This is a genomic window from Tepidimonas aquatica (genome assembly GCF_007556585.1).
GTDB lineage: Bacteria > Pseudomonadota > Gammaproteobacteria > Burkholderiales > Burkholderiaceae_C > Tepidimonas > Tepidimonas aquatica.
Window position 1 is genome coordinate 56380 of sequence record NZ_VJNA01000003.1, and the last position, 57671, is coordinate 114050.

The following is a 57671-nucleotide window of genomic DNA, read 5'->3' on the forward strand; positions in this document are numbered from 1 at the left end:
AGCGCCCCTGCAGGAATTCGACCCGGTCGGCTTTGACGAGGTAGACGCAGCGGTGTTCCTGCGTGATGCGGCGCGACCAAACGTCCGCCCCAAGGTATTTCAGGGGCTCGGGCTTACCAATGCCGTCGAAGGGCTCACGCAGTACCGCTTCGACGATGTCGAGCAAACGCTTGGCGGTGCGCCGGTCGGTCTCGACCCAGTGGCGCAGGTCCTCCAGGAATTCAGGATGGCACACCGCAAGCCGGATGGACTCACGGCTCAAGGCCCACGTCCTTCCTGAGTTGGTTCAGCGTCGTGGGCTTCAGATGACCCAGGCGCGCCCGGTTGAGTGCCGTCAACAGGCGCTCGGCGTTTTTGGATGACCGCAGCAGGTGGGCTGTCTCCAACAGACCCTCGAGCTCATCGGCGGCAATCATCGCCACAGCGCCGCCCGAGCGGCGGCGGACCACGATGACCTCGCGATCGTCCACCGCGCGATCCATCAGCACCTTGAGCTGTTCGCGCGCCTGGCTGTAGGTGGTTTCGATGGTCATAGCGGCATCCTCGTTGTTGTACAAGCTCATTGTACAAGTTATGAGAAACCACCGCTCAGCAAGACCGGTCCACCGCTTCAGCCTCCGCGCATAGATCCTTTGGCCGCCACCGTGCTGCGAGCCGTGGGGTCTTGCACTCAGCCGTGCGCGTGCTCGACCTGCACCGGCACCGGCGTGCGGTCGGCGCCGGGCACCCGCTGGCGCGCCAGCAGCAGGTACACCGTGGGCACGACGAAAATGGTCAGCAACGTGCCCACGCTCATGCCGCCAACGATGACCCAGCCGATCTGCTGACGGCTCTCGGCGCCGGCCCCTGTGGCCAACGCCAGCGGGATCGCCCCCAGCACCATCGCGCCGGTGGTCATCAAAATCGGGCGCAGGCGCAGCTCCGCGGCGCGGCGGACCGCGTCCAGCAGGCCCAGCCCCTGCTGGCGCAGCTGGTTGGCAAACTCGACGATCAGGATGCCGTGCTTGGTGATCAAGCCCACCAGCGTCACCAGCCCGATCTGGCTGAACACATTGAGCGTGCCACCGCTCCACTTCAGCGCCGCCAGCGCCCCCAGCATCGACAGCGGCACCGACAGCATGATGACGAAGGGGTCGACGAAGCTTTCGAACTGCGCGGCCAGCACCAGGTAGATGAACAGCAGCGCCAGCACGAACACCACCGCCAACGACCCGGCCGCGGCGCGAAACTCGCGGCTGGAGCCGTTGAGGTCGGTGGCGTAGCCCTCGGGCAGCACCTCGCGCGCGATCGTGTCCATGACCTGCAGCGCCTCGCCCAACGCGAATTCCGGGCTGAGGTTGGCGGTGATCGAGGCGCTGCGCCGCTGGGCAAAGTGGTTGAGCTCGCGCGGCGCGACCACCTCCTGCACCTTGACCAGCGCGGCCAACGGCACCATCGCACTGTTGCGGCCACGCACGTACAGCCGCTCGATGTCCTGCGGCGCGCTGCGTCGCACCGCTTCGGTCTGCACGATGACGTCGTACTGCTCACCCTCCCGCTTGTAGCGGCCCACCGTGCGCCCGCCGAGCATGGTCTCCACGGCGCGCGCCACGGCATCGACGCTGACACCCAACGCCGCCGCACGCTCGCGGTCCACCTCCAGGCGCAGCTCGGGTTTGTTGATGCGCAGGTCGGTGTCCACCTGCAAAAAACCCGGGTACTGCGCCACGCGGCGCTGAAACTCCGCCACCACGCGCGCCAGGTTGGCGTAGCTGTCGTTGGTGGTGATGACAAAGTTGACCGGACGCTCGCGAAACCCTTGCCCGAGTGAAGGTGGCGTGATCGGAAACGCCGTCACGCCAGGCAGACTGGCGATTTTCGGCGCCATTTCGCGCGCCAGCTCCAGCGTGGAGCGTTGGCGCTCCTCCCACGGCTTGGCGCGGAAAAACACCGTTGCCTGCGACACCGTCGGGTTGCCGACGAGAGCAAAGATGCGATCGAACTCGGGGTACTGCTGGCCGATGCGCTCGATGGCCGCGGCGTAACGCGAGGTGTAGGCGGCGGTGGAGCCGTCGGGCGCGTTGACGATGTTGAGGATGACGCCGCGGTCTTCCAGCGGCGCCAGTTCCTGTTTGGTGGTCGTCAACAGCCACACGCTGGCCGCCGCGCACGCCACCATCAGCAGCACGACGGCCCAACGCGCGCGCAGCGCCCATCCCAGTGCCCACCCGTAGCCGCGGGTGACCGCGGCCAAGCCCCGCTCCATCGTGCGGTCGAACCACGAGGGCTTGGCCTGATGCCGCAGCAGCCGCGCGCACATCATCGGTGACAGCGTCAACGCCACAAAGCCCGACACCAGCACCGCCCCGGCCAGCGCCAGCGCGAATTCGGCAAACAGCCGCCCGGTGCGTCCGGGCGTGAACGCCAGCGGCGCGTACACCGCCGCCAGCGTCAGCGTCATGGCCACCACCGCGAAGGCGATTTCGCGCGAACCTCTGATCGCTGCGGCCAGCGGCGTCATGCCCTCCTCGATGTGGCGGTGGATGTTTTCCAGCACCACGATGGCGTCGTCGACCACGAGGCCGATGGCCAGCACCAACGCCAGCAGCGTCAGGGTGTTGATCGTGAACCCGAACAACGCCATCAGCGCAAAAGCGCCCACGAGGCTGACGGGGATGGTCACCAGCGGGATGATGGAGGCGCGAGCGGTGCGCAAAAACAGCACGATGACCAGCGTGACCAGCACCACCGCTTCGAGGATGGTCTGGTACACCGCTTTGATCGAGCGATCGATGAACACCGAGTTGTCGTTGGCCACCTGCACCTCGATGCCGGGGGGCAGGTCGGCCTGCACCTTGGCCAGCAGCGCGCGCACGCTGGCCGACAGCTCCAGCGGGTTGGCCGTGGCCTGCCGGATCACGCCCAGCGAGACCGTGTCGCGGCCGTTGAGGCGCACCGAGGTGCGCTCGTCCGCCGCGCCCTGCTCGACACGGGCCACGTCGCGCAGCCGCACCGGCAGGCCACTGGCCGCGGTGCGGATGACCACCTCCTCGAACTGCTGCGGGGTTCGAAGGTCGGTGGCCGCGGTGACGTTGAACTCGCGCTGCAAGCTCTCGACCCGGCCGGCCGGCACCTCCAGGTTGGCGCGGCGCAGCGCGTCTTCGACGTCCTGCACGGTCAGGCCGTAGGCGGCCAGCCGGTCGGGGTCCAGCCACACCCGCATGGCAAAACGCCGCTCGCCATAGATGCGCACCTCGGCCACACCGGTGGCCGTTTGCAGCACCGGCTTGGCGATGCGGTTGGCCAAGTCGGTCAGTTGCAGCGGCGAGTAGCGCTCGGAGCTCAGCGCGATCCAGATGACGGGGAAGGCGTCGGCTTCGACCTTGGCCACCACCGGCTCGTCGACCGTCTGCGGCAGGCGTCCGCGCACGCGCGCGACCTTGTCGCGCACCTCGGCTGCGGCGGCGTCGGGGTCGCGCTCGAGCCGGAAACGCACCGAGATCTGGCTTTGCTCGGGCCGGCTGATCGAGGTGATGACGTCCACCCCTTCGATGCCGGCCAGCGAATCCTCCAGCACTTTGGTGACGGTGGATTCGATGACCTCGCTGGACGCGCCGGCCAACCGGGTGGTGACGGTGACCACCGGCTCGTCGATCTTGGGGTACTCACGCACCGAGAGCTGCTGGAACGACACCCAGCCCACCAACACGATGAGCAGCGACAGCACGGTGGCAAACACCGGGCGGCGGATGGCGATTTCGGGCAATGGCATGGCCGGCCTCTGCGCGCTTGTCGGAACTCAGCCGCCTTGGCCGGCCTGGGACGCACGGTCCGCCCCCGCGGGCGGGTGCTGTCCCAAAGCGGCGGGGCCTACGGGGCCGCTGGCCGGGCCGCCCTGCCCGGCTTGCACGATGCGCACCGGCGTGCCGTCGCGCTGCAGGCGCTGTTGCCCCGCCACGACCACGGTGTCGCCTTCACGCAAGCCCTGCACGATGTGCACTTGGCCACCCCGGCGTGCGCCCGGCTGCACCGCCACGCGCTCGACCTCGGGCGGCTGCTCGCCCTGCGCCTGCCGCACACGCCAGACCCAGAACTGCTGGCCCTGCGGCTGGATGGCTTCCTCGGGCACCCACAGGGCAGCCGGTTCACGGCCCAGCACCAGCGCCACGCGCACGAACATGCCAGGCTGCAACCCGTGGCGGGCGTCTTGCAGCGCGGCGCGCACGATGAGGGCGCGGCCGTCAGCGTCCAGCGCCGGGTCGATGGCCTGCACCTTGGCCTCCCACACCGTTTGCGGGCGCGCGTCCGCCGTCAGGCGCAACGTCTGTCCCACCGCCACGCGCGGCTGCAGCCGCTCCGGCAAGCGGAAATCCACCACCAACTGCGACGTGTCTTCCACGTGCACGAGCTCGGCGCCATCCTTGACGTACTCGCCGACGTGCACCTGGCGGATGCCTGCCACGCCGTCGAACGGAGCCACGATGCGCATGCGTGCCAGCCGTGCCTGCGCCAGCTCGACTTGCGCCTGAGCCACCTGCACGGCGGCGCGGCTTTCGTCGAGCACGCGCTGCGCCACAAAGCCTTGCGCCACCAGCTCCTCGTTGCGACGCAGGTTGGCTTGCTGCACCGCCAACTGAGCCTGGGCCTGGGCCAGCTCGGCTTTTTGCAGGGTGTCGTCGAGTTGGAACAACAACTGCCCTTTGCGTACCGGCGCGCCATCGGCAAACCCGATGGCGACGATGCGGCCCGCCACCTCGGGCCGCACCACGACGCGCTGGCGCGCCACCAGCGTGCCAACGGCCTGCGCTTGGTCCACCAGTGGCGCGACCTGCACCGACGCCACTTCGACCGCCGGCGGCCCGCCGCGCCCCGGCCCCGCGGGGCCGCCCACGCCGGGTCCGGGCGCGCGCGCCGTGGGGGCCGACGCGGGCGCCGCGGCCGCCGGCGGTTGCGCGGGCGTGGCGGGGCGGCGCTGCCACCACCAAGCGGCGGCAGCCAGCGCGATCAAGGCCAACACGGCCAACGGCATCACGGCGCGACGGGGCATCGGCACTCCTGCAAATGTGGGCCACTTGGGCAGGCGGCCACTGTAACCGAGACGCGTTGCTGGCGTGTTAACGGCGGTAACGTAACCCCACGGTGGGCCGCCCGCGCGCGTTCAGGTGCTGGGCACGCCGCGGTTGGCCAGGGCGTCGGCGCGTTCGTTGCCGGGGTCGCCGCTGTGGCCACGCACCCAGTGCCAGTGGATGTCGTGCCCGCGGCCGTGCACCAGCTCGTCCAGGCGCTGCCACAGGTCGGCGTTTTTGACCGGCTGACGGTCGGCGGTGCGCCAGCCACGCGCTTTCCAGCCGGGCAGCCACTCGGTGATGCCCTTGCGCACGTACTCGCTGTCCAGGTACAGGTGCACGCGGCACGGGCGCTTGAGCGCAGCCAGCGCCTCGATGACCGCGGTCAGCTCCATGCGGTTGTTGGTGGTGCGGGCTTCGCCGCCCCACAGTTCTTTTTCGGCCTGGCCAGCGCGCAGCAGCGCACCCCAGCCGCCCGGGCCGGGGTTGCCTTTGCAGGCTCCGTCGGTGTAGATGATGACGTCGGTCATGGGGGGGTGGGTTGTCCGTCGCGTCGTGCCACCACGGCCGGCGCGGCCGCGGCCCGCGTCGGACGCCAAGCCGGCCCCAGCAGCCGCATGCCACGCACGCGTTTGACGGCCACGATGAAATACACCGCGCCCAGCGGTGGCCACAGCAACGCGCCACAGCGGTCCATCCAGGCCCAGCGCCGCAGCCAGTGCTCGCTGCGCACGGCCGGGCGGTAGCAGCCGCGTTCGACGCGCTCGGCCTCCAGGCTGAGCAGGCGCAACCAGTCCAGCAATCGGCCCAGCCCGATGAACGCCCCGGCCTCCGGCAGGTAAGGGCGTGCCCAGCGCGAACCCGCCCAGCCGGCGCGGGCCCACAGGTGCGCGCGCGCCTGGCGCAGCCCCCACAGGCTCAGCGGGTTGAGGCCGCTGATGACAACGCGGCCGTTGGGCACCAGCACGCGCTCGACCTCGCGCAGCACCGCATGGGGGTCGGCGCTGAGCTCCAGCGTGTGGGGCAACACCACCAGGTCCAGGCTGTCGGCCGCAAACGGCAGTGCCGCCGCGTGTGCCACCAGGTCGATCGGGCGCTGCGGCGGCTGGACCACGACGAGGTCAGGCGGCGCCTCCTCCGGCGCAGCCAGCCAGCGGTGGGGCATCCGGTTGGCGGCCAGCGCGTCGAGTTGCGGCATGCCCAGCTGCAACGCATGGTAGCCAAACGCATCGGCCACCGCATCGGCGAAGTGACGCGCTTCCCATGCCAGCAGGTAGCGCCCCGGCGGGGTGCAAAACCAAGCCGCCAAGGCCTGCCCCGCGCCGTGCTCGGGGGCCGCTGGGGCACGGGGGCGATCCGCGCTCACGGCAGGGTACGCGGTTCAGTCTTGCGCCACGGGCAGCGCTTCGGGCGCCGGCGCCTCGGCCGACGCGGCGTCCTCGCCCAGCACGATGTGGCGTACCATCTCGCGCATCAGGCGCTTTTCGGCAAAGCTGAGGTTGCGTCCCAGCTCGCGGCGCACCTGCATCAGGATGCTGCGGTCGGCCTCGGCAGGCACGCCTTGCTGCACGCGCATCGCCGCCGTCAGGTCGATGCGCTCGTCGTCGGTCTGCGCCGACCACCATTGGTCGATGATGCGGGCCACTTCGGCGCGCCAATGTTCGTCTGGCTGGTCGGCCTCACGCCCCGCGTCGGTGGACTCGGCGCCGGCCGGCTGCGTCAGCGCGTCCCACGCCGCCGGCGACAACGCCACGCGCCGGTCGGCCTGCAGCAGCAGGCGCGCCCAACTCGGGTCGTCGGCGCTGAGGCGGGCAAAGTCGTGCACGCTGTCATCAGCCACCAGCACCACGCGCGCGCCGCGCCATTGGGCCTCGTCGATGTAGGGGATGAGGCGTTCGTCGTCGCTGGCCACGATCAACGTCACGCCAGGCTGGTGGCGGGCCAGCTGCGCCAGTTCGCCGCCCAGCGCACGCACCAGGCTCAGGCCGCCGTCGCTGGCGTGCGCCGGGACGGTGCGGATGACGACGTCGTCGTGCAACTCGGTGCAGGCCTGGTCGGTGAACAGCACGGTGCGCAGCAGGCCCCCTTCGGCGCCGCCGGCGCGCGCCAGTTGCGCCATGACACCGTGCAGTGCTCCACGTTGCAGCGTACGCACGGGCGCGCTGACCGTTTGACTGGCCAGCCATATCAGGTAGCGTTCATCGACCAAGGCGATGGCGGGGCCTGTCGACACGGAGGGAGAGGAGGTACGGCGATGCGGGGTCCGCACGCTGGCGGGGTAGCGAGGCTTGATCATCGAGTAAAAGGACAAAGGCCATGGCAGGGCACTGCGACTAAAGACACACCCCGCCCGGCCCTGCGGTTAGACGGCTGGGGCGCCAAGCCCACATTGTGCCGCAAGCCGCGCCGCGGCGCCGTCAGCGGGGGTCCGGCGCCGCCGGATCCGCCACGGCGGGGCCCGATGGCGAGCCGGCCGCTGGCGCGGCTTGGGGACGCAGCAGCCAATCCAAGCGGCGCTGCGCCTGCGCGGCGGTGGTGGTGTCGCCCAAGCGCTGGGCCATGCGCTGCTGCACCGCCAGCCACGCCGCCAGCGGACGGCGCCAGCCTTGTTCACTGGCGGTGTCGACCAACACCGCCACGGCCGCGGCGTCCAGCCCAGCGGCGTGCCACAGCCAACCGCCGGCCACCAGGCGTGTCAGCGGGTCGTCCAGCCCCATCAGCCAGTGCGCCAGGTCGGCTGCCGGCGGCGCAGGCCAGGCTTGCGCCAGCGCGCGGGCCGCCGGTGGCAGGGCTGCAGCGTCCGGGCGGCCAGGCCCGTCCCACGGGCGCGCGGGCCAGCCGGCCAGCCAGGCGGCGTAGCTTTGCTCGGCTACCGTGGCGTCGGCCAGGTAGGGCGCGGCAGCGGCGCAGCCCTGGCCCTGCAACGCGGCCAGTTGCGCGGCGCAGTGCGCCAGCGCTTGACGCGCCAACGCCGGGGCCTGGGCGCCTTGCGCCGCGGCCTGCTGGGCACGCTGCACGTGCAGCGCAGCGCTACGGTCGTGGCCTTGCAGGTACGCCAGCGTGCCCTGCTCGACCGCCTGCCGCAGATCCAGCCGCCACTGGGGCACCGGTGGCTGCGACGTGCAGCCGACCAGCAGCGCCGCAGCCAGCGCCGCCCCTACCGCGTGTAACCTACGCCACGCCCTCATGGCAGCCGCACCTCCGTCTCGCGAGCAAACGGCCAGCGCCGCTGGAGGTCCAGCATCAGGGCGTCGACGCGGCGCAGCGTCACCTCCACCTCGGCACGCAGGGCGTCCAGGTCGACGCTGGCCGCGCGCGCGTTGCGCGCCACGCCCTGAACATCGTCCAAAATGGCATCGACACGTTGCAGCGTGGCCTTGGCCTCGGCCAAGCGGGCAGCGGCCTCGCGCAACGCGGCTTGTACGTCGTCCACCACGCCGCCCGGCCCCAGCACGCGCGCGTCGGCGCGCTGCACCAGCGTATCGCCCCGCTGTAACAGCTGGCGCGCTGCAGCCACAGTGGCGTCGAGCTGACGCAGCGCGGCGCTCAGGCGGGCACGGTCGGCGTCGCCAAGCGCGGCTTGCAGCGCTCCGCCGGGGCCGTTGGCGCGCTGCAGCAGCGCGTGCAGCTCAAGCAGCGCAAGGTTGACAGGGGCGTCGGCCGCCGTCATGGCACGCAGGTGCTCCACCGCTTCGCGCGCGGTGTTGAGCACGCGCGGCAGGTCGGCCATGGCGTCGCCCCGCAACACGGGGCGCACGGCGCCGTCGGGCAGCGGTGGGCTGTCGATGACGCCGGTGTAGGCGCGCAGCCGCGTGCCGCCGACCAGGCCCCGCTCCAGCGTGAAGACGCTGGACTCGCGCAGCCAGCGCGCGTCGCGCTTGGGCACATCGATCAGCAGGTGCACGCTGCCGTCGTCGGCCAGGTCGATGCGGCGCACGCGCCCGATGGCAAAGCCGGAAAACGTCAGGTCCATGCCGACGGTCACGCCCTCGGCGTCGTCGGTCACCAACGTCAGTTGCTGGGTCGGCTCGAACACGCCCCGCGCCACCATCAGGTACAGCGTCACACCCAGCAGCAGCGCCGCCAGCAGCGCCAGCAGGGCGCGCGCGCGCCGCTCCAGCGTCTGTGTCGCCGCGGCGGCCGGTGCATCGGTGGCGGGGGATGCGTTGGGTTGGTCGGTTGCCATGTCACGCGTCGCCAAGGGATCACCAATAGTTGCCTACCAGCGCCAACAGTTCCACCGCCAGCAGCACGCTGGCAGTGCGCACCAGGGCACGCACGTCGCTGGGGCGGCGCGCATCGAATATGGCGCTCAGCGGCACCAGCGCCACGGCCAGCGCAAAACCCAGGGTCTTGACGGCGAAGACCACCGTCACCACCGGGTCGAAGACCTGCCCGACGGCGCGCGTGTAAACCGCCAGCGCCCAAGGGGAAAAGCCGTACAGGTTGAGGTAGACCAGCACACACGCCACCACACCACTGACCAGTGTCAGCAGCACGGTGGCAAACGCCCCGCCCAGCGCGACCGGCAGCACGCGGTCGCGCCAGGGATTGCCGCCGGCGGCCAGCAGCGCTGCCCAGCGGTCTTGGCGCCAGGCGCGGCGCAGCTCGGCGGCGTGCGCCATCATCACCCGCAACAGCACAAATACCGCCGCAGCCAGCGGCAGCAGCTCCAGCACCAGCACGCGCACCACCATCTCGACGGCGTACTGACTCAGGCCGTAGCCTTGGGCGGTGACGACGACGATGCGGATCAGCACCTGCCCCGCCAGCGCCGACAGCACGGTGTACCACCACAGCGCGGGCAGCGCCGCGTGCACCAGGTGGCGCGCCACCACCGGCCAGCGTGCGCCGCGGTAGCTGGCCGGCTGCAACGCCAGCGCCAGTACCCGCCCGGTCAGGCGCAGCAATTCGCGCCAAACAGCCCAGGCCGAGCGCAGCGCAGCATCGGGGGCGCCATCGGACATTGCCATGCGCGCATATTACCCGAGCGCCCACACGATGTGCTCGCGCACCAGCGCGTCGTCGCCGCCGTGCCGCAGCGCATCGTGCAGCGCCTGCTGCACGGCCTGGGCGTACCCACCGTCGCCGCGCTGCAGCGCGCTGCGGCGCGCGTTGCCCAACGCCACCGCCAGGTTGCGCCGCCAGCGTGCGTAGCCGATGCGCCGTATCGGCGAGCCTTCGGTGTGGCACTCGAAGGCGGTGGCGTCCCACGCCCACAGCTGCAACAGCGTGGCGTCGGCCAGCGCCGGGCGCGCATCAAAGTCCGGCAACGGGCTGCGTTGGGCAAATTTGTTCCACGGGCACACGAGCTGGCAGTCGTCGCAGCCGTAAATGCGGTTGCCCAGCGCGGGGCGCAGTTCGACGGGAATGGCGCCCGCGTGTTCGATCGTCAGGTACGACAGGCAGCGCCGTGCATCCAGGCGGTACGGCGCCACGATGGCCCCGGTTGGACACACGTCCAAGCAGGCGCGGCAGCGTCCACAATGGCCGTCGGTGGGCGCGGAGCGCGGCAACCAGCGGTCGATGAAGATCTCCCCCAGGAAAAACATCGACCCCGCCTGCCGCGACAGCAGCAGCGTGTGCTTGCCGCGCCAGCCCAGCCCGCTGCGGCGGGCCAGCTCCACCTCCAGCACCGGCGCCGAGTCGGTGAAGACCCGGTACGCCAGCGGCGCGTCATCGGGGTAGGCGTCTGCCCACGCCTGTTGCAGCCGCTGCGCCAAGCGCTGCAGGCGCTGGCGCAGCACCTTGTGGTAGTCACGGCCACGCGCGTAAAGCGATACGCAGGCCTGGCGCCCATCGTGCAGGCGGGCCCACTCGACGGCGCGCCAGTCACTGGCGGCGCTGCGTGGCAGGTAATCCATGCGGGCGGTGATGACGCTGACCGTGCCCGGCACCAGTTCGGCCGGCCGGGCACGCTTGAGCCCGTGGCGCGCCATGTAGTCCATCGTGCCATGGTAGCCTGCTGCCAGCCACGCCTGCAGGCCTGGCTCGGCGCTGGACAGGTCGACGTCGGCCACACCGATCTGGGAAAATCCCAGCTCGCGCGCCCAGCCCTCGATGCGGGCCAGCCAGTCGTGCGCCGCGTCGGCGGGCGGCGTCGGTGCGGCGCGATCCATAGCGTGCCATTGTAAAGAACGCCATGCTCGACGACGATCACCCCTTACTCGCCCAGCACAGCTGGCACCACCTGGACGAGCAGGCGCTGGCGGCGCTGGCGCAGCGTCTGGCCGCCTGGCTGCGCGCCGACCCGTCGCGCGCCAACCTGCGGCTGACGCTGCACGGCGAGCTGGGAGCCGGCAAGACCACCTGGACGCGCCACCTGCTGCGCGCGCTCGGCGTGCAAGGGCGTATCCAAAGCCCGACGTTTGCACTGGTGGAACCCTATGAGGTCACGCTGGGCGCCACGCCGGTGACGGTGATGCACGCCGACCTGTACCGGCTGAGCGACCCCCGCGAATGGCTCGACGCGGGGCTGGCGGAACCTATGGACGCGCCCGGACTCAAGCTGATCGAATGGCCCGAGCGCGCAGGACGCCTGCTGGGTACGGTGGACGCCGCGCTGCACCTGCAGCACGATGACGAACACCACCGCCACCTGACATGGCACGCCTACACCGCGGCGGGCTTTGCTGCGCTGCAAGCCCTGCAATCCTCCCGATGACAAGGTATCACCCCACCGCGCCCCTGCGCCGACGGCTGCTGGCCCGTGCGCTTGGCACCTGGCTGGCAACGCTGACCGGTACGCTGCCCGCCGTCGGTTGGGCCGCGCGCGTCGTCGGCATCCGCGTCTGGCCGGCGCGGGACTACACGCGCGTCACCATCGAGGCTGACCAAGCTCTGCAGGCCACGCCGCAGTACGTGGCCGACCCACCACGGCTGGCGGTGGACATCCGGGGCGCTGAGCTGCTGCCGCAGCTGCAGGCGCTGGTGCAGCGCATCACGCCGGAGGACCCGTACGTAGCACGGGTGCGGGTGGGGTTGTTCGACCCCAACACGGTGCGGCTGGTGCTGGACCTCAAGGCGCCGGTGGCGCCCCAGGTGTTTCAGCTCGAGCCGGTGGCGGCGTACCAACACCGCCTGGTACTGGACCTGTACCCCCAGCAGCCGCTCGATCCGCTGGAGGCGCTGATCGCGCGCCACAGCGCCGCCGCGCCCGCCGCTGCGCCCGCCGCTGCGCCGCCGTCGGACGCGCCCGATCCGCTGGGCGAATGGTTGGCCCGGCACCACGCCCAAACCGACGCCCCTGCCCCTGCGGCGTCGGGGCGCACTGGGGCGGCCGCGCCGGCGGCGCGCGCCCCGCAACCAGCCGCCCGTAGCGCACCGGCCACCCAACGCCTCATCATCGTGGCGCTCGACCCCGGGCACGGAGGCGAAGACCCCGGCGCCATCGGCCCCAACGGTACGCGCGAAAAAGACGTCGTGCTGGCCATCGCGCGGCTGCTGCGCGACGAGCTCGACGGCACCGAGGTGCGCGGCAACCCGCTGCGCATTTTCATGACGCGCGACGGCGACTATTTCGTGCCGCTGCACACCCGCGTGGCCAAGGCGCGGCAGGTGCAGGCCGACCTGCTGGTCAGCATCCACGCCGACGCGTTTTTTTCGCCACGGCCGCGCGGCGCCAGCGTCTATGCGCTCAGTGAGCGGGGGGCTTCCAGTGCCGCGGCGCGCTGGATCGCCAACAAGGAAAACGCCGCCGACCGCGTCGGCGGCCTGCCGATCCAGGTGGGTGATGCGCACGTGCAGCGCGCGTTGCTGGACATGAGCATGACGGCGCAGATCAACGACAGCCTCAAGCTCGGCGACACGTTGCTGGGCCTGTTGCGCAGCGTGGGGCCGCTGCACAAACCGCGCGTCGAGCAAGCGGGCTTTGCCGTGCTGCGCGCGCCCGACATCCCCAGCGTGCTGGTCGAAACCGCCTTCATCAGCAACCCGGACGAAGAGCAGCGGCTGCGCGACCCAGCGTTCCAGCGTCGCCTGGCGCGCGCGCTGGCCCAGGGTATCCGACGCTACTTCGAACGCAACCCGCCACTGGCGCGCAGCCGCCGCACCTGAGGCGCGGCCTACAATGGCGGCCGTGACCGACGCCTTTTCCGCCGCCGCGCGCGTGGCGCGCCGCCCGATCCAGCCGCTGCCCGACGAGTTGATCAGCCAGATTGCCGCCGGCGAGGTGGTGGAGCGCCCCGCCTCGGTGGTGCGCGAGCTGGTCGACAACGCGCTGGACGCCGGCGCGCGCAGCATCACCGTGCGGTTGGTGGCGGGGGGCATTCGGACCATCGTCGTCGAAGACGACGGCTGCGGCATCCCGCGCGCCGAGCTGCCGTTGGCGCTGCAGCGCCACGCCACCAGCAAAATCCGCGACCTACAGGAGCTGCAAGCGGTCGCGACGATGGGCTTTCGGGGCGAAGCGTTGGCCGCCATCGCCTCGGTGGCGGACGTGACGCTGACGTCGCGCAGCGCCGACGATGCGCAGGGCTGCGCCTGGACCCTGCACGCCCGCAGCGGCGAGCTGCAACCCGCCGCCCGCACCGTGGGCACCACCGTCGAGGTGCACGAGCTGTTTTTTGCCACCCCGGCGCGGCGCAAATTCCTCAAAAGCCCCGCCACCGAGCTGGCGCACTGCATCGAGGCCGTGCGGCGCCACGCGCTGGCGCGGCCCGACGTCGGCTTTGCCATCTGGCACGAAAGGCGCCTCGTGCAGCAGTGGCGCGCGGTGGCGGCGCTGACGACGACGCTGGCCTGGCAGCGCCGGGTGGCCGACGCGCTGGGCGACGACTTCCTGGCCGAGGCGCTGCCGGTGCAGGCGGAGGCCGGCCCGCTGCGGCTGCATGGCTGGGTGGTGCGCCCCGATGCAACCCGCACCCGCAGCGACCGCCAGTTCGCCTACGTCAACGGGCGTTACGTGCGCGACAAGGTACTGACCCACGCCGTGCGCAGCGCTTACGATGATGTGTTGCACGGCCAACGCCAGCCGGCGTGGATCCTGTGGCTGGACATCGACCCGCAGGCGGTGGACGTCAACGTGCATCCCACCAAAATCGAGGTGCGTTTTCGCGACAGCGGCGCGGTGCACCAGACGGTGCAGCGCGCCGTCGAGGCGGCGTTGGCCACCCCGCGCGCGGCGGCGCCCGCCGTGGTGCTGCCCCCCAGCCGCGACAGTGCTACGGCGCCCCAACCCACGCCGGCCACCCCCCCCAGCTCGGCGACGGCGCGCGGCTGGGATACGACGCGCTACCGCGGCGCCCCGACGCTGGCCCTGGCCGCGCACGAACCCACGCCGCGCTGGCCCGGCTGGCCAAGCGCGCCGGCTGCGCCCGCCGACCCCGGCACCACCACCCCGGCCCCGGTCACGCAAGCCGAGCAGCCGCACGGGGCAGCGGACTGGCCGCTGGGGCGCGCGCTGGCGCAACTGCACGGCGTGTACATCCTGGCCGAAAACGCCCACGGGCTGGTGCTGGTGGACATGCATGCGGCGCACGAGCGCATCGTCTACGAACGGCTCAAGGCCCAACTGGACGCGCCGCAGGCGCAACTGCCCAGCCAGCCCCTGTTGGTGCCGGCCACCTTCCAGGCCACACCGCTGGAAATCGCCACGGCCGACGAACACGCGGCGGCGCTGCTGCAACTGGGGCTGGACGTGGCGCCGCTGGCGGCACACACGCTGGCCGTGCGCAGCGTGCCGGCGTTGCTGGCCCACGCCGACCCGGTGGCGCTGGCGCGCGCCGTGCTGGCCGAGCTGCACCAGCACGGCGGCGCCCACGTGCTGCGCCGCGCCCAGCACGAACTGCTGGCCACGATGGCCTGCCACGGCGCGGTACGGGCCAACCGCCGCCTGACGCTGGAGGAGATGAACGCGCTGCTGCGCCAGATGGAAGCCACGGCCCGCAGCGACCAGTGCAACCACGGGCGTCCGACGTGGCGTCAACTGACGCTGCGTGAGCTGGACGCGTTGTTTTTGCGCGGACGCTGAGTCGCCTGCAGGCGGCCTGTGATCACGTTTGTTGTTACCATCCATAACCATGTCAACCGCCACCGTCCACCCACGCATGAGCGCTGGCTGGGTCGTCGTGCTGCTGTCGCTGCTGCTGGGGGTGCAGCCGCTGGCCACCGACCTGTACCTGCCCGCGCTGCCGTCGATCGCCACCGCGTTTCAGGCGCCGATGGCCCAGGTGCAGGCCACGCTGTCGGCCCTGCTGCTGGCGTTTGGCACGGCGCAGCTGCTGTGGGGGCCGCTGTCGGACCGCTGGGGGCGCCGCCCGGTGCTGCTGGCCGGGCTGGCGGCCTACGCGCTGGCGGCGGTGGCGTGCGCGCTGGCCACCAACATCGAGCAGTTGATCCTGGGGCGCATCGTGCAAGGGGCGGCGATGGGCGCGGCGGTCATGGGCGCGCGTGCCATCGTGCGTGACCTGTACGCCCCCACCGAGGGCGCGCGCGTGATGTCCAAGGGCTTGACTGGCCTGGGGTTGTTTGCCGTCATCAGCGGCCCGCTTGGGGGCTGGCTGACCGAATGGCTGGGCTGGCGAGCGACGATGGCGGCGCTGGCCGTGTTCGGCGCCGCGGGGCTGGCGCTGGTGGCCTGGCGCTTCGAGGAAACGCTGCCCCAGCGCAACCCCCATGCGCTGCGTCCACGCGAAATGCTGCGCATCTGGGCGCGCATCGCGCAGCATCCGACGTTTTGGGCCTGGGCGCTGCTGGCAGCAACGTCGTACGGCGGCCTGTTCACGTTTTTGGCCACGTCGTCGTTCGTCTTCATCAACGTGCTGGGGCACAGCAAGACCAGCTACGGTTTGCTGATGCTGTCGATGTCGGTGGTGTACATCAGCGGCACCTTCATGTGCCGCCGACTGATCCCGCGTCTGGGTGTGCGCCGCACGGTGGCCGTGGCCGCGGCGCTCACGCTGACCGGCGGCACGTTGTGCGGCGTGCTGGCGCTGGCCGGCTTGCACACCACCTGGGCCATCATGGGCCCGTACTACCTGTTCATCCTGGCGCACGGCGTGCACCAGCCGTGCGGCCAAAGCGGCGCGGTGGCACCGTTTCCGCAAGCGGCCGGCGCCGCCTCGGCGCTGGCTGGCTTCATCATGATGGTGACCGCCTTCGCGATGGGCACCTGGCTGGGCCACCGCATGGCCGACGGCGCGGCCGCCGATGTGTACCCGCTGACCAACGGCTTGTGGTTCTGGGCCGCGGCGATCGCCACCGTCGCGTGGACGCTGGTGCAGCGCCACGGCGAGGCGCGCCCGGCGCCACAGGCAACCGCCCGCTAACGGAGGGCCGATGACCACACCATCGGCGACCGTCCCCCGCGCCGCCTGGTTGGCGCTGGCTGGCCCCACGGCCAGCGGTAAAACGGCGCTTGCGCTGGCCCTGGCGCAGGATTGGCCGCTGGAGATCATCAGCGTGGACTCGGCGCTGGTGTACCGCGGCATGGACATCGGCACCGCCAAGCCCAGCGCCGCCGAACGTGCGCAAGTGCCGCACCACCTGATCGACATCCGCGACCCCAGCGAACCCTACAGCGCCGCCGAGTTCGTGCGCGACGCCACGACGCTGCTGCACGCCATCCGCGCGCGTGGTCGCTGGCCGCTGCTGGTGGGCGGCACGATGCTGTATTTCAAAGCCCTGCTGGAGGGGCTGGATGAGCTCCCGCCAGCACAGCCCGAGCTGCGTGCGGCCATCGAGGCCGAAGCGCGCGCGCGCGGCTGGCCCGCGCTGCATGCGGAGCTCGCGCAGGTCGATCCGGTCACGGCCGCGCGCCTGCCCCCGCACGACGCCCAGCGCATCGGCCGGGCGTTGGAGGTGTGGCGCGCCACCGGGCAGCCGCTGTCGGCGTTGCAGCACCGCTGGCGCGGTGCGCCCGCCATGCCCGCGGCCCCCATCGTCGACGGGCTGAGTGGGTGTCTGTTGAGCCTGGAGCCGAGCCAGCGTGACTGGCTGCGCGAGCGCATCGATGCGCGGCTGCAGGCGATGTGGCGCGACGGCCTGGTCGACGAAGTACGGCGCCTGCGCGCCCGCGGCGACCTGCACCTGGGACTGCCGGCGCTGCGTTGCGTCGGCTATCGCCAGGTGTGGGAAGCGCTCGACGCCGCCGGCGACGCTCCGTTGGACGCCGCCGCGCACGCGCGGTTGCACGAGCGCACCGCCGCCGCGACACGCCAGTTGGCCAAACGCCAGCTCACCTGGCTGCGCTCGATGCCGCAACGGGTGGTGCTGCCTGCCGATGCCCCCGAGGCCGAACTGCGCCGCGCGCTGTTGCGGCAGGTCAGCGCGGCCTGGGGCCCGCCGGGCTGCGCGCCCGCCGCTTGACCCGTGCTTGGCCCGCCGCGCCGGCGCGGGCGCCGGGGATCACCACGGTCAGGCCACGCACAGGCGCTGGCGGGCGTCGGCGTACTCGCGCTTGAGCCGCTCGACCACCTCGGCCGCCGGGCGCACCGCATCGACCACGCCGATGCCCTGCCCGCAGCCCCAGATGTCCTTCCACGCCTTGACTGCGCCACCGCCAAAATTCATTTTGCTCGGGTCGCTCTCGGGCAGGTTGTCCGGGTCCAAACCGGCGGCGCGGATCGAGGGCTTGAGGTAGTTGCCGTGCACGCCGGTGAACAGGTTGGTGTAGACGATATCGTCCGACGTGCACTCGACGATGCATTGCTTATAGGCGTCGCTGGCGCGGGCCTCGTGCGTGGCGATGAACAGCGAGCCGATGTAGGCAAAGTCCGCCCCCATGGCCTGCGCCGCCAGCACCGCACCGCCGGTGGCGATCGACCCCGACAACGCCAGCGGCCCATCGAACCACTGGCGGATCTCCTGGATCAGCGCAAAGGGGCTTTTAGTGCCCGCGTGCCCCCCGGCGCCAGCCGCCACGGCGATCAGGCCGTCGGCGCCTTTGTCGATGGCCTTGTGCGCGAAGGTGTTGTTGATGATATCGTGCAGCACCACCCCACCCCAGCCGTGCACGGCCTGGTTGACGTCCTCACGCGCGCCGAGGCTGGTGATGATGATCGGCACCTTGTACTTTTCGCACAGCGCCATGTCGTGCTCCAGGCGGTCGTTGCTCTTGTGCACGATCTGGTTGATGGCAAACGGCGCCGCGGGCCGATCCGGGTGCGCGGCGTTGTGCGCCGCCAGCGCTTCGGTGATTTCGGCCAGCCACTCGTCGAGCTGCGACGCCGGGCGGGCGTTGAGCGCCGGCATCGAGCCGACGATACCGGCCTTGCACTGCTCGATGACGAGTTTGGGGTTGCTGATGATGAACAGCGGCGAGCCGATCACGGGCAGCGCCAGCCGTTGCAGCGCGGCGGGGATCCGAGACATGGGCAATCCTTGCTTGAATGGTTGGCTTCAGCGGCGTCAGAACGCCTCCAGCGCCATCGCCTTGAGGCTGTCGGCGCCGTGCACGATGGCGTCGCGCGCGGCCAGCGCGCGCGGCAGGATGTGCTCGGCGTAAAAGCGCGCGGTGGCGATCTTGGCGCGCATGAACGCCTCGTCGCGCCCGGCCGCCAGCTCCTGTTGCGCGGCCAGCAGCGCGCGCGCCATCTGCCAGCCGGCCATCAGGTTGCCCGCCAGCATCAGGTACGGCACGCTGCCGGCGTAGGCGGCCACGGGGTCGGCCTTGGCCTGCGCGGCGATGTAGGCCACCACCTGCTCAAAAGCTTCGCGCGCGGCCTGCAGGCGCACCTGCACGGCGCGCGCCGCCTCGGTGCCGCTGGCCGCCAGCGCCGCTTCGGTGGCCTGCACCTGGCGCGCCACCGCCAGCGCCGTGGCGCCACCGTCGCGCGCCGTCTTGCGTCCGACCAAATCGTTGGCCTGGATCGCGGTGGTGCCTTCGTAGATGGTGAGGATCTTGGCGTCGCGGTAGTGTTGCGCCGCGCCGGTTTCTTCGATGAAGCCCATGCCGCCGTGCACTTGCACGCCCAGGCTGGTGACCTCGTGGCTGATTTCGGTGCTGTAGCCCTTGACCAGCGGCACCATGAATTCGTAAAAGGCCTGGTTGTGCCTGCGCGCTTCGGGGTCCGGGTGGTGGTGCGCGACGTCGTACGCGGCCGCCGCCACGCTGGCCATCGCGCGGCAGCCTTCGGTCAGCGCCCGCATCGTCATCAGCATGCGCCGCACGTCCGGGTGGTGGATGATCGGGGCAGCACCTGCGACGCTGCCATCCACAGGGCGGCTCTGGATGCGCTCGCGGGCGTACTGCACCGCCTTTTGGTAGGCGCGCTCGCTCAGCCCGATGCCCTGCAGCCCCACGGCGTAGCGCGCCGCGTTCATCATGATGAACATGTACTCCAGGCCGCGGTTTTCTTCGCCGACCAGGTAGCCCACCGCCCCGCCGTGGTCACCAAATTGCAGCACGCACGTCGGGCTGGCCTTGATGCCGAGTTTGTGCTCGATGCTGACGCAGTGCACGTCGTTGCGCGCACCCAGGCTGCCGTCGGGGTTGACCAAGAATTTCGGCACGATGAACAGGCTGATGCCTTTGACCCCTTCGGGCGCGCCTGGCACGCGGGCCAGCACCAGGTGGACGATGTTGTCCGCCATGTCGTGCTCGCCGTAGGTGATGAAGATCTTGGTGCCAAACAGCTTGTAGGTGCCGTCGCCCTGCGGCTCGGCACGCGTGCGCACCAGCGACAGGTCGCTGCCGGCTTGCGGCTCGGTCAGGTTCATCGTGCCGGTCCAGCGGCCCTCGATCATCGGCGGGATGTAGAGCTGCTTTTGCGCCTCACTGCCGGCGGTCAGCAGCGCCTCGATGGCGCCATCGGTCAGCAGCGGACACAACGCAAAGCTCAAGTTGGCGGCGTTGAGGATTTCGGTGCACGCCGCCCCGATCGTCTTCGGCAGGCCCTGACCGCCGAACTCGACCGGATGCTGCAAGCCCTGCCAGCCCCCTTCGGCGTATTGGCGAAACGCCTCTTTGAAGCCCGGCGTCGTCAGCACCTGGCCGTCGTGCCACGACGAGGGGTTGCGGTCGCCCTCCCAGTTCAGCGGCGCCACCACCTCCTCGTTGAGGCGGGCGCATTCCTCCAGCACCGCCTGCGCGGTGTCGAGGTTGGCGTCCTCGAAGCCGGGGATGCGCGCGATCTCGTCCAGACGCGCCAAGTGGCGCATCGTGAACAGCATATCCTGCACGGGGGCTTTGAAGGTCATGGGGTGTGTCTCCGGTCGGCAAAAAAAGGGGCATGCAGCGATGCGCTGGATGCCCTGGGTGGTTGGTCGTGGCCGTTACAGCGCCTTGACCAGCTCCGGCACGGCCTGGAACAGGTCGGCTTCCAGGCCGTAGTCGGCGACGCTGAAGATGGGCGCCTCGGGGTCTTTGTTGATGGCCACGATGACCTTCGAATCCTTCATGCCCGCCAGGTGCTGGATGGCGCCGCTGATGCCCACCGCGATGTACAGCTGCGGCGCGACGATCTTGCCGGTCTGCCCGACCTGCCAGTCGTTGGGCGCGTAGCCGGCGTCGACAGCGGCGCGGCTGGCACCGATGGCCGCCCCCAGCTTGTCCGCCAGCGGGGTGATGACCTCGTTGAACTTCTCGGCGCTGCCCAGCGCACGCCCGCCGGAGACGATGATCTTGGCGGCGGTCAGCTCGGGGCGGTCGCTCTTGGCCAGCTCGCTGGCCACAAAGCGGCTCTTGCCGCTGTCATCCACCGCCGGCACCGACTCGACCACGGCGGCGCCGCCGCTGGCCGGCGCCGCGTCGAACGCGGTGGTGCGCACGGTGATGACGTGCTGCGCGTCGCTGCTGCGCACGGTGGCGATGGCGTTGCCGGCGTAGATCGGGCGCTCGAACGTGTGCAGGTCCACCACCGCGGTGATGTCGCTGAGCTGCGCCACGTCCAGCTTGGCGGCGATGCGCGGCGCCACGTTGCGCCCGGCGGCGGTGGCCGGCAGCAGGATGTGGCTGTAGCCGGCGGCCAGCGCCAGCACCTGCGCCGCCAGGTTTTCGGCCAGGCCGTGCGCCAACGCCGCGCCGTCGGCGTGCAGCACCTTGGCCACGCCGGCGATCTGCGCCGCCGCCTGCGCCGCCGGCGCGGCCCCTTGGCCGGCCACCAGCACGTGGATGTCGCCGGCACCGGCGGCTTGCAGTTTCAGCGCCGCCCCAACGGTGTTGAGCGTGGCGCCCTTGAGGGAGGCGTTGTCGTGTTCGGCAATGACGAGGATGGTCATGGTGGCGCGTCCTTTCCTCAAATGACCTTGGCTTCGTTTTTGAGCTTGTCCACGAGCGTGGCCACGTCAGGCACCTTGATGCCGGCGCTGCGCTTGGGCGGCTCGGCCACCCGCAGCGTCTGCAGCCGTGGCGTCACGTCTACGCCGAGGTCGGCGGGCTTGACGGTGTCCAGCGGCTTTTTCTTGGCCTTCATGATGTTGGGCAGCGTCACGTAGCGCGGCTCGTTGAGGCGCAGGTCGGTGGTGATGATGGCCGGCAGCTTCAGCGCCAGCGTCTCCAGGCCGCCGTCGACCTCGCGCGTGACCTCGACCTCGTCGCCCTTGACCTCGACCTTGGAGGCAAAGGTGGCCTGCGGCCAATCGAGCAGCGCGGCCAGCATTTGGCCGGTTTGGTTGGCATCGTCGTCGATGGCCTGCTTGCCCAGGATGACCAGCTGCGGCGACTCGCGCTGCACCAGCGCCGCCAGCAGCTTGGCCACCGCCAGCGGCTGCAGCTCGGCGTCAGTCTCGACCAGAATGGCGCGGTCGGCGCCGATGGCCATGGCGGTGCGCAGCGTTTCCTGGCACTGCGCCACGCCGCACGACACCGCCACGATCTCGGTGGCCACGCCTTTTTCCTTCAGGCGCACGGCTTCTTCCACCGCAATCTCGTCGAACGGGTTCATGCTCATCTTGACGTTGGCGATATCGACACCGCTGCCGTCGGCCTTGACCCGTACCTTGACGTTGTAGTCCACCACGCGTTTGACGGGGACGAGGATCTTCATGCGTTGCTCCTGAAGGTGACCAAAGCGTGTATGCCATGGTTGACGTTTACGTCAACGTCAACGTCAACCCGGACCCCATTGTACGGGCCCCGGCGGCGCCGGGACCACAAAAAACGAACGATCGTTCGATTTTTGGCGATTATAGGCACAGCCTCTGCGCGCCACAAGCCCTACCCCGCGCCCGCATCCGTCGCCTGCGCGACGACCGCAGCGGGCGCGCCGCGCAGGTGCAGCACGCGTTGCGGGTAAGGGATCTCCACCCCGTGCTCGCGCAGCAGCGCCAAGATGCGCAGGTTGATGGCCGAGCGCAGCCCGAGCTGGCCGTTTTCCGGGTCGGCGATCCAGTAGCCCAGCGTGAACTCCAGCCCGTCGGCGCCGAAGGCCGACAGCGCCGCCAGCGGCGCGGGGTCACGCAGTACACGCGGCTGCTCCAGCGCCGCCTGTTCCAGCAGCCGCCGCACCAGGTCGACGTCGCTGTCGTAGGCGACGCTGACCACCGTGGACTGCCACACGCGCGGGTCGGACAGAGACAGGTTTTCCACCCGCTGCGTGATCAGCATCTCGTTCGGCACGATGGACTCGCGCCCGCTGACGGCGCGGATGACCGTGTAGCGTGCCTTGATGTCGGCCACCACGCCTTCGAAGGCGTCGAGGCGCACCATGTCGCCGATGCGCATGCTGCGCTCGGTCAGGATGACAAAGCCGCTGACGTAGTTGGCGGCCAGTTTTTGCAGGCCAAAGCCGATGCCCACGCCGATGGCGCCACCCAACACCGACAGCGCCGTCAGGTCGATGCCCACTGCCGATAGCGCCAGCATCAACCCGACGGACAGCAACAACGCCCGTGTGGCGTTGCTGGCGACCTTGCGCAGCGACAGCGACTCGCCGCTGGCGTCGCGCAGCAGCCGCGCCTCGATGGCCGACGACACCCACAACGCCACGATCAGCACCACCGCAGCCGACAGCGCGCCTTCCAGCAGCGTGCGCACCGACACCGTGCTGCCGCCCAGCTTCCAGTGGATCTGGTCCAGCTCGGCCAGCACCACCGGCAGCAACCCGGTGATCCAAGCCACTGCCGCCAGCCACGCCAGCCACGACAGCGACCGCTCCACCGGGCGCAGCCAGGGCGCGTCGCGAAACGCCACCTCCAGCACCTTGACGCCGACCCGAATCGCCACCAGCGCGATCAGCGCGGGGATGGCCACGCTCCACACCGCACGCGGCACCCACATCGCCGTCAGCGTCCGCCCGGCGTAAGCCAGCACCAGCCACAGCAGCGGAAACAGCACGCCGTCGATGCCGCGGCGGCCAAACCAGATCGAGCGCTCGGCATCCGGGTTGAACGCGCGCTGCAACCCGCGCACTGCCAACCACGCCAGCGCCCCTGCCAGCGCCAGCACGCCCAGCTCCAGCAGCGCGCCGGGTTGGGCAAAGGCGCGCAGCCACGCCTGCAGATCGTCCAGCGGAACCGGCGAGCGCGCCATCACACCCCCCCGCTGCGCCACGCCGGGGCGCGTTTTTCGACGAACGCCTGCACGCCTTCCTGCGCCACCTCGTGCATCATGTTGCACGCCATCGTCTGCCCGGCCAACTGGTAGGCGGCTTCGATGCCGGTCTCCCGGTGCTGGTAAAACACCGCTTTGCCCATCGCGATGGCCGCACGCGGCTTGGCCAGGATCGACGTCACCAGCCGCTCGACCTCGGCGTCCAGCGCCTCCAGCGGCACCACGCGGTTGACCAGACCGCGCGCGTGCGCCTCGTGCGCGCCGATGAATTCGCCCGTCAACAGCATTTCCATCGCCACCTTGGTGGGTACGTTGCGCACCAGCGGCACGCTGGGCGTGGCGCAAAAGAGCCCCACGTCGATGCCGTTGACACCGAAGCGCGCCTCCTGCGCCGCCACCGCCAGGTCGCACTGCGCCACCAGCTGGCAACCGGCCGCGGTGGCCAGCCCCTGCACGCGCGCGATCACCGGCACCGGCAGGCGCTGGATCTGCAGCATCATGCGCGAGCACTGGGCAAACAACTGCTGGTAGTACGCCAGGCTGGGGTTGGCGCGCATTTCCTTGAGGTTGTGCCCGGCGCAAAACGCTTTGCCCGCCGCCGCGATGACCAGCACGCGCCCGGCTTCGTCGGCCGCCACCTCGTCCAGCTTGGCCGACAGCGCCGCCAGCATCGCCTCGCTGAGCGCGTTGAAAGTCTTGGGGGTGTTGAGCGTGAGGGTGTGCACGCCGCGCGCATCACGCTGGTGCAACAAGATGGGCTCTTGCTCGCTCATCGACATGGGTAGGTCTCCTCGTTACGGAGGCGTTCGCCGTCACAGGTCGGCCAGCGTGCGCACGTGCGCCTCGACGCTGCGCGCCAGCGCGCTGAGGTTGTAGCCGCCCTCCAGCACGCTGACGATGCGGCCCTTGGCATGGCGGCGCGCCACGTCCATCAGCCGCTGCGTGATCCAGACGTAGTCCTGCTCCACCAGCGCAAGCTGGCCGAGGTCGTCCTCGCGGTGGGCGTCGAAGCCGGCGCTGATCAGGATCAGCTGCGGGCGGTGCGCCTCCAGCCGCGGCAGCCACATCATCTCGATGAGCTCACGCACTTCCATGCCACGGGTGTAGGCCGGCACGGGCACATTGACCAGGTTGGCGTCGTCGCGGTGGTCCCACTCCGGGTAGTGCGGGTGTTGGTAAAAGCTGCACATCAGGATGCGCTCGTCGCCGGCGACGATGTCCTCCGTCCCGTTGCCGTGGTGCACGTCGAAGTCGACGATCGCCACGCGCTGCAGCCCCAGGCGCGCCAGCGCGTACTTGGCCGCCACCGCCACGTTGTTGAAGAAGCAGAATCCCATCGCCCGGTTGCGGCAGGCATGGTGGCCCGGCGGGCGCACGGCGCAGAAGGCATTGGCCAGCTCGCCGTTGACCACCGCCTCGGCGGCGTCGATGGCCGCGCCTGCCGCGGCCAGCGCCGCCTCCCACGTGTGCAGGCCCAGCGCCGTGTCGGGGTCCAGCGCCAGATGCGTCGGGCCACCGGCCTGCACGTTGTCGCGCAGCTCGTCGGCCAAACCACGTAAGGCCGCCACGTGCAGCCGGTCATGCGCCAGCTCCAGCTCCGCCACCGACGCCAGTGTCGCGGTGCGCTGCGCCAGCGCGTCCAGCACCCCGGTGATCAGCAACCGGTCCTCGATCGCACCCAGCCGCTGGGGGCATTCCGGGTGCCCCGGTCCCATGTCGTGGCGGGCGCAAGCGGGATGGGTGAAGTAGCCGGTCGGTTTCATCGTGGGGTCTGCCTCGGGTGGTGATGCCGGGCGCGCCGCCCTTGCGGTATCGTCACCCTACCATGACGTCACCACAACCGCTGATCGACGCGCTGCAGCAGTAGCTTACCACGGTCGTTTTGGGCAAGGACGAGGTGGTGCGCCAAGCGCTGACCTGCCTGCTGGCCGACGGCCACCTGCTGATCGAGGACGTGCCCGGCGTCGGCAAGACCACGCTGGCGCAGGCACTGGCGCGTACGTTAGGCCTGCGTCTGGCGCGGGTGCAGTTCACGGCCGATTTGCTGCCCAGTGACGTCGTCGGCGCCTCGGTGTGGGACCGCGAGCGGCGCAGCTTTGTCTTCCACCCCGGACCGGTGTTTGCCGACGTGCTGCTGGCCGACGAAATCAACCGCGCCAGCCCGCGCACGCAAAGCGCGCTGCTGGAAGCAATGGAGGAACGCCAGGTCACGGTCGACGGCGTCACGCACCCACTGCCGCAGCCGTTTTTCGTCATCGCGACCCAAAACCCGCTGGAGCAGGTGGGCGCGCAACCGCTGCCCGAATCGCAGTTGGACCGCTTTTTGATGCGGCTGTCGCTTGGCTACCCCGACGCTGCGGCCGAACGCGCGCTGCTGCGCGGGCAAGACCGGCGCGAGCTGCTCAGCACCCTGCCGGCGTTGACCGACGCGGCGGGCCTGCGCGCGCTGCAGCACGCGGCGGCCGCCGTCGGCGTGGCCGACGCGCTGCTCGACACCCTGCAGGCGCTGCTGCACGCCACGCGCAGCGGCGGCCGCTTTGCGCAGGGGCTCAGCCCGCGCGCTGGCTTGGCGCTGCTGCGCGCGGCGCGCGCGTACGCGCTGCTGCAGGGGCGCGCTTACGTGGCCCCGGACGACCTGTACGCCGTGGTCGTGCCGGTGGCGGCCCACCGGCTGCGCCCGGCCCCGGGCGTGGCGCACGACAGCGCCGCGCTGCTGCGCGCGCTGCAGCAGGAGCTGGGATGACCGCCATGGATGGCGTGCGCGGCTGGCGTGTGTGGTGGCTGGGGCGGCTGCCGCGCACGCCGGCGCACCGGCTCACCCACCGCACGCTGTACGTGCTGCCGACGCGGCCAGGGTGGATGCTGACGCTGACCCTGACGCTGCTGCTGGTGGGCAGCATCAATTTTCAGCTCAACCTGGGCTACGCGCTGACCTTCATGCTGGCTGGCAGCGCCGCCGCGGCGGTGTGGAGCGCTCACGCCAACATGCGCGGCCTGACGCTGACGCTGGGCGACGCGCGCGACGCCTGGGCCGGCCAGCCCGCGACGCTGACGGTGCGCGTGACGGGCGCCCAACGGCCGCGCTGGGCGGTGGAGGTCGACGCCCTGGGCGGCCCGCCCGCCGTGCCGCAGGACCTCGTCGACCCCGAGGTGGCCATCGAGGTGCCGTGGGTACCGCCGCGCCGCGGCTGGCAGCCTGCGCCCCTGGTGCGCGTCGCCACCCGCTACCCGCTCGGGGTATGCCGCGTGTGGAGCTGGTGGCGCCCCGCCTCCGACATCCTGGTCTACCCCGCGCCGGAACCGGACGCCCCACCGCCCCCGCTGACACCGAGCGGCGCCGGGTCCGCCAGCGCCCATGGCGGCGCCTGTGCCACCGGCTGGCCCGACGACGTGCGCCCGTGGCACGCGGGCGACTCGGCGCGCCAAGTGCTGTGGAAAAAAGCCGCCCAGGTGGACGATGACCCCACCCGGTGGTGGGTGCGCACGTCCCGCCCCGACGCCGACGGCCCCGAGCGCTGGTTGGACGAGGCCGACTGCGCGCTGCCGGACGTCGAGCGCCGCCGCGCCCGCCTGTGCGCCTGGGTGCTGCAGGCCGAGCGCTCAGGCGGGCGTTACGGCCTGCGCGTGGGCGGTATCACGGTCCCGCCGGGGCGCGGCCCCGAGCACCGGCGCCGCTGTCTGGAGGTGCTGGCATGCCACTGACGCGCGGCCTTCGTGCACTGGCCAAGCGCCCGCGCGAGGTGCGCGACACCCTGCTGCTGTTGGCCGTGCTGGCCTGGGTTCAGGCGCTGTTGCTGGGTCACGTGCCGCTGTGGGCCAGCGCGCTGGGCGCCGCGCTGCTGCTGTGGCGCGGCTGGCTGGCCTGGCGCCAGCGTCCCCTGCCCGGTTGGCCGTGGCGGGCGGGACTGAGCGTGGCGGCGCTGGCCGCCACCGTCGCGCAGCACCGCACGCTGCTGGGCCCGGACGCCGGCGTCACCCTGGTGGTGGTGTTGCTGGCGCTCAAAACGCTCGAGCTGCGCGCGCGGCGCGACGCCTGGGTGCTGTTTTTTCTGGCCTTTTTTGCGTTGCTGACGCCGCTGCTGCGCTCGCAGGCGCTGCCGATGGCGCTGGGCGTGGCCGTTGCGGTATGGGGGCTGCTGACGGCGCTGGTGCTGGCGCGCCGTCCGGTCGGCGCGGTGCCGGTGGGTGACGCCGCCCGCACCGCAGCGCGCCTGATGCTGCTGGGCACACCGCTGATGGTGGTGCTGTTCGCGCTGTTTCCGCGCCTGCCGCCGCTGTGGGGCCTGCCGCTGGACAGCACGCTGGGCCGCAGCGGTCTGTCGGGCCAGATGCGCGTGGGCGACGTGGCGCGCCTGGCGCTGGATGACCGCGTCGCGCTGCGCGTGGCGTTCCCCGACGGCGCGCCGCCCGTGCAGGCGCTGTACTTCCGGGGGCCGGTGCTGCGCGTGTTCGACGGCCAACAGTGGCGACCGCTGCACGGACCGCAGGCCGCGCCGGTGGTGGACGCCGCGTGGGTGCACGCCGACACCGCGGTGACGCGCACGGCCGCCGGGCCGCCACTGCGCTACCGTGTCACGCTGGAGCCCACGCAGCGCCCATGGCTGCCGGCGCTGGAGCACACGTTGCGTGCCCCCCAGGTGCAGGGTGGCGCCCCCCACGCAGCGCCGCTGACCGCCCCCGACGGCGCCTGGTGGCTGCCCGCCCCCATCACCGACGTGCTGCGCTACGACGCCCAGGCCCACACCGACGTGGCCTGGGGCGCGCAGGCCGACCGGCTGGCGTTGCAGGTCGACCGCGAGCTGCCGCCCGGCTACAACCCGCGCACGCTGGCGTGGGCGCAAGCCCTGCGCCGCGAGCTGGGCGACCCCGAACCCGCGGCGCTGGTGGCCGCGTTGCTGCAGCGCCTACGCGACGGCGGCTACCGCTACACGCTGGAGCCGGGCGTCTACGGGCCGCACAGCGCCGACGAGTTCTGGTTCGACCGCAAGGCCGGGTTTTGCGAGCACATCGCCTCGGCGTTTGTCGTTGCGCTGCGTGCGCTGGACATCCCAGCGCGCATCGTCACCGGCTACCAGGGCGGCGAATTCAACCCCGTCGATGGCCTGTGGACCGTGCGCCACAGCGACGCCCACGCCTGGGCCGAAGTGTGGCTGCCGGCCCAAGGGTGGACACGCATCGACCCCACCGCCTGGGTGGCGCCGTCGCGCACCGCCGCAGGGGTCCGGCTGCAGCCCCCGCCGGGGCCGCTGGCGCGCGCCGTGGTGCAGGTCGATCCGCGCTTGTTGCAGTTGGCGCGCGCCTGGTGGGATGCCACCAACCAGCGCTGGAACGAATGGGTGCTCGACTACGGCCCCACGCGCCAGCTGCAATTGCTGCAACGCCTGGGCTGGTCGGCGCAGGACTGGCGCGACGCGCTGCGCGCGCTGGGTGCGGTGCTGGGGCTGGCGGCCGTGGTGGCGGTGGCCTGGCTGCTGTGGCCGCTGCGCCCGCGCCGCGCCGACCCCTGGCAACGGTGGCTTCGGCTGGCCGCCCAGCGCGCCGCCGCGGCAGGTGTGGTGCCCCCGCAGCCACTCACCCCGCGGGCGCTGGCGACGGCGGTGCGCCGTCACCCGGGGGTGCCCGAAGCCACCGCCCGAGCATGGGAAGCCGCGCTGCTGCAACTGGAGGCCTTGCGCTACGATCCGGCCATGGCCGCATCCCTTCCTGCTGGCGAACAGCGTGCGCTGCGCCAACGTCTGCGCGATCTGCCCGCCTTGACCGCGCGCGCGCCCACGCGGCGTGCGGCGGGGCGCTGGCTGCTGGGCATGGCGCTGGCGGCCGCGTTGCCGCTGGATGAGCCGCACGCCCAACCGGCGCGCACCAGCGCGGGGTGGGACGAAGCCGCGCTGCGTGCGCTGGCGGTGTCGATCGACCGCGCCGAAGGCTGGGACGACGGCTGGGCGCAGCAGTGGCTACCACGCGCCCAGCCCGACGCCCGCTCGCGCGCGCTCAACACCCCGCCCCCGGCCACCGCCTACCCCAACTGGGCCGCCTACCGGGCGCGGTTTGTCGAGCCCCGGCGCATCGCCGCCGGCGTGGCGTTTTGGGCCGCGCACGCCGAGGCGCTGGCGCGCGCCGAAGCACGCTGGGGCGTGCCCGCGCACGTGGTGGTCGGCATCATCGGCGTCGAGACGCTGTACGGCCGCCACCTCGGCCAGCACCGGGTGTTGGACGTGTTGGCCACGCTGGCGCTGGACTTCCCGCCCGAGCATCCACGCGCCGCGCAGCGGCAGGCCATGTTCCAAGACGAGCTGCGCGCGCTGCTGCGGCTGGCCCGCCACAGCGGCATCCCGCCGGACACCTGGCGCGGCAGCTACGCTGGCGCCATGGGCTGGCCCCAGTTCATGCCGAGCAGCTGGCTGGCCCACGCGGTGGATTTCGACGACGACGGCCGCGTCGACCTGATCGGCAGCCCGGTGGATGCGATCGGCTCGGTGGCGGCGTTTTTGGCCGCGCACGGCTGGCAGCAGGACATGCCGGTGCGCTACGCCGTCACGCCACCCACCCACCCGCAAGCGTTGGGCACGCTGCTGGCGCCGGACATCCGCCCGACGTTCACCGCGGCGCAACTGCGTGAGCTGGGCGCCGAGCTGCCCCCCGAGGCGCAGCGCCACCCGGGCCCGTTGGCACTGGTGCTGCTGCACAACGGCGATCCCGCCGCCGGGGGCGGCGCGCCCACCTACGTGCTGGGCACGCAAAACTTTTGGGCGCTGACGCGCTACAACCGCTCCAGCTACTACGCGCTGGCGGTGCTGGAGCTGGGCGAGACCGTGGCACGGCAGCGACGCGCCTGAGGGCGGTGGCGCGCGCTGCCACCCGCGTGACACGCGAGGGGGTTTTCCCAAGCTTCGCGGACCCGCGGTCGCGGTACGATGGGCGTCTCAAGAACCATCCGTGCCGAAGGAGACACCCACCATGCGATCCCTGCGTCGTCTGACCCGTGCCCTCGTGTGGGGAGCTGCGTTCCTGGCCGCCAGCGTCCACGCGCAATCGACCCAGTTCATCAACGTGCTCACCGGCGGCCAAAGCGGCGTGTACTACCCGGTCGGTGTGGCGCTGTCGCAAATCTACGCCAAGGACATCCCCAACGTGCGCGCCACCGCCCAGGTCACGCGCGCCTCGGCTGAAAACCTCAACCTGTTGCAGGCCGGCCGCGGCGAGGCCGCCTTTACGCTGGCCGATGCGCTGTCCGACGCCTGGAAGGGCAACGAGGAGGCCGGCTTCAAGCGAAAACTCGACAAACTGCGCGGCATCTCGGCGCTGTACAACAACTACATCCAGATCGTGGCCAACGCCGACAGTGGCATCCGCACGCTGGCCGACTTCAAGGGCAAGCGCGTCTCGGTGGGCGCGGCGCGATCGGGCACCGAGCTCAACGCGCGCGCAATCTTCAAAGCCGCCGGTCTGTCGTACAGCGACCTGGCCAAGGTGGAGTACCTGCCCTTTGGCGAGTCGGTGGAGCTGATGAAAAACCGCCAGCTCGACGCCACGCTGCAGTCCGCCGGGCTGGGCGTGGCCTCGATCCGCGACCTGGCCACGGCGATCAAGATCGTCGTCATCCCCGTGCCGCCGGAGGTCGTGGCCAAGGTTGGTGATCCGGCTTACCAGCCGGCCGTGATCCCCGCCAACACCTACCACGGCCAAACCACCGACGTGCCCACCGCGGCCATCCCCAACTTTTTGGTCACCCACGCCGGCGTGCCCGACGAGACCGTGTACCGCATGACCAAGGCGATGTTCGACAACCTCGACACGCTGTACGCCGCGCACAACGCCGCGCGCGCCATCAAGCGCGAGCATGCGCTAACCAGCATGCCGGTGCCGCTGCACCCGGGCGCGGCGCGCTACTACCGCGAAGTCGGCCTGCTGAAGTGAACGCACCGTGATGGACCACGCCGCCCCGCTGGCGACGGCGCCCGCCCCGGCACGGGTAAGCTTGCGCTCGCCCGTGGTGTGGGTGGCGCTGGCGTTCAGCACCTTCCAGTTGGCGATGGCGGCGTTTCACCCGCTGTCCAGCCAGGTCATCCGCGCGCTGCACGTCGGGTTCGTGCTGTGGCTCATTTTTATCGTCTACCCACCGCTCAAAGGGCGTGGCGGCGCACGGGAACGCCTGGGCCTGGCGCTGGGCTGGGCACTGGGCCTGGCCGGCATCGCCACCGGGCTGTACCAGTGGGTGTTCGAAGCCGACCTCACCTAACGCGCCGGTGAGCTTGCCGGCGCCGATGGGCTGGTCGGCACGGTGGCCATCGCGCTGGTGTTCGAGGCGGCACGGCGCGTCATGGGTTGGGGGCTGCCGGTCATCTGCGCGCTGTTTTTGGCTTACGCGGCGTTCGGCCAACACCTGCCCGGGCCGCTGGCGCACCGCGGCTACGACTGGGAACAGCTCATCGCCACGCTGGGCTTTGGCACCGAGGGGATCTACGGCACGCCCACCTACGTGTCATCGACCTACATCTTTTTGTTCATTCTGTTTGGCGCGTTTTTGGAGCAGGCGGGCATGGTGCGCCTGTTCACCGACTTTGCCATGGGCACGGTCGGCCACACGCGCGGCGGGCCGGCCAAGGTGGCGGTGATCTCGTCGGGCCTGATGGGCACGATCAACGGCTCGGGCGTGGCCAATGTCGTTACCACCGGCCAGTTCACGATCCCGCTGATGAAGCGCTTTGGCTACAGCCCAGCCTTCGCGGGCGGCGTCGAGGCCACCTCCAGCATGGGCGGGCAGATCATGCCGCCGGTGATGGGGGCGGTGGCCTTCATCATGGCCGAAACGATCAATGTCCCTTACGTCGCCATCGTGCAAGCGGCGCTGATCCCGGCCATCCTGTACTTCGTGACTGTCTTTTGGATGGTGCACCTGGAAGCTGGCCGGCGTGGCCTGCACGGGCTCCCCAAAGACCAGTGCCCCAACCCGTGGACGGCGGTGCACGAACGCTGGTTTTTGCTGCTGCCGCTGGCGGCGCTGGTGGCGCTGCTGTTTGGCGGCTATACGCCGATGTTTTCCGGCACCGTTGGGTTGGCGCTGACGGTGATTTTGATCTTCGGCGCCGCCGTCATGCAGGGGCTGCGCGGCAGCGGGCTGCGGGTGTTGTTCTGGGTGCTGCTGGCGTTGGCGTGCAGCGGCTTTTTCCGCTTCGGTGCGGGCACGTTTCTCGCTATCACGGCGGTACTGGTGGCGCTGACCTACGTGCTGCGCAGCGGCGCGCAGGCGCGCGCCCAGGCGCTGGCGGCGCTGGTCGAAGGCGCCCAGCATGCGTTGCCGGTGGCCTCGGCGTGCGCGCTGGTCGGGGTTCTGATCGGCGTCATCAACCTCACCGGCGTGGCGGCCGAACTGGGCGGCTATGTGATCGGCCTGGGGCGTGACAACCTGTTGCTGGCGCTGCTGCTGACGATGCTGACCTGCCTGGTGCTGGGCATGGGCATCCCCACCATTCCCAACTACATCATCACCAGCACGCTGGCCGCGCCGGTGTTGCTGGAGCTGGGGGTGCCGCTGATCGTCAGCCACATGTTTGTGTTTTACTTTGGCATCATGGCCGACCTCACGCCCCCCGTGGCGCTGGCGGCGTTTGCGGCGGCGCCGATCGCGCGCGAGCGCGGGCTGCTGATCAGCCTGCAGGCGGTGCGGGTGGCCATCGCCGGCTTTATCGTGCCCTACATGGCCGTGTACAGCCCAGCGTTGATGCTGCAAGGCGAAGGCGGCGCCGTGGCCGTGGCGTGGGTCACGTTCAAGGCGCTGGTGGCCGTTGGGCTGTGGGGCATGGCCGCCATTGGTTACCTGTGGGGGCCACTGAAGGCGTGGGAGCGTGTGTGGGCGCTGCTGGCGGCGGCGCTGTTGGTGGTGGCGCTGCCGATCACCGACGAGCTGGGCCTGGCCGCCGCGGCGGCGCTGCTGCTGTGGCACCGCTGGCGGCAGCGCCAGCCCGCGCCACGCCCCACCGCGCGCTGAGGCAGCCATGGCGTGGGCACTGTGCGTGGCCTGGGCCGCCAGCGCGGCGCTGCTGACGTCGCCGGTCAGCCCCGACCCCGACGCTGGGGAAGCCCTCTGGCCCGCCGGGACGTTGACGCTGGCGTGGCAACACACGATCGAGCGCGTGCGCTGGGAGGAGGACTACGCACTGCCCCGCGCGTCCGACGAGCCGCCGTTGTTGCTTGCCACCGCCGCGCGCGTGCGCGGCAGCGGCGCCGGCATGGAGCCCGCGCCCGACGCCCGCTGGCAAGGTGGGTGGTACGTCTGGTCGCCCCAACGGCGCTTGCCCGCGCTGCATTTGGCCCACAGCGCCTACGCCACCGACCACACCCTGTGCCTGGACGGCCGCTGCGCGCCCCTGACCCGCTGGCTGCCCAGCGCGGCACCGCCCACCAGCGGGGTGGTGCGGCTGCGCGCGTGCCGCGCCCCCGATTGAACTGTCACGAGCCTGTCACCACCGGGTGGCACAGTGCGGACGTCGCAACCACGCCCGATGCACCGATGACGGTGTTGCCTGTACCCGCCCCCACGCCCGTGCGCGACCCGCACTCCGTCTGGATGTTGATGCGCGAGCGGCGGCTGCTGATGCACTGGCAACCGCTGTTCGATCTCGCCACCCACGACGTCATCGGCCACGAGGCCCTGGTGCGCACCCCTGCCGGTTGTGCGTGGCGCAACCCCGACCACTTGTTTGCAGCCGCCCGCCGCGAGGGCTGTGCGATGGAGCTGGAGCGCGTCTGCGTGCAGCTGGCTGCGACCGAGGCAGGGCACGCGGGGCTGGGGCTGCTGTTTGTCAACCTGAGCGCCAACGCCTTGGCCGCGTGGACCGACGCGCCCGCGCACACCCCGCATGGTCAACCCGATTTGCCGCTGGCAGGCGTAGTGGTGGAACTGACCGAGCACGAGCGCGTACGTGACCTGGCCGCCCTGCGCGACGTCTTGGCACGGTGGCGGGCGGCTGGCGCCGCACTGGCGCTGGATGACTTTGGCGACGGCCACTCCAGCCTGCGCCTATGGGCTGAGCTGCGACCCGAATACGTCAAGATCGACAAATATTTTGTGCGCGATGTGCACCGCAGCGGCGACAAAACCAAAACCATCCGCGCGCTACAGCAGTTGGCCGACACCTTCGGCACACGACTGATCGCCGAAGGCATCGAGACGGTGGACGAGCTGATGGTGCTGCGCGACCTCGGCCTCACGCTAGGACAGGGCTACTTGCTGGGCCGCCCACTGCCCACCCCGTGCAGCGCGCTGCCCGTCAACGTGCAGCAAGCCCTGCAGTCACGTCAAATTTGGGTGCTGCCGCAGGAGCCGCACGTGATCCACCGCGGGTTGACCGCCGCCACGCTGCTGCGCGCCGCTCCCGCCCTGCCCGGCCACGCCAGCCACCAAGACGTGCTGGAGTTGTTCCAGCGCCACCACGACCTCGAATCGGTGGCCCTGCTGGACGATCAGCAGCGACCGGTGGGGCTGATCACACGGCACACCTTTCAGGAGGAATCGCTGCACAACCCCTACTTTCGCGAGCTGTACGGGCGCCGCCCAGCCATCATGCACGCCAACACCCAGCCGCTGTGCGTGGAAATCCACACCCCGCTGGAGCGCCTGACCGAAGTGTTGACCTCACCCGACCAGCGCTACCTGCGCGAGGGCTTCATCCTCACTGAAAACGGTCGCTACCGAGGCTTGGGCACCAGCGAACAACTGGTGCGCCGGGTCACCGAGGCCCGCATCGAGGCCGCGCGCCACGCCAACCCCCTGACCGCCCTGCCCGGCAACGTGCCCATCACGCAACACATCGAGCGACTGCTGCACAACGGCCAGCCGTTTGTGGCGTGCTACGCCGACCTCAACCATTTCAAGGTGTACAACGACCAGTACGGCTACTGGCGCGGCGATGGCATGATCCGCCTGCTGGCACGTTGTTTGACCGGTGTGTGCGACGCCCGGCTGGACTTTGTCGGGCACGTGGGCGGTGACGACTTCGTGCTGCTGATGCAAAGCGGCGACTGGCTGGCCCGCATCGAGCGCGCGGTGCACACGTTCAACACCGAAGCAGCGCTGCTGTACGAAACCACCGCCCGTCAGGCGGGGGGCATTTGGGCCGAAGACCGCCACGGCGTGCGCCGTTTTCACCCACTGACGACGCTCAGCGTCGGTGTCGTGCGAGTCGACCCTGCCCACTACGCCAGCGCCGAGGCGGTGGCCAACGCCGCCGCACTGGCCAAGCACCACGCCAAGCAGGGCCACGTTGGCATCCAGATATTGTCGGACGTGGGTGAAGGGCCGGCTCATTCCCTTGTGGCGGACGCTGCAGGAACGGCTGCCGTCAGCGCTGTTGCGCCCGCTTGCCAGTAAAAAGCGCGCCCATCGCGTGCGCAGTCCCACTGCCGCGGCGCGGCACTGCGCCACGTGATGGCGCCACACCGCTGCGTGCTGACCACGTCGATGCCGCGCGCCTGCACGCGCTGCAGCACCTGCGGGTGGGGGTGACCGTAGCGGTTGCCCGCCCCGGCCTGGATGGCCACCACGCGCGGCCGCAACGTATCCAGCCAGACGTCGGAGGTGGAGGTGCGGCTGCCGTGGTGCGCCGCCACCAACAGCCCTGCGCGCAGCCGCGGGTACGCCGCCACGATAGCCTGTTCGACCGTGGCAGGGATATCGCCCGGCAAGACCGCCGCGGCCTCGCCCTGCCCCACCACCAGCACGCATGAACGTTCGTTGTCGCCTGCCGGCACACCGTCGGGCGGCGGATGGATGAAGGTGAACGGCACCCCGTCCCACGTCCACGCCCCCCCGGCGCGGCACGGCAGCACCTCGGTAGGGTCACCCAGGGCGGCGGGCGACGAATGCCAACGCTGGGCACGCGGCCACGCTTGAAACAACCGCGAAGCACCGCTGGCGTGGTCGCTGTCGTCGTGGCTGATGACGACGGCATCGACCCGCGCCCCCAGCGCGCGCAGCTGCGGCAGCAGCACGCGCTCGGCGGCGCTGCGTTGGCCCAACGGTGGGCCGGTGTCGAACACCAGCGTGTGGCGCGCCGTGCGCACGATGGCGGCGCTGCCTTGCCCGACGTCCGGCAGCAGCACTTCGAAGGTGCCGGGCGCCGGGGTCGGGACGCGCCAGGCCAGCGCCGGCCACAGCAGCAGCGCCCCCCACGCGCGCCACAACCACGGCCAGCGCTGCACCAGCACGTAGGCACCCAGGGTTGCCAGCGCTGCCAGCGGCCACGGCACCACGGGGCGGTGCCATACCGCCCCGGGCCATGCAGCCATGCGCTCCAGCGCCCACCACAGGGCCTGCGCCAACCACGCCGCCGCGTCCAACACCACAGGGACAGCCACCCCCAGCAGCGCCAACGGCGTGATACCCCACGTCACCCACGGCACCGCCAGCAGGTTGGCCAGCAGCCCGACCAGCGACACCTGGCCGAACCAGGCCAACAACAGCGGCGCCAGCGCCAGCGTCACCACCCATTGGCTGCGCCACAGCTGCAGCGCCGCGGCACGCCAGCGCTCGCCCCAGCCGGCACCGAGCAGCACGTCCCACCCCTGCCCGAACAGCACCGCCACCGCAACGAAGCTGAGCCAAAACCCTGCTTGCAACCACGCCCAGGGGTCGATCAGCAGCACGGCCGCCAGCGCCGTCAGCCACGTCACCGGCCACGGCCAGGAGCGACCGCCCAGACGCAAGCCCAACACGATGGCCAGCATCAGCAGCGTGCGTTGCGCCGGAATGCCCCACCCCGCAAACACCGCGTAGGCCGTAGCCAGCGCCAGCCCTGCCGACGCCGCCACCGTCGGGGCCGGCCAGCGCAACAGCAGCGTCGGCCGGCGCCGCCCCCACGCGCGCCACAGGCGCCCCAGCGCCAGCACCGCGGCGGCCGCGAACATCGTCACATGCAGCCCAGAGATCGCCACCAGGTGCGCCACACCGGTGGCGCGGATCACGTCCCAACCCGGTGCCGGGATGGAGGCTTGGTCGCCCGTGACCAGCGCCACCAGCAGCCCCACGGTGGCGGCGTCAAAGCGTTGCGCCAGCCGCTGCCGCATGGATTCGCGCACCGCAGCGCGGGCACGCGCCACCGGGTAGGCCCACGGCTCGTCGCGCACCCACGCCGGCGCCCCCACGGTCGTCGCCTGAGCGGCCAGACCCTGACGCCAGCCCCAGGCCGCCGCGTCGAAGCCCCGGGGATTGGCGCTGCCCTGCACCTGCCGCAACCGCAGCTGGCCTTGCCAGATCTGCCCGGGCCACGGGGCAGGGGTTTGGGTGCGGTCATCGCGCTGGTGCAGCCAAACGTCGATGGGCAACGGAGGCGGTGCCGCGGGCGTGGACCCCACGGCCTGCAGCGCCAGCACCTGTACCCGCACGGCGTGGCCATGGGGGTGCTGACGCGGCAGATCCACCACCTGCCAACGGGCCTGCCAGACGCTGCCGTCCAGCGCCGCGGGCCACAACCGCCCCGCCATGTCGGCCGCGCGCCAGCCGACCTGACCCCAGCCCAGCACGGCCGCCGCCACGGCCGCCATCCACCAGCCGCCCGGACGCGCCCGCCAACCGGCCAACAGCAATCCCACGCCGCCAGCAGCAGCCGCCACCGCGTAATGCCCGGCCGACCACAGCCCCGACTGCAGCAACTGCGCGCCGCAGCCCAGCACCCAGCCCAGCAGCACCGGCACCCACGCCATCCGCACCCAGGCGGCGCGGTGTGCCGTCAACGTGGCATCGCGGTTGTGGTGTTCCATCCTCCCTGCGGCATCGCCCGGCGGTGTCTGCAATGGCGGCAGTGTAGCCGCCCGTGGCGGCTGCCTACAATGCGGCGCTCCAACCCTGACTCGATTAGGAGCCTGCGATGAGCGTTTACACCCGTTTGCAAACCTTGGGCATCACCTTGCCGCCGGTGGCCGTGCCGGCTGCGGCGTACGTACCGTTTGTGCGCAGCGGCAAGTTGGTGTTTTTGAGTGGTCACATCGCCAAGCGCGACGGCGCGCCTTGGGTCGGGCAGCTGGGTGTGACGATGGGCACCGACGAAGGCAAGGCCGCAGCGCGCGCGGTGGCGGTGGACCTGCTGGGCACGCTGCACGCCGCCTGCCAAGCCGCTGGCACCGACCTCGACGGCGTGGCGCGCGTCGTCAAGGTGCTCAGCCTGGTCAACTCCGGCCCGCACTACACCGAGCAGCACCTGGTGACCAACGGCTGCTCGGAGCTGCTGCAGCAGGTGTTCGGCCCCGAGGTCGGCACCCACGCCCGCAGCGCCTTCGGCGTGGCTCAGCTGCCGCTGGGCGCCTGCGTGGAAATCGAATTGATCGCCGAGCTGCGCTGAGTCGCCCTACGGCGACGGCGCAATGCCATCAAGCCGCCCGCAGCACCTGCGTGGGCTTGAAGCCAAAGCGCCCGTCGCGCCCTTTGCGGGCACGGGCCGCGGCGGCGTTGTCCAGCATGCGCTGCGTCAGCACCTCGCTGCGCGCGCGCCCGCCGCGGGCGGTGCCGACCACCACAACCGATTGGCGGTAGGCCGCTGCGCCGGCCAGGCGGTCGTCGTTCTCCAGGCTGAGCAGCATCAGACCGCGCCCACCGGCCGGTTGGTGGCGCAGCTCGCCCAGCGCAAAGGTCAGGATGCGCCCCTGCTGCGACACGCAGCACACGTGGCTGGCCTCGGGCCAAGGCTGCTCGGGCGCGGGCCGCTGCAACGCCACCACACCGTCGGCGCCGCCCCATTGGCAGCGCCCGTGCCCGCGCACGGGGCTTGGCACACACGGCTGCTCACCCTCACCCAACGTCAAAAAGGCTTTGCCCGCCTTCAGGCGCGAGGTCAGATCCTCCACCGTGGCCAGCAGGCCGTAGCCGCCGCTGCCGGCCAACAGCCACATCGAGGTGGGCGCGCCGGCCAGGAAGTGCACCGCCTGCGTGCCCGGCTCCAGCTCGATCAGCGTGCTGATCGGCTGCCCGTCGCCGCGCGCGCTGGGCAGGTTGGCCACCGGCACGCTGTAGGTGCGGCCGTTGCTGCCCAACACGATCAGCGTGTCCACCGTGCGGCACTCGAACGTGGCGTACAGCTGGTCGCCGGCCTTGAAGGCAAAGCCGGCGGCGTCGTGCCCGTGGCCGGTGCGCGCGCGCACCCAGCCCTTGGCCGACACGACCACAGTCACCGGCTCGTCCACCACCTTGACTTCGGCCACGGCACGCCGCTCGGGTTGGATCAGCGTGCGGCGCGCGTCGCCAAAGGCCTCGGCGTCGGCACGGATTTCGCGCACCAGCAGCCGCCGCAGGCTGGCCGGGTCGTCCAACACCTCCTGCAACGTGCGCTGCTCGTCCCGCAGCGCCTGCAGCTCCTGCTCGATGCGGATCGCCTCCAGCCGCGCCAGCTGCCGCAAGCGGATTTCCAGGATGTCGTCGGCCTGGCGCTCGCTGAGGCGAAAACGCTCCATCAGCGCCGGCTTGGGCTCGTCGCTGGCGCGGATGATGGCGATGACCTCGTCGATGTTGAGCAACACCGCCTGCCGGCCTTCGAGGATGTGGATGCGGTCGAGCACCTGTTGCAGCCGGTGCTGGGTACGCCGCACGACGGTCTGCTGCCGAAACGCAATCCACTCCTGCAGGATGGCGCGCAACGGCTTGCACACTGGCCGGCCGTCGCCTCCAACCACCGTCAGGTTGATCGGTACCGACGTCTCCAGGCTGGTGTGCGCCAACAACGTGCCGATCAGCTCGGCTTGCCCGACGCGGCTGCTGCGTGGCTCCAACACCAGCCGCACCGGCGCGATCTGGCTCGACTCGTCGCGCACACCATCGAGCACGGCCAGCACACTGGCCTTGAGCTGCGTCTGCTCCTGCGTCAGCGCCTTCTTGCCGGCCTTGACCTTGGGGTTGGTGATGTCTTCGATTTCCTCCAGCACCTTCTGCGCGCTGACGCCGGGCGGAAGCTCCGTCACCACCAGCTGCCACTGGCCGCGGGCCAGGTCTTCGATCTTCCAGCGCGCGCGCACCTTCAGGCTGCCGCGGCCGCTGCGGTAGGCGTCGTGGATGTCGGCGGTCGGGCTGATGATCTGGCCGCCACCGGGGTAGTCCGGCCCCGGTAGCAGGGCGAACAGGTCGTCGTCGGACAGTTGCGGGTTTTTGACCAGCGCCACGCAGGCGTCGGCCACTTCGCGCAGGTTGTGGCTGGGGATCTCGGTGGCCATGCCCACGGCAATGCCGCTGGCGCCGTTGAGCAGCACGAACGGCAACCGGGCCGGTAACTGGCGCGGTTCCTCGGTGGAGCCGTCGTAATTGGGCACCCAATCCACCGTGCCTTGGTCGATCTCGTCCAGCAGCAGGGTGCTGATGCGGCTCAAGCGCGCTTCGGTGTAGCGCATGGCGGCAGCGCCGTCGCCGTCGCGGCTGCCGAAGTTGCCCTGCCCGTCGATGAGTGGATAGCGCTGCGCGAAGTCCTGCGCCATGCGCACCAGCGCGTCGTAAGCGGCCTGGTCGCCGTGGGGGTGGAAGCGGCCCAGCACATCCCCCACCACGCGGGCGCTCTTGACCGGCTTGGCGGGCGTGTTGGCATTCGGGCCGCTGTAGCCCAGCCCCATGCGCTGCATCGCGTACAGGATGCGCCGCTGCACGGGCTTTTGGCCGTCGCACACATCGGGCAGCGCGCGGCCTTTCACCACGCTCAAAGCGTACTCCAGGTAGGCGCGTTGGGCGTACGCGGCCAGGCTGTCGGGGTCGACCACCGGCTCGGCGGGCGACCGGTCGGAAGGGGGCAACACGTCTAGACTCATGTGCGGATTGTCGCTCGCCCCGGGGCCTTTCCCCCGCCCCGCGTCGCGCGGTGCGCGGGGGGGGACCGACAATAGCGGGCGACAGCGTCATTCCCTTTTTCGACAGGAGACCTCCGATATGTTCAGCCATGTGATGGTGGGCACCAACGACATCGACCGAGCCAAACGCTTCTACGACGCCGTCTTGGGCGTGCTGGGGGCCCCCGCGGGCGTCCGCAACACCGCCGCCAGCGGTCATGAGCGGGTGTTCTACCGCCACGGGGGCGGCACTTTCGGGGTGTCGCAACCGATCAATGGCGAACCCGCCACGTACGCCAACGGCGGGACGATCGGCTTCAGATGCGAATCGCCCGAGCAGGTGCAACGCTTTCACGACGTGGCCGTGGCCCACGGCGGCACCTCCATCGAGGCCCCGCCCGGCCCGCGCCACGGGCCCAGCGGCACGCTCTACCTGGCATATGTGCGCGACCCGGACGGCAACAAACTGTGCGCCCTGCACCGGCCCGCGTGAGTCGTCGCCCGCCCATGTCCCCGCCCGTTGTCCCCAAGCGCCGGGGGGTGGCCCGACTCTGGCACGCCGCGGGCCACTCCCTCGATGGGCTCCAAGCCGGCTGGCACGAGCCGGCCTTCCGGCAGGAAGTGCTCTTGGCCGCAGTCCTGGTGCCCGCCGCCTTTTGGCTGGGCCGGGACTGGGTTCAGATCGCCCTGCTCGTCGGCTCGGTGATGCTGCTCATGGTGGTGGAGCTGCTCAACACCGCGGTCGAATCGGTCGTGGACCGCGTGGGCCCCGAATGGCATGCCCTGTCCAAGCGCGCCAAGGACCTGGGCAGCGCCGCCGTGCTGCTGTCCCTGCTGTTTGCCGGCGGGGTCTGGGGCGCGGCGCTGTGGACGTGGTGGCGCGGCTGACGGTCGATCAGCCCGCGCGGCGGCACGCCGCCAGCAGATCGCGCTCGGCGTCCAATACCGCGCTGCGCACGCCGAACAGCCCCGCGACGGTGTGGAACACATGGTCGTGGGAGGACGGCTCCTGCGCGCGCCGCTGCAGGCAGGCCCAATCCAGCCCCAGGCGCCGCTGCATGCCGCCGTTGGCCCACAGCAGCATCGGCACCTCCTTCTGCTCGCGCGGGGCCACGGCATACGGCATGCCGTGCAGGTACAGCCCGCCCTCGCCGAGCGACTCCCCGTGGTCGGAGACGTACAGCAGCGCCGTAGGGCCGCGCCGCTGCGCCAGCCAGCCGATCAGCTCCGCCAGCACATGGTCGGTGTAGAGCAGCGTGTTGTCGTAGGCGTTGACGATGTGCGCCGGCTCGCACGCCTGCAGCTGCGCCGTCGTGCACTCCGGCTGGAAGCGTTTGAACGCCGCCGGCGTGCGCTTGAAGTAGGCCGGCCCGTGGCTGCCCATCTGATGCAGCACCGCGAGCGTGCCGACCTGGCGGGCAGGCTCGGGCAAGGCCTGCAGCGCGCCGGGCAGCTCGCGCAGCAGGATTTCGTCGTGGCATTCGTCGCCACGGCACAGGCCCGGGACCTGCAGATGGTCGGTCTGGCGCGACGGCACGCGCGCGCACACGCCCTTGCAGCCGGACTGGTTGTCCAGCCACGTCACCGCCAGCCCCGCGCGCTGCAGCAGGTCGAGCAGGTTTTCCTGCGCGCGCGAGGGGTTCCAGCGCGCCCGCCCCTCCGGCGCGAACAGGCAGGGCACCGACGTCTGCGTGTTGGTGCCGCACGAGGTGACGGCGGCGAACGACACGATCGGCTGCCCCTGCTGGATGAGCGCGCGCAGGCGCGGCGTGGTGTCGCGCGCGTAGCCGTTCAAGCCCCAGTTGGCCGCGCGCGCCGTCTCGCCGACCACCAACACCACCAGCGGCGCCTCGTCCTCGCGGGCCGCTGCGGGCAGCGGCTGTACGTCCAGGCCGATGGGCTGCGGCGGCTCGGACGCGAGCGCCCGCTGGCCCACGCCGTGGCGCAGCGCGGCGTAGACGCTGTTGTAGGGATTGATCAGGTAGCGCAGCGCGCGGTCGTTGCGCATCAGCGCCGCCAGATCCTGAAACGTCAACCACAGCAGGGCGACGGCCAGCCCCAGCGCCGCCGCGCCAACGCCGACGCGAACCAGCACCGCACGGCGCGCCGGCCACCGCCGCACCGGCAGGCGCCACCACAGCCATCCCGGCAGCGCCACGCCCAGCGCCAGCGCGACCAGCAGGCCCGGGGTCAGCAGGTCGCGCGCCTCGCGCAGGTCGGTCTGGAACACGTTGGCCGCCATCGACGCATCGACGACGATGCCGTAGGCCAGCATGAAGTAGCTCGCCCCCCCCGCCAGCGCCAGCAGCGCCACCCCCACCGGTCGGCGCAGCGGCCCGACGGCCAGCCACGCCAGCACCGCCAGGTTGACCAGCGCCAGCACCAGCGCCCACGCGAGCGCCACGGCCCAGCCACGCGCGCCCAGCGACCCCTGCACCGGCCACACCGCCGACCACAGCGGCACGTTGCCGACCGTGGCCAGCCAGCCGGCCAGCAGGGCGAGCGCCGCCAAGGGGTGCCAGCCGGCCGCGCTGTCCGCCGCGGTCGAGCCCTCGGCGCCGTCTGCCATTCGTATTCCCGTGCGGATGCCTCTCATGGCCGCGCACGATGACACCCCAGGATTAGCGCAGCCTTAAACCCCCGATCCGCGGCGGCGGACGGGGTCACCGCGACGCGGCACCGGTCTCGGGTCCGGTCGGCGCCGAGGGCCACACCAGCGCGTAGCCGGTGGCCCACGGCGGCGAAGGACTTGCCAGCCGCTCCAGCCGCGCCCCCTCGTGCTCGGCGATGCGCTGCACCAGCGTCAACCCCAGACCCAGGCCGCCGCGGTCGGCGGGTGCCTCGCCGCGGCCGCCCCCCTCGTCCAGCACCTCGACCGCCACCGCCCCGTCGGTGCGCGGGCCGACGCGCACCGCCACCCGTGCCTGCGCCGGGGTGTGGCGCAGCGCGTTGTCGACCAGGTTGCGCAGCGCCAGCCGCAGCAGCGTCGGCCGGCCGCGGACGACGGTCGGCGGCCCCTGCACCTCGGGCGGGGTACGCCCGCCGCCCATCGCCGTGGCGCACTCCTGCGCTACCTCTTGCGCCAGCGCGTGCAGCGCCACCGGCTGCGCGGCCTCGCCGCCCGGGGCGTCGGCACGCGCCAGCGCCAGCAGCTGGGTCAGGATCTCGCCGGCGCGCAGCGCCTCGCGCTCCACCGTCTGCAGGGCCGCCTCGCCGGCGGGCGTGCCCACCTGCAGCCGCGCCAACCGCGCCTGCCACACCAGTGCCGTCAGCGGCGAGCGCAGCTCGTGCGCGACGTCGGAGGTGAAGCGCCGCTCGCGTTGCCACAGTGCGTGCAGCCGCTCGACCAGCGCCTGCAGCGCCCGCTGCACGCGCTGCAATTCGTCGTAGCGCTGTGCCGGGAGCAGGCCACGCGCGGTATCGGCATCGAAGCGCTGCAGGGCCTCGGCCAGCGCCGACAGAGGCGCCAGCCCGCGCCGGATCGCCCACCCCAGCAGCAGCGCGACCAGCGGCAGCAACACCACCGCCGGCCGCACCAGGTGCTCGGCCACGTCGCGCCCCAGCTCCGCATGGCGGCTGACATCCAACCCAACGGCCACCCGGCGCGCGCCATGCCCGGCGACGAACCAGCGCCACGTGCGCACCTCGCCCGCCAGCGGCAACACCAGCGTGTGATAGCCCTCGGGTAACGACGGCGGCAACCGCGCTGCCCAGGCTTGCGGATCCCAGCGCAGCGCCCCGCTCTCCCAGACCACCACATGCAGCTCGGGCGCATAGCGCGGCTCCGCCCGCACCGGCAGCGCCGCCGCATCCACTATGGGAACCGGGCCTTGTACCGGAGCGGTCAACAGCAAGCGCGCAGCGGCCGTCAATTGCCCGTCGCTGATCTCCTTCGCCTCATGAACCGCGGTCTGATAGGCGCTGGCCACGAGCACCAGCCACACCCCCAGCAGCGTGGCCAAGGTCCATGCCAGCAGCCGCCATGCCAGCCGGGGGGCGCGTTCAGCCGTGGCCATCGTCCCCCTCCGCCCGAGGCGGGATGGTGTAGCCGACCCCGCGCACGGTCTGGATCAGGTCCTCGCCGAGCTTGCGCCGCAGGTGGTGCACATACACCTCCAGCGCGTTGCTCTCCACCGTGTCGTCGAAGCCGTACAGCGCCTGCTCGAGCTGCGCGCGCGTCAACACACGGCCGCGGGCGCGCAGCAGCGCCCACAGCAATGCAAACTCCTTGGCGCGCAGCGCCACCGGCTGACCGTCGCGCCACACCGCGCGCGCGGCCGGGTCGACCCGCAGCGCGCCATGGCGCAACACCGCCTCGGCCTGCCCGGCGCTGCGGCGCAGCGCCACGCGCATGCGCGCCAGCAGCTCCTCCGGTGCAAACGGCTTGACCAGGTAGTCATCCGCCCCGCTGTCCAGCCCCGCCACGCGGTCGGCCAATGCGTCGCGGGCGGTCAGCACCAGCACCGGCGCATGCAGCCCGGCCGCGCGCCGCGCGCGCAGCCAATCGATGCCGTCACCGTCCGGCAATCCGCGGTCCAGCAGCACCAGGTCGAACGGCTCCGCCTGCAGCGCACGGCTGGCGCAGGCCAAGGTCGCGCAGACATCGCAACCATGCCCCTGCGCGCGCAGCAGCGCGGCCACGCCCTCGGCAATGGCGGTGTCGTCTTCGACGATCAGGATGCGCAATCCTTCAATCTCCTGCTCGCGCGGCCTGCGGTCCAACCGACACGCTGGAAGCGTGTCCCCAGGGCGTTGGGGGTTAAGGCCTCGTTAAGCCCTGCGGGCGTTTAATCGTTCGACCGGCCGGCCGGGCTGGTGCCGTCCTTGGCGACACACCCGCGCCCGCCGACACCGCATTTTCACACAGTGCCGGCAATCTGTCGGCTTTTCGACTGCATGTCTCGCCATGCATACCCCGCCGACAGCCTCTTCCTTTGCATCGATGTTCCGCAGCGCCTGGTTCTGGCTCCTGCCAGGGTTGTGCTTGCTCGTGATCGCAGGTTTGATGCTCACCCCACCCGTCGATGCGTTGGCCGGTGTGCAGCGGTTGACGCGCGCCGCCCCGGATCTGCTGTGGTGGTGGTTGACCTGGATGGGCGACACACATTTCGCCTTGGCGCTGTTTCTGGCGGCCACCATCGCGACTGGCCACCGCCACGCATCCCCCGCCTTGTTGTGGAGCATCGCGCCCGCCACACTGACCCTGCATGGCATCAAGACGCTGGCGGCAGCCCCCCGGCCCGCCGCCGTCTTGCCCCCTGAAGCCCTCCACATCATCGGCGACGTGCTCAGGCAGGGCAGTTTTCCGTCGGGGCACACGGTCACGGCCTTTACACTCGCGGCTTGCTGGATACTGACCGCTCGCCCCCCGCAGCGCGGGATGGCCGCGGCGGTGTCGCTGCCGTTGGCATTCGCCATCGGCCTGTCGCGGGTCGGAGTCGGGGCGCATTGGCCTCTGGATGTCGCCGTAGGGGCATTGTTGGGGTGGCTTTGTGCCGCCGCGGCCGTCCTCGCCGCCGGGCGCTGGGGGCCGCGCCCGGGGGATGCGCTGCACCGTTGGGAAATCGGCGCCGCCGGCGTGCTCGGTCTGGGCTTGTGGTGGCGTACCGTGCCCGCCACCGTCGAACCGCTGGCCCACGCCCTCGGCGGCTTGGTCGTCGGGGTCGCGCTGGTCGCGGCGGCGCGGCGGATCTGGCTGCGCCGCGCCTCGACAGCCGTGCCGCTGCGGCGACTGAGAGAAATGGAGTGATCGCAGGAATGCGCTGGATGCTTTGGCTGGTGCCCCTGGCGGCATGGCTCACTGGGCTGGGCACGCCGCCATTGTTCGATGTGGACGAAGGGGCGTTTTCCGAAGCGACGCGGGAGATGCTGGTCAACGGCGACTGGCTGTCGACCTGGCTCAACGGCGTGCCGCGGTACGACAAACCGATTCTGATCTATTGGCTCCAGGCGCTGTCGGTCGCGGTGCTGGGCCTGCACGAATGGGCTTTGCGTCTGCCGTCCGCCCTGGCGGCGATGGGGTGGGGCTGGGCGGTCTGGCGCTTCGTGCGCGAGCGCGCGGACGCAGCGGCGGCAGAGCGCGCCCTGTGGATCGTGGCGACGGCCTTGGGGCCGTGGATCATGGCGCGCGCCGCCACGGCCGATGCCCTGCTCAACCTGTGGCTGACGCTGGCCTGCCTGGATCTGTGGCGCTATCTGGAGCGAGGGCAACGGCCGGATCTGCTGCGGGTGTATTTCTGGGTGGGGCTGGGGCTGCTGACCAAGGGGCCGGTGGCCGTGCTGATCCCCGCCGCAGCAGGCACCCTATACACCCTGCTGACGCGCGACGGGTCCACCTGGCGGCGCATCGCATTCGACATGCGGGGCTGGCTGCTGCTCCTGGCCGTGGCGGCCCCGTGGTATGCCGCGATGCTGCTGACCCATGGGCAGGCGTTCGTGGACGGCTTCATCCTGCGCCACAACGTCCAGCGCTTCACCGGTACGCTGGAGGGGCACAGCGGGGGTTGGCTGTATTACCTGATCGCCCTGCCGCTGCTGCTGCTGCCGTGGAGTGCAGCCCTGCCCGCCGTGCTGCGGCAGATCAAACCCGATGTCCAGACGCCGCTGACGCGCTACCTGTGGCTGTGGTGTGGATTCGTGCTGGTGTTCTTCAGCCTGTCCGGAACCAAGCTACCACACTATGTGCTCTACGGCTCCACCCCGTTGATGATTCTGCTGGCGCTGCGCCTGCCCGCGCTGCGTGGCGCCTGGTTGATCGTGCCCGTGGCCCTGCTGGCGCTGTGGCCGCACCTGCCCGCCCTGCTGCACGAAGCCGGGCTGCGCACCGGCAACCCCTACTACCGCGCCCAGCTCGCGCTGGCCCGGGATCTGGCCCCCGCCTTGTATGCACCCGTGGCCTGGGCGGTTTTGATCGCGGGCATCGTAGTGGCGCTGCAGCGGCGCTGGCCCGTCTGGCGGCGGCTGCAGGCGCTGGCGGCCATGCAGGCCCTGCTGCTCGGCGCCCTGGTGGCGCCGTGGTTTGGCGATGTGCTGCAGGGCGCCGTGCGCCACGCGGGCCGCCTTGCGCACCAGGCCCAGGCGCCGGCGGTGCTGTGGCGCTTCGACGCGCCCAGCTTCAGCGTCTATGCCCAGTCGATCACCCCCAAGCGCCTGCCGGAGCCGGGCGAGTGGGCCCTCACCCGGCTCGACCGCCTGCCGGATGTGCCGCACACCGTGATCTACCAGCGCGGCGGCGTGGTGCTGCTGCGGCGCGATCCCTGAAGGTCCGATCTGGGATGGCTGGTGGGGTGGATCAGACGTCCACCTCCACCGCATCGCCCCACTGCTCCATCAGCTCGCGGCGGGCGGCCGCCTCGGCCTTGCCCATCAAGCGGTTCAGGCGCGCCGCGGTCGCCGCGGCATCCAGGCCCCCCAACGTCACGGGCTGCAGGCGGCGCGTGTCGGGGTTGAGCGTCGTGTCCCAGAGTTGTTCGGCGCTCATTTCGCCCAGGCCTTTGAAGCGGCTGATCTGGCACTTCTCCCGCGGCACCCCCTCCTTGGCGCATTTGTCCAGGATCGCCGCCAGTTCCCCCTCATCCAGCGCGTAGTGTTTGCTGGCGGGCTTTTTGCCGCGCGCGGGCACATCCACCCGGTACAGCGGGGGCCGCGCGACATAAACGTGTCCCGCCTCGATCAGGCGGGGAAAGTGCCGGAAAAACAGGGTCAGCAGCAACACCTGGATGTGCGAACCGTCCACGTCCGCATCACTCAGGATGCAAATCTTGCCGTAGCGCAGGCCGCTCAGGTCCACCGCATCGTCGGGGCCGTGGGGATCGACCCCGATGGCCACCGCGATGTCGTGGATCTCGGCATTGGCAAACAGCCGGTCGCGCTCCACCTCCCAGGTGTTGAGCAGCTTGCCGCGCAGCGGCAGAACGGCCTGCGACGCCTTGTCGCGCCCCATCTTGGCGCTGCCGCCGGCGCTGTCGCCCTCGACCAAAAACAGCTCGTTGCGCGACAGGTCGCGGCTTTCGCAGTCGGTCAGCTTGCCGGGCAGCACCGCCACCCCGGAGCCTTTGCGCTTTTCCACCTTCTGCGCGGCCTTCTGGCGGCTTTGCGCGGCGCGAATGACCAGCTCCGCCAACCGCTTGCCGTGCTCGACGTGCTGGTGCAACCACAGCTCCAGCGCCGGGCGCACGTAGCTGGCCACCAGCCGCACGGCGTCGCGCGAGTTTAGGCGCTCCTTGGTCTGCCCCTGAAACTGCGGGTCCAGCACCTTGGCGCTGAGCACGAAGCTGGCGCGGGCAAACACATCCTCCGGCAGCACCTTGACGCCCTTGGGCAGCAACGCATGCAGCTCGATAAACCCCCGCACGGCCTGAAACAGCCCCTCGCGCAGACCGCTTTCGTGCGTGCCGCCGGCGGTCGTCGGTATCAGGTTGACGTAGCTTTCGCGCACCAGCGGGCCCTCTTCGGTGAACGCCACCGCCCACTGCGCACCCTCGCCTTCGGCAAAGGTGTCGTGCCCGGCCTCGGCCCAGCCGGCGCCGGTGAAGATTGGCAGCAACGGCTCCACCGGCAACCGCTGCCCCAGGTAGTCGGCCAGGCCGCCCTTGTATTGCCACGTCTGGCGCTGACCGCTGACCTCATCGATCAACGTCACGCTCACCCCCGGCAGCAGCACCGCTTTGCTGCGCAGCAGGTGCACCAGCTCCGCGCGCGGGATGTCGGGGCTGTCGAAGTAGCGCGCGTCGGGCCACACACGCACCGTCGTACCCTGGCGCCACTCGCCCGCGGCCAGCGGCCGGCGCTGCAATGGCTGCACGACGTCGCCGCCGGCAAAGGCGATCGTCGCCACGTGGCCGTCGCGGTGGCTGGCCACTTCCAGCCGCCGGGCCAGCGCGTTGGTCACGCTGACACCCACCCCGTGCAAACCACCGGCAAAGCTGTAGGCGCCACCGTGCCCTTTGTCGAACTTGCCGCCCGCGTGCAACCGGGTGAAGACCAGCTCCAGCACCGGCGCGCCTTCCTCGGGGTGCAGGCCGTGCGGAATGCCGCGGCCGTCGTCTTCGACGCTGATCGAGCCGTCGGCGTGCAACGTCACGACGATACGCCGCCCGTGGCCAGCCAGGGCCTCGTCGGCGGCGTTGTCGATCACCTCCTGCACGATGTGCAACGGATGGTCGGTGCGGGTGTACATGCCGGGCCGCTGCTTGACGGGCTCCAGCCCCTTCAGCACCCGGATGGCGGCCTCGGCATAACCCGCGGGGGCAACGGTGGGGGTGGTGTCGACCATAGCGCGCGATTGTAGGCGCTTGCGCACGGCGGGTTTGTGCACACCCAACGGGGCCGCCGTGGCGCGGCGCACGCCATCGATTTCCTCCCTTGGTTGTACCGCAACGCACTGCGGAAACAGCATACACCATTGTTTTGTCTATTGTTTTTGATTGCGCAAAAAATGGGCAATCTGTTGCAGGGCTTGTGCGGCGCGGCTTGGCCAGCGATGACCACGGGTTGCCCACAAAGTTATCCACAGGCACGCGGGATAACGGCACAAGCGCCTTGCGCGTCAATGGGTTGCTGAACCCTTTGCACGTCTGGCGTCAACCAAGGCCGACAACATCCACCATGCCTCGTCGTCGGGACCCGCGCACGCACCGGGCCGTGTTCGGCTACCATCAGCGGCATGACCGAACAACGCCTGTCCGCCACGCAGGTGCTGCTGTGTGGCGCGCTGATCGTCACCCTGTCGATGGGGATTCGCCATGGCTTTGGCCTGTGGCTGCAGCCATTGACCGCCGCCCACGGTTGGCCGCGCGAAAGCTTCGCGCTGGCCATGGCGGTGCAAAACCTGGCCTGGGGCGTGCTCGGCATTGGCGCCGGGATGGTGGCGGACCGCTGGGGGCCGTACCGGGTGTTGTGGGCCGGGGCGGTGCTGTACGCGCTGGGCCTCGTCGGCATGGCGCTGGCCAGCAGCGCCACCGTGTTTGCGCTCACGGCGGGGGTGCTGATCGGTGCCGCGCAGGCCGGCACCACCTACGCCATCGTCTACGGCGTCATCGGCCGGCAAATCGAGGCCGAGCGTCGCTCGTGGGCGATGGGCGTGGCCGCCGCGGCGGGCTCGTTCGGTCAGTTTTTGATGGTGCCGCTGGAAGGGTGGCTGATCGAGCAGCTGGGCTGGCAACACGCGCTGCTGGCGTTGGCGGTGGCGGTGCTGGCCATCGGGCCGCTGGCGCTGGGCCTGCGCGAGCCCAACTTCCACGCCGCGCGCGCGGCCGCACCGACGCAGGGGGTGATGCACGCGCTGCGCGAGGCGCTGGGCACGCGCAGCTTCGTGCTGCTGATGACGGGCTACTTCGTATGCGGCTTCCAGGTCGTCTTCATTGGCGTGCACATGCCCAGCTACCTCAAAGACCAGGGGCTGGCGCCGCAGGTGGCCAGCACCGCGCTGGCGCTGATCGGGCTGTTCAACGTGGCCGGCACCTACGCCGCCGGCGCCCTGGGCCAGCGGCTGGCCAAGCGCAAGATCCTGGCGTCCATTTACGCGCTGCGCTCGGTGGCCATCGTGGTGTTTCTGAACGCACCACTGTCGCCGGCCAGCGTTTATGGGTTCGCCGCCGTCATGGGGCTGCTGTGGCTGTCCACCGTGCCGCCCACCAACGCCTTGGTGGCGCAAATCTTTGGCGTGGCGCACCTGTCGATGTTGGGAGGGTTTGTCTTTTTCAGCCACCAGGTGGGCAGCTTTGCCGGAGTCTGGTTGGGAGGCCTGCTGTACGACCGCACCGGCAGCTACGACATCGTGTGGTGGCAGGCCATCACGCTGGGCGTGCTGGCCGCCGTGGTCAACCTGCCGATCCGCGAAGCACCGCTGGTCCGAGGACCCGTGCGCGTCGCCGCCGGCGCAACCTGAATACGCACAGCCATGTCCGGCTTGACCCCCGCCCCCGCCTCGACCTCGCCACCCCGGTGGCGGCTGCGGCTGCTGCTGTGGACAGCGGTGCTGGCGGCCTGCGCGGCGGTGTTTGCGTGGTACCTTACGCCGGACTTTATGCTGACCGTGGCCGACCGATTGTGGAGCTGCTTTTGACCCCGCCGCACGCGCATTTGCCCCCTTCGCCCTGGATCACGCGCTTTGGCGCGCTGCTGCAGACGTTGCACGCGCAACAGCCGCAGCGCCGCGCGCTGGACGTGGCCTGCGGCTGGGGGCGGCACACCCGATGGCTGGTGCAGCAGGGCTACCGCGTCACGGCCGTCGACCGCGACGCCGAGGCCCTGGCCGCGTTGGATGATATGGCCGCCACCGTCACCCGGTTGGCGGCCGACCTCGAAGCGGCGCCGTGGCCGCTGCCCGGGCAAACCTTTGACGTCGTGCTGGTGACCAACTACCTGTGGCGCCCCCTGCTGCCGCACCTGCTGGCCAGCCTGGCGCCCGGCGGGGTGCTGCTGTACGAAACCTTTGCCTGGGGCCAACAGACGATTGGGCGGCCGGCGCGCCCCGAATTCCTGCTCGCCCCCGGCGAGCTGCTGCAGGTCTGCGCGGGCCTGCGCATCGTCGCCTACGAAGACGGCTACGACAGCGACCCCGCCCGCTACGTGCAACGCGTGGCGGCGCTGCGCCCGCCCCAACCCGCCCCGAGCGAGCCGCTGCGTCTGCCGCTCACCACCCCGTCGACCTCCGGCGCGGCTGGTTAGAATGGGCGCTTCGATCCAGCTCACCGTACACCCATGAAGCCCATCACCGGCAGCATCGTTGCCCTCGTGACGCCGATGCACGAGGACGGCAGCGTCGACTACGCCACGCTGCGCAAGCTCATCGACTGGCACATCGAACAGGGCACCGACTGCATCGGTGTCGTCGGCACCACCGGCGAATCGCCCACCGTGACGGTCGACGAGCACTGCGAAATCATCCGCGTCGCGGTCGAGCACGCCGCCGGCCGCGTGCCCATCATGGCCGGCTGCGGCGGCAACTCCACGCGCGAAGCCATCGCGCTGGCCGAGTTCGCGCGCAAGGTCGGCGCCGACTGCCAGCTGCAGGTGGTGCCGTACTACAACAAGCCGACGCAAGAGGGTCTGTACCAGCACTTCAAGGCCATCGCCGAAGCCACTGGCGACCTGCCCATCATCCTGTACAACGTGCCAGGGCGCACCGTGGCCGACTTGCTGCCGGAGACCGCGTTGCGCCTGGCGCAGGTGCCCGGCATCGTCGGCATCAAGGAGGCCACCGGCAATATCGAGCGTGCCCAGTGGCTGATCCGCGAAAAGCCCGCGCACTTTGCCGTCTACTCCGGCGACGACGCCACCGCCGTGGCGCTGATGCTGCTGGGCGGCCAAGGCAACGTCAGCGTCACCGCCAACGTGGCGCCACGCCTGATGCACGAACTGTGCGCGGCGGCCATCGCCGGCGACGCGCGCACCGCCACCCGCATCCAAATGCAGTTGCTGCCGCTGCACAAGCAGCTGTTCGTCGAGGCCAACCCGATCCCGGTCAAGTGGGCCATGGCGCGCCTGGGCCTGTGCGGCCCGACGCTGCGCCTGCCGCTGACGCCGCTGTCGGCCCACGGGCAGGCCGTGGTCGAAGCGGCGCTGCGCGCCAGCGGCCTGCTGTAAACCGAACCGCCCAGCCCTGATGGGAGACGACATGCTCACCACCCCCCGCCCCACCTCGGCCCTGCGGCTGAGCGCCGTCGCGCTGGCCGCCCTGCTGGCCACCGGCTGCTCGGTGCTCGAAGAAACCCGCATCGACTACAAAAGCGCCAAGCAAATCAACACGCTCGAGGTGCCGCCGGACCTGACGCAACTGGCGCGCGACAGCCGCTACGCGCTGCCCGGTGGGCCGGTGACCGCCACCGGCATGGAAGCCGCCGCTGCGGCGCGCCCCAGCACCCAGGTGGCCGTCCCGGCGCAGATCGGGGATGTGCGCATCGAACGCGCCGGCAACCAACGCTGGCTGGTGGTGGACCGCCCGCCCGAGCAGCTGTGGCCCGCGCTGCGCGACTTCTGGCAGGAAAACGGCTTTTTGCTGACGCTGGACCAGCCGCAGCTGGGCCTGCTGGAAACCGACTGGGCCGAAAACCGCGCCAAAATCCCGCAAGACATCATCCGCGCCACCATCGGCAAGCTGTTCGACAACCTGTACTCCACGGGCGAGCGCGACAAGTTCCGCACCCGTGTCGAGCGCAACGAGCGCGGCGGCAGCGACATCTTCATCAGCCACCGCGGCATGGTGGAGGTCTACAGCAACGAGCGCAAAGACAACACCGTGTGGCAGCCGCGCCCGGCCGACCCGGAGCTGGAGGCTGAATTCTTGCGTCGCTTGATGGTCAAGCTCGGCGTCAGCCAAGAGCAGGCCAAGGCCGCGGTGGCCGCCGGCGCGGTGCCGACGCTGGCGCGACTGGACACCATCGACGGCCGGCCGGTCGTCGTCATCCAGGAAAACTTCGACCGCGCCTGGCGCCGCGTCGGCCTGAGCTTGGACCGCAGCGGCTTCACCGTCGAAGACCGCAACCGCGCCGAGGGCGTGTACTTCGTGCGCTACGTGGCCCCGGACGCCAACACCGCCAAGCAGGAGCCGGGCTTTTTCGGGCGCATTGCTGGCTGGTTCAGCAGCAGCAACAAGGCCGACAGCACCCCGCTGCGCCTGCGCATCGCGGTGCGTGGCGAAGGCGAGCGCACCGTCGTGCAAGTGCTCGACGCGCAGGGGCAGCCCGACCGCAGCCCCAACGCCGAGCGTATCGCCAAGCTGCTGGTCGACGACCTGAAGTAATGGCGCGGCGCCGCTGATCGCGGCATGGCGCCCCCCGAGGGACGCCACACAGTGGCATGCGCCCGGCTGGGTGTGGCCGTGAGCCTACCCGATCCGGGTTCAGGCCACGGCGGCCTCGGTGGGCTGAAGCGCCGGCATCCGGATCAACTCATCGAACGCCGCCAGCGCTGCCTTGGCGCCTTCGCCTGCGGCCACGACGATTTGCTTGTACGGCACCGTCGTGCAGTCGCCCGCGGCCAGCACGCCGGGCACGCCGGTGCGGCACGCGGCGTCGATCTCGATTTCGCCGAAACGGTTGCGCGGCACCACGTCGCCCAGCCATTCGGTGTTGGGCACCAGGCCGATTTGCACGAACACCCCCTCCAGCGCCAGCGTCTGTTCGGCGCCGCTGGCACGGTCGCGCCAGCGCAGGCCGGTGACTTTGTGACCGTCGCCCAGCACCTCCAGGGTCTGCGCCTGCGTCAGCACGGTGACGTTGGGCAGGCTCTTGAGCTTGCTGACCAGCACCGCGTCGGCCTTGAGCTGCTCGGCGTATTCCAGCAACGTCACATGCTGCACGATGCCGGCCAGGTCGATCGCAGCTTCCACCCCCGAGTTGCCCCCGCCGATGACCGCGACCCGCTTGCCCTTGAACAGCGGACCGTCGCAGTGCGGGCAGTAGGCCACACCGCGGTTTTTGTACTCGGCTTCCCCGGGCACGTTGAGGTTGCGCCAGCGTGCCCCCGTGGCCAGCACGACGCTGCGCGCGCGCAGCGTCGCCCCCCCTTCCACCGTGACGCCGATCCAGCCGCCGGGCTGCGCCGCGGGGTGCAAGGCTTGCGCGCGCGCCCCCGTCATCACGTCCACCTCGTAGCGCTGCACGTGCGCCTGCAGCGCGGCAGCCAACTGCGGCCCGGTGGTTTCCAACATACCCGGGTAGTTTTCGATGGCCAACGTGTCGTTGACCTGCCCGCCGACGCGCTCGGCCAGCAGGCCCACGCGGATGCCCTTGCGCGCGGCGTAGACCGCCGCCGCCGCACCGGCCGGGCCGCCGCCCACCACCAGCACGTCGAACGGCTCTTTCGCCGCCAACGCGGCCGCCTGGCGCTGCTGGGCCCCTTGGTCCAGCTTGGCCAACAGTTCGGCCAACGTGGCCCGGCCCGAGTGGAACACTTCACCGTTGCGCAGCACCAGCGGCACCGCCATCACGTTGCGCTCGCGCACCTCGTCGGCAAACAGCGCGCCGTCGATGATGGTGGTGCGCACACGCGGGTTGACGATGGCCAGCAGGCTGAGCGCCTGCACCACGTCCGGGCAGTTGTGGCACGACAACGACATGTACACCTCGAAGTCGTGCTCGCCGGGCAACTCGCGCGCCTGCTGCAACACCTCGGGGGCTTCTTTGGGTGGGTGGCCGCCGGCCCACAGCAACGCCAACACCAGCGACGTGAACTCATGCCCCAGCGGCACCGCGGCAAACGTCAGCTGCGGCGTGCCATCGCCGCGGCGGATGGCAAACGACGGCCGCCGTGCGGCGGTGCCGTCGGTGCGCACGGTGATCTTGCCGTCGGACAAGCGGGCGATGGTGTGCAGCAATTCGCGCAGCTCGTGCGCGCTGGCCGAGTCATCCAGCGTCGCCACCAGCTCGAACGGCTGCTTGACGTAGGCCAAGTAGGCCTGCAGTTGGGATTGGAGTTGGGCGTCCAGCATACGTAGCGCTCCTGGAGTTGGGTGACTGGGACAGCGCACCCCCAACCGGCCCGCCTGCGCGGGCCGGCCAAGGGTTGCTCAGCGATGGGAAATATCGGGCCATCGGCGTGCGGCACCGCACGGTGCCGCCTGGGTGCGCCGACGGCCGGCGGCGTCAGATCTTACCGACCAGGTCCAGCGACGGGGCGATCGTCTTGGCGCCCTCGTTCCACTTGGCCGGACAGACTTCGCCCGGGTGCTCGGCCACGTACTTGGCGGCCTTCAGCTTGCGCAGCGTTTCCTTGACGTCACGCGCGATGGCGTTGTCGTGGATTTCGGCGGTCTTGATGACGCCCTCGGGGTTGATGATGAAGGTGCCGCGCAGCGCCAGGCCCTCTTCATCGATGTGCACGTCGAACTGACGCGTCAGCTGGTGCGTGGGGTCGCCCACCAGCGGGAATTTGGCCTTGCCGACCGCCGGCGAGACCTCGTGCCACACCTTGTGCGAGAAGTGCGTGTCGGTCGTGACGACGTAGACCTCGGCACCCAGCTTTTGGAACTCCTCGTAGTGGTCGGCTGCGTCCTCGACCTCGGTCGGGCAGTTGAAGGTGAACGCCGCCGGCATGAAGATCAGCACCGACCACTTGCCCTTGAGCGACTGCTCGGTGATCTCGACGAACTTGCCGTTGTGGAACGCTTGCACCTTGAACGGCTGCACTTGCTTGTTGATCAGCGACATAGCACGACTTCCTTTCGTGGTTGAGGGAATGATGGACGCGCCTGCCTGCGCGTCTACCCCTAAATCATAGTACAAAACAATCGTGATATGTCATTGATAGTTTCAATCTTGACCATCGCATACCTTGATCACTTACACGAACGCTAATCATTCTCATTTGCTGTCTATAATTCGTTCTCACACATCGTTCCTGTCCACCCCTTCAGACCCGACATGACCATGGCCATACCCTTACCGACCACCCCACCCCCGCAC

Annotated in this window: 48 protein-coding genes and 1 pseudogene (1 of these 49 running past the window's edge); 23 read left to right on the top strand and 26 right to left on the bottom strand. The window is 70.7% G+C overall.

Going from position 1 to position 57671, the window contains the following annotated elements; all coding sequences use genetic code 11:
• The 11 genes from Taqua_RS01660 to queG all read right to left on the bottom strand — a co-directional run.
• Window positions 1-262, bottom strand: the 5' portion of a protein-coding gene (locus tag Taqua_RS01660; RefSeq protein WP_144324303.1) for a Txe/YoeB family addiction module toxin. Its footprint begins 11 nt before the window's first position; the window shows 262 of its 273 coding nt (coding positions 1-262); it begins with the start codon at window positions 260-262; its stop codon lies off the left edge, out of view.
• Window positions 252-533 carry a type II toxin-antitoxin system Phd/YefM family antitoxin gene (locus tag Taqua_RS01665; protein WP_132961619.1) on the bottom strand — a complete coding sequence of 94 codons (282 nt, stop codon included), beginning with the start codon at window positions 531-533 and terminating at the stop codon, window positions 252-254. Before Taqua_RS01665 ends, Taqua_RS01660 begins: the two co-directional genes overlap by 11 nt.
• A 137-nt stretch (window positions 534-670) precedes the next feature.
• The gene (locus Taqua_RS01670; RefSeq protein ID WP_144324304.1) at window positions 671-3751 is read right to left on the bottom strand and encodes an efflux RND transporter permease subunit; all 3081 of its coding nucleotides are present in this window, start codon (window positions 3749-3751) and stop codon (window positions 671-673) included.
• 27 nt (window positions 3752-3778) lie between these two features.
• Window positions 3779-5026 (bottom strand): efflux RND transporter periplasmic adaptor subunit, encoded by a 1248-nt coding sequence (locus tag Taqua_RS01675; protein ID WP_144324305.1) that lies wholly within the window; start codon window positions 5024-5026, stop codon window positions 3779-3781.
• 111 nt (window positions 5027-5137) lie between these two features.
• On the bottom strand, window positions 5138-5575 hold the full coding sequence (rnhA, locus tag Taqua_RS01680) for a ribonuclease HI (protein WP_144324306.1): 438 nt from the start codon (window positions 5573-5575) through the stop codon (window positions 5138-5140).
• The gene (locus Taqua_RS01685) at window positions 5572-6354 is read right to left on the bottom strand and encodes a class I SAM-dependent methyltransferase (RefSeq protein ID WP_144324347.1); all 783 of its coding nucleotides are present in this window, start codon (window positions 6352-6354) and stop codon (window positions 5572-5574) included. Before Taqua_RS01685 ends, rnhA begins: the two co-directional genes overlap by 4 nt.
• A 72-nt stretch (window positions 6355-6426) precedes the next feature.
• Window positions 6427-7278 carry an alpha-amylase family protein gene (locus tag Taqua_RS01690; RefSeq protein WP_144324307.1) on the bottom strand — a complete coding sequence of 284 codons (852 nt, stop codon included), beginning with the start codon at window positions 7276-7278 and terminating at the stop codon, window positions 6427-6429.
• A 184-nt stretch (window positions 7279-7462) separates the two neighbouring features.
• Window positions 7463-8233: a hypothetical protein gene (locus Taqua_RS01695; RefSeq protein WP_144324308.1), complete on the bottom strand. Its 771-nt coding sequence runs from the start codon at window positions 8231-8233 to the stop codon at window positions 7463-7465.
• Window positions 8230-9231: an MlaD family protein gene (locus Taqua_RS01700; protein WP_144324309.1), complete on the bottom strand. Its 1002-nt coding sequence runs from the start codon at window positions 9229-9231 to the stop codon at window positions 8230-8232. Before Taqua_RS01700 ends, Taqua_RS01695 begins: the two co-directional genes overlap by 4 nt.
• 19 nt (window positions 9232-9250) lie before the next feature.
• Entirely contained in the window at window positions 9251-10018 is a 768-nt protein-coding gene (locus tag Taqua_RS01705) for an ABC transporter permease (protein ID WP_144324310.1), read from the bottom strand.
• A gap of 9 nt (window positions 10019-10027) precedes the next feature.
• The gene (gene queG / locus Taqua_RS01710; protein ID WP_185969530.1) at window positions 10028-11164 is read right to left on the bottom strand and encodes a tRNA epoxyqueuosine(34) reductase QueG; all 1137 of its coding nucleotides are present in this window, start codon (window positions 11162-11164) and stop codon (window positions 10028-10030) included.
• Window positions 11165-11187: 23 nt separating this feature from the next.
• Between queG and tsaE the strand changes: the two genes are divergently transcribed.
• From tsaE to miaA, 5 genes are read left to right on the top strand one after another with little or no spacing between them, the layout of a single operon-like run.
• Entirely contained in the window at window positions 11188-11709 is a 522-nt protein-coding gene (tsaE, locus tag Taqua_RS01715; protein ID WP_144324311.1) for a tRNA (adenosine(37)-N6)-threonylcarbamoyltransferase complex ATPase subunit type 1 TsaE, read from the top strand.
• Entirely contained in the window at window positions 11706-13100 is a 1395-nt protein-coding gene (locus Taqua_RS01720; RefSeq protein WP_144324312.1) for an N-acetylmuramoyl-L-alanine amidase, read from the top strand. The genes tsaE and Taqua_RS01720 overlap by 4 nt, the downstream gene beginning before the upstream one ends.
• A gap of 13 nt (window positions 13101-13113) precedes the next feature.
• A complete protein-coding gene (gene mutL / locus Taqua_RS01725) occupies window positions 13114-15015 on the top strand; it encodes a DNA mismatch repair endonuclease MutL (protein ID WP_144324313.1) in 1902 nt (633 codons plus the stop codon).
• Window positions 15016-15064: 49 nt separating this feature from the next.
• Window positions 15065-16312, top strand: coding sequence for a Bcr/CflA family efflux MFS transporter (locus tag Taqua_RS01730; protein ID WP_221933905.1), 1248 nt, complete (start codon window positions 15065-15067; stop codon window positions 16310-16312).
• A gap of 10 nt (window positions 16313-16322) precedes the next feature.
• On the top strand, window positions 16323-17351 hold the full coding sequence (gene miaA, locus Taqua_RS01735) for a tRNA (adenosine(37)-N6)-dimethylallyltransferase MiaA (RefSeq protein WP_144324314.1): 1029 nt from the start codon (window positions 16323-16325) through the stop codon (window positions 17349-17351).
• A 48-nt stretch (window positions 17352-17399) separates the two neighbouring features.
• On the opposite strand, the gene Taqua_RS01740 is transcribed toward miaA, so the two are convergent.
• From Taqua_RS01740 to Taqua_RS01770, 7 genes are all read right to left on the bottom strand, one after another.
• Entirely contained in the window at window positions 17400-18356 is a 957-nt protein-coding gene (locus Taqua_RS01740) for an NAD(P)H-dependent flavin oxidoreductase (protein WP_144324315.1), read from the bottom strand.
• A gap of 36 nt (window positions 18357-18392) precedes the next feature.
• Window positions 18393-20183 carry an acyl-CoA dehydrogenase gene (locus Taqua_RS01745; RefSeq protein ID WP_144324316.1) on the bottom strand — a complete coding sequence of 597 codons (1791 nt, stop codon included), beginning with the start codon at window positions 20181-20183 and terminating at the stop codon, window positions 18393-18395.
• Window positions 20184-20258: 75 nt separating this feature from the next.
• Window positions 20259-21203 (bottom strand): electron transfer flavoprotein subunit alpha/FixB family protein, encoded by a 945-nt coding sequence (locus Taqua_RS01750; protein WP_144324317.1) that lies wholly within the window; start codon window positions 21201-21203, stop codon window positions 20259-20261.
• Between the two features lie 17 nt (window positions 21204-21220).
• The gene (locus Taqua_RS01755; RefSeq protein ID WP_068610751.1) at window positions 21221-21970 is read right to left on the bottom strand and encodes an electron transfer flavoprotein subunit beta/FixA family protein; all 750 of its coding nucleotides are present in this window, start codon (window positions 21968-21970) and stop codon (window positions 21221-21223) included.
• A gap of 170 nt (window positions 21971-22140) precedes the next feature.
• Complete coding sequence (locus Taqua_RS01760) at window positions 22141-23454, bottom strand: mechanosensitive ion channel family protein (RefSeq protein ID WP_144324318.1); 1314 nt, start codon at window positions 23452-23454, stop codon at window positions 22141-22143.
• On the bottom strand, window positions 23454-24254 hold the full coding sequence (locus Taqua_RS01765; protein ID WP_144324319.1) for an enoyl-CoA hydratase: 801 nt from the start codon (window positions 24252-24254) through the stop codon (window positions 23454-23456). The genes Taqua_RS01760 and Taqua_RS01765 overlap by 1 nt, the downstream gene beginning before the upstream one ends.
• 33 nt (window positions 24255-24287) lie before the next feature.
• Window positions 24288-25238, bottom strand: a complete 951-nt coding sequence (locus tag Taqua_RS01770) for a histone deacetylase family protein (RefSeq protein ID WP_144324320.1) — start codon at window positions 25236-25238, stop codon at window positions 24288-24290.
• A 119-nt stretch (window positions 25239-25357) separates the two neighbouring features.
• On the opposite strand from Taqua_RS01770, the gene Taqua_RS01775 reads away from it, so the two are divergent.
• The 8 genes and pseudogenes from Taqua_RS01775 (at window position 25358) to Taqua_RS01805 (ending at window position 35842) form a co-directional block, all read left to right on the top strand.
• Window positions 25358-26218: an AAA family ATPase gene (locus Taqua_RS01775; RefSeq protein WP_246094575.1), complete on the top strand. Its 861-nt coding sequence runs from the start codon at window positions 25358-25360 to the stop codon at window positions 26216-26218.
• Between the two features lie 5 nt (window positions 26219-26223).
• Window positions 26224-27177: a DUF58 domain-containing protein gene (locus tag Taqua_RS01780; RefSeq protein ID WP_185969531.1), complete on the top strand. Its 954-nt coding sequence runs from the start codon at window positions 26224-26226 to the stop codon at window positions 27175-27177.
• Window positions 27168-30308 carry a transglutaminaseTgpA domain-containing protein gene (locus tag Taqua_RS01785; RefSeq protein WP_246094576.1) on the top strand — a complete coding sequence of 1047 codons (3141 nt, stop codon included), beginning with the start codon at window positions 27168-27170 and terminating at the stop codon, window positions 30306-30308. The genes Taqua_RS01780 and Taqua_RS01785 overlap by 10 nt, the downstream gene beginning before the upstream one ends.
• 121 nt (window positions 30309-30429) lie before the next feature.
• Complete coding sequence (locus Taqua_RS01790) at window positions 30430-31389, top strand: TAXI family TRAP transporter solute-binding subunit (RefSeq protein ID WP_144324322.1); 960 nt, start codon at window positions 30430-30432, stop codon at window positions 31387-31389.
• A gap of 7 nt (window positions 31390-31396) precedes the next feature.
• The gene (locus Taqua_RS13400; protein WP_246094577.1) at window positions 31397-31711 is read left to right on the top strand and encodes a hypothetical protein; all 315 of its coding nucleotides are present in this window, start codon (window positions 31397-31399) and stop codon (window positions 31709-31711) included.
• A gap of 21 nt (window positions 31712-31732) precedes the next feature.
• A pseudogene (locus Taqua_RS01795) lies at window positions 31733-33460 on the top strand (TRAP transporter permease); the annotation flags it as partial.
• A gap of 7 nt (window positions 33461-33467) precedes the next feature.
• Window positions 33468-33917 (top strand): DUF1850 domain-containing protein, encoded by a 450-nt coding sequence (locus Taqua_RS01800; protein ID WP_144324323.1) that lies wholly within the window; start codon window positions 33468-33470, stop codon window positions 33915-33917.
• 65 nt (window positions 33918-33982) lie between these two features.
• Window positions 33983-35842, top strand: a complete 1860-nt coding sequence (locus Taqua_RS01805) for an EAL domain-containing protein (protein ID WP_144324324.1) — start codon at window positions 33983-33985, stop codon at window positions 35840-35842.
• On the opposite strand, the gene Taqua_RS01810 is transcribed toward Taqua_RS01805, so the two are convergent.
• On the bottom strand, window positions 35776-38229 hold the full coding sequence (locus Taqua_RS01810; protein WP_144324325.1) for a DNA internalization-related competence protein ComEC/Rec2: 2454 nt from the start codon (window positions 38227-38229) through the stop codon (window positions 35776-35778). The two genes, Taqua_RS01805 and Taqua_RS01810, sit on opposite strands and share 67 nt — an antisense overlap.
• A gap of 107 nt (window positions 38230-38336) precedes the next feature.
• Between Taqua_RS01810 and Taqua_RS01815 the strand changes: the two genes are divergently transcribed.
• The gene (locus Taqua_RS01815) at window positions 38337-38807 is read left to right on the top strand and encodes a RidA family protein (protein ID WP_144324326.1); all 471 of its coding nucleotides are present in this window, start codon (window positions 38337-38339) and stop codon (window positions 38805-38807) included.
• A 28-nt stretch (window positions 38808-38835) separates the two neighbouring features.
• Here the strand turns inward: Taqua_RS01815 and parC are convergent, their stop codons facing one another.
• Entirely contained in the window at window positions 38836-41247 is a 2412-nt protein-coding gene (gene parC, locus Taqua_RS01820; RefSeq protein ID WP_144324327.1) for a DNA topoisomerase IV subunit A, read from the bottom strand.
• A 118-nt stretch (window positions 41248-41365) separates the two neighbouring features.
• Here parC and Taqua_RS01825 point away from each other — a divergent pair, with 118 nt between their 5' ends.
• Together Taqua_RS01825 and Taqua_RS01830 are read left to right on the top strand one after the other, a co-directional pair.
• Window positions 41366-41758, top strand: coding sequence for a VOC family protein (locus Taqua_RS01825; RefSeq protein ID WP_143968419.1), 393 nt, complete (start codon window positions 41366-41368; stop codon window positions 41756-41758).
• A 14-nt stretch (window positions 41759-41772) separates the two neighbouring features.
• Complete coding sequence (locus tag Taqua_RS01830; RefSeq protein WP_068610792.1) at window positions 41773-42153, top strand: diacylglycerol kinase; 381 nt, start codon at window positions 41773-41775, stop codon at window positions 42151-42153.
• 7 nt (window positions 42154-42160) lie between these two features.
• On the opposite strand, the gene Taqua_RS01835 is transcribed toward Taqua_RS01830, so the two are convergent.
• The 3 genes from Taqua_RS01835 to Taqua_RS01845 all read right to left on the bottom strand — a co-directional run bounded on the left by Taqua_RS01835 (window position 42161) and on the right by Taqua_RS01845 (window position 45951).
• Window positions 42161-43834 (bottom strand): phosphoethanolamine transferase, encoded by a 1674-nt coding sequence (locus tag Taqua_RS01835; protein ID WP_144324328.1) that lies wholly within the window; start codon window positions 43832-43834, stop codon window positions 42161-42163.
• Between the two features lie 94 nt (window positions 43835-43928).
• Window positions 43929-45281, bottom strand: coding sequence for an ATP-binding protein (locus Taqua_RS01840; RefSeq protein WP_144324329.1), 1353 nt, complete (start codon window positions 45279-45281; stop codon window positions 43929-43931).
• Window positions 45268-45951 carry a winged helix-turn-helix domain-containing protein gene (locus Taqua_RS01845; RefSeq protein ID WP_143968469.1) on the bottom strand — a complete coding sequence of 228 codons (684 nt, stop codon included), beginning with the start codon at window positions 45949-45951 and terminating at the stop codon, window positions 45268-45270. Before Taqua_RS01845 ends, Taqua_RS01840 begins: the two co-directional genes overlap by 14 nt.
• A gap of 220 nt (window positions 45952-46171) precedes the next feature.
• Here Taqua_RS01845 and Taqua_RS01850 point away from each other — a divergent pair, with 220 nt between their 5' ends.
• Both Taqua_RS01850 and Taqua_RS01855 read left to right on the top strand, forming a co-directional pair.
• A complete protein-coding gene (locus Taqua_RS01850) occupies window positions 46172-47014 on the top strand; it encodes a phosphatase PAP2 family protein (protein WP_144324330.1) in 843 nt (280 codons plus the stop codon).
• Window positions 47015-47031: 17 nt separating this feature from the next.
• Window positions 47032-48525, top strand: a complete 1494-nt coding sequence (locus tag Taqua_RS01855; RefSeq protein WP_221933906.1) for an ArnT family glycosyltransferase — start codon at window positions 47032-47034, stop codon at window positions 48523-48525.
• A 31-nt stretch (window positions 48526-48556) separates the two neighbouring features.
• On the opposite strand, the gene Taqua_RS01860 is transcribed toward Taqua_RS01855, so the two are convergent.
• Window positions 48557-50539: a DNA topoisomerase IV subunit B gene (locus Taqua_RS01860; RefSeq protein ID WP_144324332.1), complete on the bottom strand. Its 1983-nt coding sequence runs from the start codon at window positions 50537-50539 to the stop codon at window positions 48557-48559.
• 390 nt (window positions 50540-50929) lie between these two features.
• Between Taqua_RS01860 and Taqua_RS01865 the strand changes: the two genes are divergently transcribed.
• The 5 genes from Taqua_RS01865 to bamC are packed head-to-tail and all read left to right on the top strand — an operon-like array spanning window position 50930 to window position 55009.
• Window positions 50930-52153: an MFS transporter gene (locus Taqua_RS01865; protein WP_144324333.1), complete on the top strand. Its 1224-nt coding sequence runs from the start codon at window positions 50930-50932 to the stop codon at window positions 52151-52153.
• A gap of 12 nt (window positions 52154-52165) precedes the next feature.
• Window positions 52166-52330, top strand: a complete 165-nt coding sequence (locus Taqua_RS13165) for a hypothetical protein (protein ID WP_185969532.1) — start codon at window positions 52166-52168, stop codon at window positions 52328-52330.
• A complete protein-coding gene (locus tag Taqua_RS01870) occupies window positions 52327-52935 on the top strand; it encodes a class I SAM-dependent methyltransferase (RefSeq protein ID WP_144324334.1) in 609 nt (202 codons plus the stop codon). The genes Taqua_RS13165 and Taqua_RS01870 overlap by 4 nt, the downstream gene beginning before the upstream one ends.
• Window positions 52936-52968: 33 nt before the next feature.
• Window positions 52969-53853, top strand: a complete 885-nt coding sequence (gene dapA, locus Taqua_RS01875) for a 4-hydroxy-tetrahydrodipicolinate synthase (RefSeq protein ID WP_144324335.1) — start codon at window positions 52969-52971, stop codon at window positions 53851-53853.
• 31 nt (window positions 53854-53884) lie between these two features.
• Complete coding sequence (bamC, locus tag Taqua_RS01880) at window positions 53885-55009, top strand: outer membrane protein assembly factor BamC (protein ID WP_144324336.1); 1125 nt, start codon at window positions 53885-53887, stop codon at window positions 55007-55009.
• 99 nt (window positions 55010-55108) lie between these two features.
• Here the strand turns inward: bamC and ahpF are convergent, their stop codons facing one another.
• A complete protein-coding gene (gene ahpF / locus Taqua_RS01885) occupies window positions 55109-56698 on the bottom strand; it encodes an alkyl hydroperoxide reductase subunit F (protein ID WP_144324337.1) in 1590 nt (529 codons plus the stop codon).
• 154 nt (window positions 56699-56852) lie between these two features.
• The gene (gene ahpC, locus Taqua_RS01890; RefSeq protein WP_144324338.1) at window positions 56853-57416 is read right to left on the bottom strand and encodes an alkyl hydroperoxide reductase subunit C; all 564 of its coding nucleotides are present in this window, start codon (window positions 57414-57416) and stop codon (window positions 56853-56855) included.
• Between the last annotated feature and the right edge of the window lie 255 nt (window positions 57417-57671).

Coding starts and splice junctions, on each gene's coding strand:
- queG (WP_185969530.1), bottom strand. CDS start 11,164: ATGGATCGCGCCGCACCGACGCCGCCCGCCGACGCGGCGCACGACTGG.
- Taqua_RS01675 (WP_144324305.1), bottom strand. CDS start 5,026: ATGCCCCGTCGCGCCGTGATGCCGTTGGCCGTGTTGGCCTTGATCGCG.
- Taqua_RS01670 (WP_144324304.1), bottom strand. CDS start 3,751: ATGCCATTGCCCGAAATCGCCATCCGCCGCCCGGTGTTTGCCACCGTG.
- Taqua_RS01825 (WP_143968419.1), top strand. CDS start 41,366: ATGTTCAGCCATGTGATGGTGGGCACCAACGACATCGACCGAGCCAAA.
- Taqua_RS01720 (WP_144324312.1), top strand. CDS start 11,706: ATGACAAGGTATCACCCCACCGCGCCCCTGCGCCGACGGCTGCTGGCC.
- Taqua_RS01810 (WP_144324325.1), bottom strand. CDS start 38,229: ATGGAACACCACAACCGCGATGCCACGTTGACGGCACACCGCGCCGCC.
- Taqua_RS01750 (WP_144324317.1), bottom strand. CDS start 21,203: ATGACCATCCTCGTCATTGCCGAACACGACAACGCCTCCCTCAAGGGC.
- miaA (WP_144324314.1), top strand. CDS start 16,323: ATGACCACACCATCGGCGACCGTCCCCCGCGCCGCCTGGTTGGCGCTG.
- Taqua_RS01740 (WP_144324315.1), bottom strand. CDS start 18,356: ATGTCTCGGATCCCCGCCGCGCTGCAACGGCTGGCGCTGCCCGTGATC.
- Taqua_RS01700 (WP_144324309.1), bottom strand. CDS start 9,231: ATGGCAACCGACCAACCCAACGCATCCCCCGCCACCGATGCACCGGCC.
- Taqua_RS01780 (WP_185969531.1), top strand. CDS start 26,224: ATGGATGGCGTGCGCGGCTGGCGTGTGTGGTGGCTGGGGCGGCTGCCG.
- tsaE (WP_144324311.1), top strand. CDS start 11,188: ATGCTCGACGACGATCACCCCTTACTCGCCCAGCACAGCTGGCACCAC.
- bamC (WP_144324336.1), top strand. CDS start 53,885: ATGCTCACCACCCCCCGCCCCACCTCGGCCCTGCGGCTGAGCGCCGTC.
- Taqua_RS01815 (WP_144324326.1), top strand. CDS start 38,337: ATGAGCGTTTACACCCGTTTGCAAACCTTGGGCATCACCTTGCCGCCG.
- Taqua_RS01730 (WP_221933905.1), top strand. CDS start 15,065: ATGTCAACCGCCACCGTCCACCCACGCATGAGCGCTGGCTGGGTCGTC.
- Taqua_RS01850 (WP_144324330.1), top strand. CDS start 46,172: ATGCATACCCCGCCGACAGCCTCTTCCTTTGCATCGATGTTCCGCAGC.
- mutL (WP_144324313.1), top strand. CDS start 13,114: ATGGCGGCCGTGACCGACGCCTTTTCCGCCGCCGCGCGCGTGGCGCGC.
- Taqua_RS01790 (WP_144324322.1), top strand. CDS start 30,430: ATGCGATCCCTGCGTCGTCTGACCCGTGCCCTCGTGTGGGGAGCTGCG.
- Taqua_RS01860 (WP_144324332.1), bottom strand. CDS start 50,539: ATGGTCGACACCACCCCCACCGTTGCCCCCGCGGGTTATGCCGAGGCC.
- Taqua_RS01745 (WP_144324316.1), bottom strand. CDS start 20,183: ATGACCTTCAAAGCCCCCGTGCAGGATATGCTGTTCACGATGCGCCAC.
- Taqua_RS01705 (WP_144324310.1), bottom strand. CDS start 10,018: ATGGCAATGTCCGATGGCGCCCCCGATGCTGCGCTGCGCTCGGCCTGG.
- Taqua_RS01805 (WP_144324324.1), top strand. CDS start 33,983: ATGACGGTGTTGCCTGTACCCGCCCCCACGCCCGTGCGCGACCCGCAC.
- Taqua_RS01695 (WP_144324308.1), bottom strand. CDS start 8,233: ATGAGGGCGTGGCGTAGGTTACACGCGGTAGGGGCGGCGCTGGCTGCG.
- rnhA (WP_144324306.1), bottom strand. CDS start 5,575: ATGACCGACGTCATCATCTACACCGACGGAGCCTGCAAAGGCAACCCC.
- Taqua_RS01830 (WP_068610792.1), top strand. CDS start 41,773: ATGTCCCCGCCCGTTGTCCCCAAGCGCCGGGGGGTGGCCCGACTCTGG.
- Taqua_RS01785 (WP_246094576.1), top strand. CDS start 27,168: ATGCCACTGACGCGCGGCCTTCGTGCACTGGCCAAGCGCCCGCGCGAG.
- ahpC (WP_144324338.1), bottom strand. CDS start 57,416: ATGTCGCTGATCAACAAGCAAGTGCAGCCGTTCAAGGTGCAAGCGTTC.
- dapA (WP_144324335.1), top strand. CDS start 52,969: ATGAAGCCCATCACCGGCAGCATCGTTGCCCTCGTGACGCCGATGCAC.
- Taqua_RS01800 (WP_144324323.1), top strand. CDS start 33,468: ATGGCGTGGGCACTGTGCGTGGCCTGGGCCGCCAGCGCGGCGCTGCTG.
- Taqua_RS01765 (WP_144324319.1), bottom strand. CDS start 24,254: ATGTCGATGAGCGAGCAAGAGCCCATCTTGTTGCACCAGCGTGATGCG.
- Taqua_RS01840 (WP_144324329.1), bottom strand. CDS start 45,281: ATGGCCACGGCTGAACGCGCCCCCCGGCTGGCATGGCGGCTGCTGGCA.
- Taqua_RS13165 (WP_185969532.1), top strand. CDS start 52,166: ATGTCCGGCTTGACCCCCGCCCCCGCCTCGACCTCGCCACCCCGGTGG.
- Taqua_RS01835 (WP_144324328.1), bottom strand. CDS start 43,834: ATGGCAGACGGCGCCGAGGGCTCGACCGCGGCGGACAGCGCGGCCGGC.
- Taqua_RS01755 (WP_068610751.1), bottom strand. CDS start 21,970: ATGAAGATCCTCGTCCCCGTCAAACGCGTGGTGGACTACAACGTCAAG.
- Taqua_RS01760 (WP_144324318.1), bottom strand. CDS start 23,454: ATGGCGCGCTCGCCGGTTCCGCTGGACGATCTGCAGGCGTGGCTGCGC.
- Taqua_RS01770 (WP_144324320.1), bottom strand. CDS start 25,238: ATGAAACCGACCGGCTACTTCACCCATCCCGCTTGCGCCCGCCACGAC.
- parC (WP_144324327.1), bottom strand. CDS start 41,247: ATGAGTCTAGACGTGTTGCCCCCTTCCGACCGGTCGCCCGCCGAGCCG.
- Taqua_RS01855 (WP_221933906.1), top strand. CDS start 47,032: ATGCTTTGGCTGGTGCCCCTGGCGGCATGGCTCACTGGGCTGGGCACG.
- ahpF (WP_144324337.1), bottom strand. CDS start 56,698: ATGCTGGACGCCCAACTCCAATCCCAACTGCAGGCCTACTTGGCCTAC.
- Taqua_RS01865 (WP_144324333.1), top strand. CDS start 50,930: ATGACCGAACAACGCCTGTCCGCCACGCAGGTGCTGCTGTGTGGCGCG.
- Taqua_RS01665 (WP_132961619.1), bottom strand. CDS start 533: ATGACCATCGAAACCACCTACAGCCAGGCGCGCGAACAGCTCAAGGTG.